This is a genomic window from Rhodanobacter sp. BL-MT-08 (assembly GCF_054161255.1).
The window spans coordinates 2,102,589-2,159,310 of sequence record NZ_CP167872.1; the positions used below are offsets into that span (position 1 = coordinate 2,102,589).

Here is a 56,722-nt window from a genome sequence, read left to right on the forward strand (position 1 = left end):
CGATGGTCGCGTCCATCGCGACCATCAGCAGGCTGAGGCAGCAGATGCCGAGAATGAGGTTGGGATGGCTTTTTGCGCGCCGTGCATCGCCAATAGTTGTATTCATACAACTATTGTTGATTGACAACCATTTCCTGTCAACGTCGACGCGCTACCAGTGGCCACGCACTCCTGTGCCGATGCGTTTCGTTGTCGGCCCGAGTTCGTGATGCAGAGTCGAGCCTTCTGAGGGTCGCCACGGCAGCGATAGACGGCACCGATGACAAACGGTCTGGCGGCGTCGCCGGGCGTGTCCCGCTGAATCCGCAGCTAGTACGTGATGTGGATGATGCGGGTGCCGGTCCGGGTGTCCACCGGGTCGAGGCTGACCGAGGGAGTCGGACAGATGGATCGATCGCAGAGCGTCGAGACCGTTCCTGTCGGCGTTTGGGCGAGTATGCGATGGACGACTGTGACACTCACACCGAAGCCCGCAACGCTGCCGGCCGCATGCGCGGCGCTGAACCAGACGGCGACCAGGAAGGCAGCAAGCACCCGTACGAACACACGCCAATGGTTGCCGATCTTGGCGCTTGAGACAGCGAAGCGTGGCGGGCTTGGATGCATGGCGGGCATCTCGCGATCAAAGGGCGTGATTGATCGTATCTATCGGATTTGCCTGGAAATCGAACTGCGTCACAGATTCGAAAACTGCTATGCCTAGCGGTCGCTTTTTTCGCCCGATCCGATACAGCGCGTACCGGACGGGACGATCCGGATCATCAGCAACTTTTGGTACGGCCGACGTCTTGCTGTGAGGGGCAAACTGCATTGACGCAGACACCGCGGTCGGGGTGAACCCGCGGCGTTCAGCGCGCGGCTTTGTGCTTGACCGTCGCCGGAGCGCTGTCCTGCGCCTGCGCGAGGATCGCCTTGAGCAAGCCGGGAAAGCGGGCATCGAGCTCGGCGGCCCGCAGCGTGTTTTGGTGGACGGTGCCGGTGGCCTGCGTGTGCACCAGGCCGGCATCGCGCAGGATGCGGAAGTGGTGCGACATGCTCGACTTGGGCCGGCCGCCGTCGAGTTCGCCGCAGGTGGCGGCTTTCACGCGCGCCAGATGCCGCACGATTTCCAGCCGCGCGGGATCACTGAGCGCGTGAAAAATCCGCTCCAGCGTGAGCTCATCGGCAGTGGGATGTTTGTACGGACGCATGCGGCGAATGGTACGTCTTTTGACGGTTGCTCGATAGTTCGACTATTATCGAACATTGGTATCTGAATCGGAAACGCCCATGCCCTCACTGTTCGAACCGTTCAAGCTCAAAGATGTGACCTTGCGCAACCGCATCGCCGTGCCGCCCATGTGCCAGTACTCGGCCGAGGACGGCTTGATCAACGACTGGCACCACGTGCACCTGGCCGGGCTGGCGCGCGGCGGCGCCGGCCTGCTGATCGTCGAGGCCACGGCGGTGTCGCCCGAGGGGCGCATCACCCCGGGATGCACCGGCATCTGGAACGACGCGCAGGCGCAGGCGTTCGTACCCGTCGTGCAGGCGATCAAGGCAGCCGGCGCGGTGCCCGGCATCCAGATTGCCCATGCCGGCCGCAAGGCCAGCGCCAACCGTCCGTGGGAAGGAGACGATCACATCGCCGCCGACGACGCGCGCGGCTGGGACACGATCGCCCCGTCGGCGATTGCCTTCGGCGCCAACCTGCCCAAGGTTCCCAGGGCGATGACGCTGGATGACATCGCGCGGGTGCGCGCCGATTTCGTGGCGGCGGCCAAGCGCGCCCGTGACGCCGGCTTCGAATGGCTGGAGCTGCATTTCGCCCACGGCTATCTGGGCCAGAGCTTCTTCTCGACGCACTCCAATCAGCGCGACGACAGCTACGGCGGCAGCCTGGAAAACCGCAGCCGCTTTCTGCTGGAAACCCTCGCTGCCGTGCGTGAAGTGTGGCCCGAGCATCTGCCGCTGACGGCGCGCTTCGGCGTGATCGAGTACGACGGTCGCGACGAGGAAACCCTTGCCGAGTCGATCGAGCTGACCAGGGGTCTGAAGCAGCGCGGGCTGGACATGCTCAGCGTCAGCATCGGCTTCTCCACGCCGTCGGCCAGGATTCCCTGGGCTCCGGCGCTGCTGGCGCCGATCGCCGAGCGCGTGCGTCGCGAAGCCGGCCTGCCGGTGTCCTCCGCGTGGGGCTTCGGCACGCCGGAGCTGGCGCAGGCGGCGGTGCAGAACAACCAGCTCGATCTGGTGATGATCGGCCGCGCGCATCTGGCCGATCCGCACTGGCCGTACAAGGCCGCGCTCGCGCTGGGCGTCGAGCGTCCGTCGTGGACGCTGCCGGCGCCGTACGCGCACTGGCTGGAGCGGTACTCGGCCTGAGCCTTCGATCCGCTGCGCGCTCGGCTACCGGTCGTCTCGACGGGTAGCCGGACGCGTTGAGCGTGCATGTCACAGCCGGTTCACGCGCTTGTCCTTTAACTCGTCGGACATCATGCGGAGATCGGCCATGGCGCGTCCCATCTGGACTGGAACCCTGTCGTTTGGACTATTGAACGTGCCGGTCTCGCTGATGACCGGCTCGCGCACCGTCGACCTGCATTTTCGAATGCTCGACAGCCGCAGCAAAACGCCGATTCGCTACGAGCGCGTCAACGCCGAAACCGGCGACGAAGTGCCGTGGAAGGACATCGTCAAAGCCTTCGAATACAAGAAGGGCAGCTATGTCGTGCTGGAAAAGGAGGATCTGAAATCTGCCGCATCCGAAGGGCGCGAAGCGGTGGAAGTGGAAGCCTTCGTGGATGCCGCGTCCATCGGCCCGGAGTACTACGAAAAGCCGTACATCCTTGTGCCGGGAAAGAAAGCCGAGAAGGGCTATGTGCTGCTGCGCGAGACGCTGAAGCACACCGGCAAGATCGGCATCGCGCGCGTGGTGATCCGCACGCGCGAGTACCTGTGCGCCGTGATGCCGAAAGACCACGCACTGTTGCTGATGATCCTGCGCTTTCCGCAGGAATTGGTCGACGTGTCGGAATACACCATTCCCGAAGGCAACGTATCGAAGTATCGAATCGCGCCGAAGGAACTCGACATGGCGGAAAAGCTGATCGAGTCGATGTCCGGCGAATGGAAGCCGGGTGATTTTCGCGACGAGTTCCGCGAGCGGCTGCAGAAGGTCATCGCCAAGCGGATGAAGTCCAAGGGCTTGGTCACGCCGGCTGTTGACGACGAAAGTGACGAAGCTTCCGAAGACATGTCGACCAACGTGGTGGATTTCATGGCGCTGCTGGAAAAAAGCCTCGCCTCCAACAAGCGCACGCCGGCCAAAAAACAGAGCGCCAGCGCGGCCAGACCGGCGGCAAAAAAGGCCGCAAAAAAAGCCTCGCATGCAAAGAAGGCCGCTAAAAAAATCACCAGGAAGGTCGTTCGCAAAGCCGGCTGACAGCGGGTTACTTTTTGCGCGAAGCTGCCCATTTTTTCAGCACTGCGGGAAGATCCTGCTTGATCGTCGTCTGCGATTCCCAGGGATCGCTGCGCAGTTTGGCTAGCCGTATCGGCACGGTTTTGATCGTAAACGCCGCGCCGCTCTTGATCTTGCCCAGCTCCTCCCAGCGCAGCGGCGTGGCCACCGGCGCACCGGGTCGTGCGCGCAGCGAGTAGGACGCCACGCTGGTGGCGCCGCGACCGTTGCGCAGATAGTCCACGTAGATTTTTCCACCGCGCTTGGCCTTGGTGGCGGTGGCGACGAACTCCAGCGGATGCGCGAGCGCCAGGCTGTTGGCGAACGCTTCGGCAAAGGCCCGCACCGTCACCCACGCGCAGCTCGGTTTCAGCGGTACCACCACGTGCAGCCCCTTGCCGCCCGTGGTGCGTACCAGAGATTCAAGCCCCATCTCGGCGAGCAGCTTTCGCACCAGGCGCGCGGCGGCTACCACGCGATCCCAGGCCACGTTCGGGCCCGGATCGAGATCGAACACGATGCGATCGGCCCGATCCGCATCGGCGACAGTGGTTCCCCACGGGTGAAATTCCAGCGCGCCGAACTGCACCAGTTCGATAACGGATGCGGCACTCTCGGGATAGATGTAAACCGCTTGTGCGCCGGACTCTTCCTTCAGCTTGGCCGTGCCCACGTGGTGCAGGCCCTGAATCAGGTGCTTCTGGAAAAAGCAGGCTTTGCCCGTGCCTTCGGGGCATCGGATGACCGAAGTTGGCCGGTTGAGTACGCCGGGAAGAAACCAGTCCATGACCCTGGCGTAGTAGTCGGCGACGTCCTGCTTGGTGATTGCTTCGTCGGCGTAAACGACGCGGTCGGGATGCGTGATGGTGATGGCGACGGTTGGATTCCTGACTGCCGTCTTTTTACTTTTTTTGCCTGCTGTCGATGTCGCCGTAGTTTCGCGATCGGAATCGCGCAGATCGGCCGGTGTTTTGTCCATGCGCAATGTCTTGAGGCTGGGCTGGCGCAGCAGATCGTGATTGCCGATGCCGCGATAGAACACTTCGGCCACGACGCGAGGTTTGATCCACAGCGCGCCCCGCAGCTGCGGATCTATGGCGATTAGCGGCACGGGCGGTTTTTTTGCGCCTCCGGTCGCCAGCGATTGCGTCAGGTCGACCAGCTGCGCGTCGCTAAAGCCCGTGCCGACCCGGCCCGCATAGATCCAGCCGCCTGTGGTTTCGCGGTCAGGCCTCGCCAAAAGTAGCGAGCCTAAGCCCGTGCGGCTGCCCTTCGGTGCGGTGTAGCCGACCACGGCGAACTCGTCGCTTTCCAACCGCTTGATTTTCAGCCATTCGTCACCGCGGCCGGAGCGATATTCGCCGTCCGCGCGCTTGGAGACGATGCCCTCAAGCTTTTGCTGATTGGCCATTTCCAGAGCCGCCTCGCCGTTGCCCATGCTGTGGCTGCTGAAGGCTAAGGGATGCGGCGCGTTGGCAATGACGCGTTTAAGCAGCGCCTTGCGATCGAGCAGCGCGACACCGGTCAGGTCTATCCCTTCGACGGAGGGAAGATCGAACAGCATGTACGCCAACGGCTTCTGTGCCTCTCCCGACAAGGTTTTCTGCAGCCCGTTGAAATCGCTGTGGCCCTTTTCATCCAGTGCGATCAGCTCGCCATCGAAGTGCGCGGAAGACAGCCCTAGCGCTTCGGTCGCCTGGACGATTTCCGGCAGCCGGTCATTCCACGGCAGGCCGTTGCGCGACCACAGGTGCACCTTGCCATCGGCGATGGTGGTGAGAATCCGGTAGCCGTCCCATTTGACCTCGTGAATCCAGTCGTCGCCCGCTGGCGGATGCTCGCGCAGCGTGGCCAGCTGCGGCTTGAAGAAGTCGCCGTTCGGGCGTGACTTGATGGCGCCAGGGAGTGCCGCAGCGAACTTGGCCAGCGTTGATCGTGCCGCGGCTTTCGGCTTGGGTGCGGCCTTTTTTCGCGCCACCGATTTTTTTGCAGCCGCTTTGGACGTCGTCGTTTTCGCCGCCTTCCGGGTGCTCGCCTTCATGGTCGCGTCGAGCAGATCGTCGGCGTCGATATCTGCGGCAAAGGCATCCTTGGCCTTGACGAGAAACCACGCCGGCTGGCGTTCCTTGCGGCCGCTGCGGATAAGGTGCCAGCGGCCCTTGAGGCGCTTGCCGAACAGCTCGAACTCAAGATGACCTTTCTGCAGCTGGGCTTCCGGATCGCCCTTCGTCGACCACACGCCCTTGTCGAATTGATCAACATGACCCTTGCCGTAGCCTTCGGCGATATCGCCCTGAAAATCGGCGTAGGCGACCGGATGATCCTCGACTTCGACAGCGAGCCGTTTGACCGCGGGATCGAAGCTCGGGCCCTTGGGCACCGCCCAGCTTTTCAGCGTGTCGCCCACCTGCAGACGGAAATCGAAGTGGCGGCTGCTGGCGTGATGCAGCTGCACGACAAAGGTCGCGCGACGCGCCTTGGTTTTTGCACTGTCGGCACGCGGCTCGGTTGTCTTGGTGAAGTCGCGTTTGCGCTGGTAGTCGCGAAGGCTCATGCATGCTCCGTCGAAGGCAAGACGTTTGATGATGGGTTCCGCATGGCTTCAGCGATTATCGGCAGTCACCGCAACGTGCACCTGCAGCCGTCAATCGTGAGTGAGTGAGCCTGTCGCATCGGCGCATGTTGCACGCTGCTGCTCTATAGCCCCTCAGCGCAGATGATCCAGCCGCAGACGCTGGCGATCATCTGTCAGTCGCCACGCGGCGGCGTAGGCTACCGCCACGGCGACCAGGCCGCTGGCGCCGGAGAGGAGAAACATCAGCAGGATCTGATACTTCACCGCTTCGATCGGATCGAGCCCCGCCAGAATCTGGCCGGTCATGATGCCAGGCAGGGTGATGATGCCGGCGGCCGACATCTGGTTGATGATCGGCAGCATGGCGCGGCGAATCGAGCCGCGGATCAGCGAAGCCATCGCCGCCCAGTACGAGTGGCCCAGCATCAGCCGCGCTTCGATGCCCGGCTGCGCGGCTTCCACGCCGCTGAGCACGCCGTCGAGCGCGATGCTTCCCGCGTTCAGCACGCTGCCCAGAATGATGCCGACGAGCGGGATGGCGTAATGTGGATCGAACCAGGGATCGGGGCGTATCGCGGTGATCAGCGCGAACACGCTGGCCAGCGTCGCGGCGCCGGCCACGCTGACCAGGCCGATCAGATAATTCTGTCCGTGGATCAACGACCGATCGGGCCGCGCGGCGACTTCCCGCGCGGCGACCAGCACCATCAGCGTCACGATGACGACGGTCGCCACCGGGCTGTTGAGCGCGAAAACGAATTTCAGCACGTAGCCGATCATCACCAGCTGCACGACCATGCGCGTGGCCGCGATGACGATCTGCCGATGCAGGCGCAGGCGCAGAGCGATCGACAGCGCGATGTCGACGATCACCAGCGACGCGGCGATGCTGAGATCGAGCGGTTGCAGCAGGATGGTTTTCATACGGCCACCGCCTTGCCGCCGACGATGTGCAGGGTCTGCTGACCCATGCGAGCGGCCTGCGCAGCATCGTGGGTTACCAGCACCAGGATCAGCCCGCGCGAAAGCTCTTCGGCGAGCAGCGACTCCACTGCGGCCACGCTGTGCTGATCCAGCGACGCGGTCGGCTCGTCCAGCAGCAGCGCTACCGGTTTTGTCACCAGCGCGCGGATCAGTGCGAGGCGCTGACGTTCGCCGGAAGAAAGGCGAATCACCTGACGCGCGAAAATATCGTCCGGCAGCTGCAGTCGGCTGGCGAGCTGTCGGGCGTTTCCTAGCGATGCTTCGGCAAAGTGCGGCTGCACCGTCGGCGCCCACCAGCCGGCCTGCGCCGGCACCAGCATCACGCGCTGTCGCCAGGTCGATGCCGACATCGCGCAGCGATCGATACCTGCCAATGAGAGCTCGCCTTCCGCCGGGTCCATGTCGGCGAGCATGCGCAGAAATACGCTTTTCCCCGAGCCGGACGCACCCGTAACGCAAAGGCACTGGGCAGCCTCGACCGACGCGTCGAATGGGCCGGCCCGGGCGTTGCGCAGCATGTGCATGCGTAGAGTCATGGTTCGATCGGCCTGTTCGGTGGGCATCGTGGATGTGCAGCAGCCAGTGTCGCTGGAACTTCGTGATGGATCTTCGCAGATCATGCGTACATGCCTCATGCGTACACGCCAAGGCTTACGAAAAGCTTCGCCGAACGGCGCGACTTTCCGGACGCCTCCCCGCGCGGACACGAGGCGCGCCGCCCCTCTGGATGATCGAGAACGACCGTGCGCGCGTTCTCGCTCTATATCTGGCGAATCAACGGGCTTTTGCTCGGCGCGCGATGGCATGCGAGAACCTAAATACAACCTGAAACGGGGGGCTTGAAAACAGGCCTGAGGGAAATTATTTTTCTGCGCGCCGGCCACTGAGGCGGCACTGCAACCTCATTGTGAGGACGCAGATTCCATATTGCTCCCAGGAGGATATGTCATGCGTACCAATCTCGATTTTGCCCCCCTGTACCGTTCCAGCGTGGGTTTCGACCGCGTGTTTGCCCTGCTTGAAAACGCCTCGCGCGCGCAGGTCGCCGACAACTGGCCGCCGTTCGACACGGTCAAGCTCAACGACGACGCGTATCAGATCACCATGGCCGTCGCCGGCTTTGCCGAAAACGAGCTCGACATCTCGATGCAGCCCAACCTGCTCATCGTCAGCGGCGAGCGCAAGGTCAACGACGAGAACGTCGAGTATCTGCATCGCGGTATTGCCAACCGTGCGTTCACCCGCCGTTTCGAGCTCGCCGATCACGTGCACGTGACACAGGCGCAGCTGATCAACGGCCTGCTCACGATTGACCTGAAGCGCGAAGTGCCCGAAGCGATGAAGCCCCGCAAGATCGCCATCGGCGCGACGCACGAGGTGAGCCAGCCCAAGCTGGTGGAAAACCGCGCCGCCTAAAATAGCGGCGAGTCAGGGTTCGTCGGGCTTCGGCCTGGCAGCAATCGTGACTGTGTAATCGGCGGCTCGCCTGGGCGCGAGCCGCCTTTTTTATGCGCCGACGCGCGCCTGAGTGAAGCGGAGATCTACGCATTGGCCGTCGTTGCGGTGGCGCAGCCATCGCCAATCTTTGCGCTCAGCGTTCGCCGCCGATCGCCTGCTTTACGGCCAGCGAGAGATCCACGCGATTGTATGGCTTGCGCAGTATCTGAAGTCCTTCATCCATATCGTCGGTCTGAAAGCGCTGGGCGGTGTAGCCGGACGTCAGCAGCACGGGGATGTGTTTGTAGTTGGTCTTGATCTCGCGCGCCAGCTCGATGCCGCCCACGTCGCCGGGCATGATGACATCGGTGAACACCAGATCGATCGGCGCGCCGGACTCGATCAGGGTCAGCGCCTTGTTGCCGCGGTCGGTCTCGAAAACGACGTAGCCCAGTTCGCGCAGCATGCTGCTGGCGATTTCGCGCACGTCGTCGTCGTCCTCGACCACAAGAATAGTGCCCTGACCTTTCACTTCGCGCGTCGGCGGACGTTGGTCGGCACTCGTATCGGGCGCTTCGGCGTGGGGCAGATGGATGGATACCGACGTGCCTTCGCCGACCACGCTTTCGATGGTGACGAAGCCGCCGGACTGCTTGGCGAATCCGTATACCTGACTGAGGCCAAGTCCCGTGCCCTTGCCGACTTCCTTGGTCGTGAAGAAGGGCTCAAAGACTTTCGACACCACCTCGGGACTCATGCCTGTCCCGGTATCGGCAACAGTGACGACTACGTAATCGCCGGCGACCGTGTTGTTTAGCGCGGCCGTTTTCGGTCGCACCGTGCGTACGCCGGTGGAGACGGTGAGCGCACCACCCTGGGGCATGGCGTCGCGCGCGTTGATCGCCAGATTCAGAATCGCGGTTTCCAGCTGGTGCGGATCGGTCCGCGCATGCAGTAGGGCAGGCGGATCCTTGATGGTCACCGCAATCGTTTCGCCGATGGCGCGATCAAGCAGGTTTTCGAACGAGCGCAGCAGGGTGCCGATATCGACCGACTCGGTGCGCAGATCCTGCCGGCGCGCGAACGCGAGCAGTTGCTGGTTGAGTTTGGCGCCGCGCTCCACGCCGTGCCGCGCGGTGCTGAGATAGCGGATGGTCTTGGCGTCACCATCCAGGCGGCTTTCGAGTAGGTCGAGGCTGCCGGCGATCACCATCAGCAGATTGTTGAAGTCGTGCGCCACGCCGCCGGTGAGCTGACCTATCGCCTCCATTTTCTGCGCCTGGCGCAATTGTTCGTCGATCAGGCGACGGTCGGTGACGTCCGATACGACCCCGGCGATGCGCACGGGTCGGCCTTCGTCATAAAACGTCAGGCCCTTGATCTGCACCCAGCGCAGCGACCCGTCGTTGCGTCGGCGAATACGCTTTTCCAGATCGATCACGCCGCTGACCATCGCGTTGGCGAAGGCGTCGGCCACGGCGCGGCGGTCTTCGTCGACAAACAGCTGCGCGGCTGCCTGCGGCGTCCAGTTGCCCAGGCCAACGTCGCCGATGATCTGGTCAAAGCGGGATGATCGCGTGGTTTTGCCGGTGAGCAGGTCCATGTCCCAGTTGCCCATGTCGGCAGCATCCAGCGCGAGCCGCAGCTTGTCCTCGGTGCGACGACGCTCGTCGATCTCGTTTGCCAGCTGCTGGTTGGCGGCAGCCAGTTCATCAGTGCGCTTGCGGCTGCGGGTGAGATCGGTGATGACGCCGCAGAGCAGGTCCGGCATGCCCGCTTCGATCGGCATATCGGCGACCGACATGTTGACGGGTACGTTGGTCTGCCAGTCAGTGGTGACCAGGCTGATCTCGGCCGAACGTCCCGCGACCGAGCCGCGTTTCAGCAGCTGGTCGAACACGGGACGGTCCGCCAGCGCGACGAAATCCTGCAGGTGACGCCCCACAAGCGTCTCGCGGCGCACGCCCGTCAGGGTGGAGAGGCGCTGATTGCAATAAAGAATGGTGCCGTCCAGGCCCAGCGTGAATGCGCACTCCTGCATCTGCTCGATCAGCAGGCGATAAGGGCGGTCGGCGTTTTCCAGCGTGTAGATCAGCTGGCCTTCGGGGCCACCGATGACTACCGCGTCCACCTCGCCGGTGCGGATCGCTTCGAGGGTTTCGTCGGCCTCGGTCAGCCGCGCTTCCAGGTCGGCGATGCGCAGCAGCGCTGCGACCAACTCGGCATTGCTCTGCGTGCCGCTCATTTCGATCGGTTATGCGCCGCGCCCACGGGCGCCAGATTGAGGCCGGCCAATACGCGCTCCTTGTCCGACAGATCGCCGATGATGCGTCGCAGCGGTTCGGGAAGGATTTTCACCAGCGTTGGCGTGGCGATGATCTGCAGATCGCGGGTAGCTTCCGGGTTTTCGTAGACGTCGATGATTTCCAGGTCGTAGCGGCCGTGTAGATTTTCATCGCAGATCTTCTGCATGTTCTCGATGGCGCGTGCCGACCGCGGTGTGGAGCCGGTAACGAACAGGCACAGCTTGTAGCGACCTGGGTCATGGATGGGCACGGCGGCGTCCGACGTCATGACGTGCTGGCCAGGCGTGGTCGGATGTCGAGCCCCACCAGCACCTTGTCCGTATTCGACAGATCGCCGATCACGCGTTTCAGCGGCGGCGGAAGCGTGCGCACGAGGGTGGGCAAAGCCACAATCTGATCGCCGGCGGCAAGTTGTGGCGTGACTGTCAAATCGATGACCTCGATGGAATAGCGGCCGGAAAGGTGGTCCTCGCAGATCGCTTTAAGGTTGGCGATCGCCGCCAGCGACTTTGGCGTCTGCCCGGCCACGTAAAGGCGCAGGTTGTAGGCGCCCGGTTCAGGGCTGCCGACTTCGACGGAGGGTTCGTGTGCGTCATTGGCCATGTTGCTGCCCTCGCGCTGTCGCCATGGTCGAGCGATCGGTGCCGAGCGTTGCCTCTCTGGCTTCTTCCTGCTCGATGATCGTCCGCACTTCGTCTTCTTCGCGTGCAAGATCGGCATGCAGCTGGGCAATGCGACGTTCTGCCGCCTCGCGCTTGCGCGTCAGCTCGCGATGCATTTTCTGAATGTTTTGCTGACGTGCCTTGCTGGCCTCGCGCTCGCGCGCCTCCTGCGCCAGACGCGCCGTGCCGGTGAGCACACCCTCCGGGCCGGCATAGACGTCGACGAAGTGGATGCCTCTGTCGGAAAGCTGGTACTCGCGCAGCTGCTTGGAGTGGCTCATGCCGCGGGATTTGAGGATATACAGCACGCGATTGCGCTCGCCGTTGGCCTCCATGTCGGTCAGCGAAATCCAGGTGTCCATCAGTGAAGACACGCTGCGCTCGCTCTCGTTCATCTGATCGCCGACGGTCGACAGGCTGGTGAATACGGCCGTGATGCCCCGCGATTTGCAGATATCCGCAATGCGCACCAGGGTGGCGTGGATTTCCATCGACGGGCCGCGGAAGGCGGATATCGGATCGACCACGATCGCCTGCGGATCGAAACGCTCGATGTCGCGATACATCCGCGCCAGATGCATCTCGAAACCGTAGATGCTCGGCCGCGCCGCCTCGAAGCGCAGCAGGCCGCTGTCTGCATGCCGTTGGAGGTCGAAGCCGACCGAGCGCATGTTGCGCGCGATCTGCTCGGGCGACTCTTCGAACGCAAAATACAGGCAGCGCGAGCCGCGCCGGCACGCCGCATCGACGAACGCCGCGCCGTAGGTCGACTTGCCGGTGCCGGCCAGGCCGGAAATCAGCACGCTGGAGCCGCGAAAATAACCGCCCGCGCCGAGCATCGCATCCAGGTCGTCGACGCCGGTCGAAACGGGCTCCAGCGAAATCTTGTGCTTCAGGCCGGCCGATGTGATCGGTAAAACGCTGATGCCCTCGTCGTCGATCAGGAACGGATACTCATTGGTACCGTGAGCGGAACCGCGGTACTTGACGACACGCAGGCGTCGCGTGGTGATCTGGTCCTCGACGCGGTTGTCCAGCAGGATCACGCAGTCCGAAACGTATTCCTCGATGCCGAACCGGGTCAGCTGACCCTCGCCGCGCTCGGCGGTGATGACGGCCGTGACGCCCTTGTCCTTCAGCCAGCCGAACAGCCGGCGCAGCTCGGCGCGCAGCAAGGCCGTGTCCGACAGACCCGAGAACAGTGCCTCGATGGTATCGAGCACCACGCGCTTGGCGCCGACGGAGTCGATCGCGTAGCCCAGCCGCACGAACAGTCCCTCCAGATCGTAGTCGCCGCTTTCCTCGATTTCGGAATGCTCGATGTGGATGTGGTCAACCACCAGCTTCTTGTCCGCCACCAGATCGGCCAGGCGGTAGCCCAGCGAGGCCACGTTCTCTTCCAGATCCCGCGCGCGCTCCTCGAAGCTCATGAATACGCCCGGCTCGTCGTAAACGGTCGCGCCGTTGACGAGAAAGGTCATCGAGAACAGGGTTTTTCCGCAGCCCGCTGCGCCGCACAGCAGCGTGGGACGGCCGCCGGGCAGGCCGCCCAGGGTGATGTCATCCAGGCCGCGGATACCGGTTGGCGACTTGGCCAGGCCGGGCGCAGCGGCTGAAGCGAGGTGATCTTGCTGATGCTGCACGTAACACTCCCTTGGAAGAGCGCACGCAGGCATTTGGCGGCGCCATGTGGCGGCAGGCAAAGGCCTGCCCTCGACTCACGCGCGGATTATCGCAGGTGCGCCCGTAGAAAAGCCCCGCCAGACTCGTGGAAGGCGGGTGAAACCGGCGTCGAGGGTCGCATCACGCCACATCGGGTTTGGCACTGCAGCCCGATCTCTGAAAAGACGTAAAGTCATGCGGTCAGACTTCCAGCCGATCGTCCTTGCGGGCTACCAGCGCGTACAGCGCCGGCATCAGAAAAATGCTGATCAGCAGTCGGGTGAACAGGCCGCTGACGATCACCAGGGCGAACGGCCGCTGTGTATCCGTGCCCACGCCGGTCGCCAGCGCGGCCGGCAGCAGGCCCAGCGCCGCCACCAGGGCGGTCATCATGATCGGGCGCAGGCGCAGTATGGCGCCCTGACGAATGGCCTCGGTCACGTCGATACCGCCGCGCCGCAGTTCGTTGACGTAGGAGATATAGACGACAGCCGTCTGCACTGACACGCCGAACAGCGCCAGGAAGCCGATGCCCGAGGACACCGAAAACGGCGTGCCGGTAAGCCACAGCGCCACGATGCCGCCGACCGGTGCCGACAGCAGCACGCCGGCCACCGTGATGAACGGAAATTTGAAATTGCTGTAGAGGGTGAACAACAGCAGGAAGATCAGCCCGAGGGTCAGCGGCAAGATCATGCCGAGCTGGGCGCGCGAGGCGGTGTATTCGGAATATTCGCCGCCCCAGTCAAGGCGGTACCCCTGCGGCAGGGTGATCTGCTTGTTGACCTGCGCGATGGCGTCGCCGACCGCACCCGCCAGGTCTCGACCTTCCACCGAGAACTGCACGCCGATATAGCGCGAGTTGTCCTGCCGATATATGAAGGAGGCGCCGTTGGTGACTCTGATGTCCGCGAATTCCTTCAGCGGAATCTGCTGGCCGCCGGGTGTGGCGACCAGAATGTTGCCGATCTCCTCGGGGTTGTCGCGATACTTCTGTTCCAGCCGCACGACGAGATCGAACTGTTTCTCCTGCTGCACCACCTGGGTGGCCACATCGCCGCCGATGGCGGTGGTGATCAGGCCGTTGATATCGGACACGTTCAAACCGTAGCGGGCGATCGCGGCGCGATTGATCTTGATGGCGAGGCTGGGCTGGCCCAGCTCCTGCACCAGGGTCACATTGGCAATGCCGCGCACCTTTTCCAGCACCTGCTTGATCGCCTTGCCTTTCTGCTGCAGCGTGTCGAGATCGGAGCCGAAGACTTTCACGGCGAGCGCGCTTTTCAACCCGGTCTCGGCTTCGTCCACCGCGTCCTCGGCCGGCTGGGTGAAGTTGAAGTTGATGCCGGGGAAGGCGGACAGCTTGCGGTTGATCGCGGCGATCAGTTCGGGCTTCGTGCGATAGCTGCCGCTCCACTGGGAATAGGGTTTCAGGCCGACATAGAACTCGACGTTGAAGAAGCCGGTCGAGTCGGTGCCATCATCGGGTCGGCCGAGCTCCGAGGCGACCGTGGTCACCTCGGGGAAGCTGCGCAGGATGTCGCGAATCTTCGGCGTGATTTTTGCCGACTCGTCGAACGAGATGGTGTACGGCATGGTGGCACGCACCCACAGTGCGCCTTCGTCAAGCTGGGGCATGAACTCCGCGCCGATGCGCGGGATAAGCAGCAGCGAGCCGAGCAGCACGACGGTCGCCGCGAGCGTGGTCACCCAGGGAAAGGCCAGGCACACGTCCAGTCCGCGGACATACACCGACTTGATTGCCTCGAACACCACGTTGCGCCGCTCGCGCACGCCGCGGCGCATGAACCACGCGCACAGCACGGGCAGCAGGGTCAGCGTGACGATCAGCGAGCCGACCAGGGCGAAGATCATCGTGTCGGCCATCGGCTTGAACAGCGTCCCCGACGGGCCGGACAGCACGTAGATCGGCAGGAAGCTGACCACGATTACCGCTACCGCGTAGAACAGCGGACGATCCACCTCGGCCGCCGCATCGCGGATGATCGCGCCGATGCTAAGCGGCGAACCCTCGGTCTTGCGTTCGGCAATCTGGCGGAAAATATTTTCCACCATCACCACCGCACCGTCGACCAGGATGCCGAAGTCGATGGCGCCGATCGAAAGCAGATTCGCCGACGCGCCCTGGACGTCCAGACAGATAAACGCAAACAGCAGGGCCAGCGGAATCGTGGTGGCGACGATCAGTCCGGCGCGAAAGTCGTACAGGAAGAAAATCAGCACCACGACCACGAGCAGCATGCCGCGCAGCAGGTTGTCTTCCACGATCTTCGTGGTCAGCGTGATCAGGTCGGTGCGGTCGTAGTAGGGCACGACTTTGACATCTTTGGGCAGCACGCCGTTGTTGAGCTCGTTCGTCTTGGCCTCGACGCGCTTGAGCACGTCCTGGGTTTTTTCGCCGGTGCGCAGAAGAATCACGCCCTCGACCGCGTCGTCCTGTTTCTCGTATCCGAATTCCCCTAGGCGCGGTGCGATGCCGATCACCACGCGGCCCACGTCCTTTAGCAGAATCGGGGTGCCGTCATGTACGGCCAGCACGACGTTGCTGATGTCTTCCAGCGTGTCCATGCGGCCGAGGCCGCGCACGTAATAGAACTGGCCGCCCTGCGAATAGAAACCGCCGCCGGCGTTGCCGTTGTTGGCCGCAAGCGCGGCTTCGATCTGCACGGCCGACAGGCCGACCGAGGCGATCTTGGCCTGATCCAGCAGCACCTGATACTGCATAGTGCCACCGCCGAAGCCGGAGTCGTCGGCCACGCCCGGTACGGACCGGTACTGTGGCTCCACGGTCCACGCTTCCAGCGTTTTCAACTCCATTGGCGAGCGGTCGGGGCTCTGCAACACGTAGCGATAGATCAGACCCGACGGCGCCGACAACGGCGAGACCGAGGGCGTGATGCCACTAGGCAGGCTGGCATCGCCCAGCCGGTTGAACACTTCCTGGCGGGCGAAATTATTGTCGGTGCCGTCGTTGAACGTGATGATGACGTCGGACAGGCCGTACAGCGAAATCGAACGCGCGTTGGCGACTTTCGGAATGCCGTTCATGGCCAGTTCGACCGGCACGGTGATCAGTCGCTCCACTTCCTCTGCGGCGTGACCGGGCCACTGCGTCACGATCTCGACGATCGGCGGCGAGAGGTCGGGATACGCATCCACCGGCAGGCGCTGCAGCGAGCGTGCGCCGGCGCCGGTCAGCAGCAGGGTCAACAGAATGATCAGCAGCGGCTGCGCCAGCGAGGAGCCGACCAGCCGGTTCATGATCGACGCCGTGCGCGAGGGCGTCTCGTCCTGGGGCAATGGCTCGCTCATTGGTTTTGCATGAACTGGACAAAGATGCCGCCATCGACCACCACCTGATCGCCCGCGCGCAGGCCCTGCGGGATATTGAACTGATCACCGGTTCGCTCACCCAGGGTGACGGAACGACGGGCGAAACTGCCGTCCGGCTGGGCAATGTAGACAAAGGGCAGGTTTTCGTCGTCACGCAGGATCGCGGACACCGGCACCAGCGTCCCGCGGCTTTCCTGCTTCGACTGGATCCGCACGCTGACGTACATCTGCTTTTTCAGGAAATCACCGGGGTTGTCGACAACCACGCGGGCGATTACCGAGCGCGTGTCGGGATTGACGATGGCGGAGAGGTTGTCGACGTGCCCGGCAAAATTTCTGTTGTCGATGCCGGTGATGACTTCTGCCGGGTCACCGACGCTGACTGAACCGAGATCGGCGCCCGCGACCTGCGCCATCACCCACACGCGCGAAAGGTCGGCGACGGTAAAACACGGTGTCGTGCCGGCCTGCAGCAGTTGACCGGGTGTAATCAATTTCTCCGTCACCGTGCCGGTAATCGGCGAACGGATCACGCCTTCGACATGCGACAGCGTGCGGCCTTGCTGAATGCTCTTGATGGCCTGCGGATCGATGTCGAGAGCGACCAGCGCCTGCAGCGCCGCGTCGCGATCCGCTTCGGCATTGACGGCGTCCGTCTGCGCCTGTTCGTTTTCGCGCCGCGCCACGCCCTCGTGCTGGTCCAGATCCTTGTCGGCATCGGCGAGGCGGCGGTCGGTCTTTGCCGTGGCAAGCGCCTTGCTGTACGCGCTGACGGCGGCGGCAAAGTCCGGCGAGTCGACCATTGCCAGCGGCTGGCCCTTTTTGACATGCTCGCCTAGCGATACCAGCAGTCGCGACACCGGGCCGGAAAACGGCGCCAGCACGCTGGTGGCCTGGTCGTTGTCGAAATCGACGGCACCGGTCGTTTCCAGCGCCTTGTGGAAGGTTGATTGCGTGACCGTATAGAGCTTGATGTGCTGGCGCTGGTCGGCAGTCATCGTGACGTCATGCGGTGCGGAAGACGCCGACGGCACATTGGCATCGTCATCGGTTTTGGACGAGCAGCCACAAAGCAGAATGACGGCGAGCGTCATGAGGGCGATCAGCGGGCTCGCGAACATCGGTGTGCGCCCGACCAACAAAAGCTCAGGCATCCCCTGCAACGAATTACTTTTCATTTTTTACCTGCGTGGAAGCTGCCCTGGCTGAACTCGCCGAACCTGCTTTGGTTTGACTGGCACCGGCACTGTTGACTGAGCCCTCGCTCAGGTTGGCACGATTCCACCAGCCGCCGCCCAGCGCCTGAAACAGTGCGGCGGTGTCGGCAAAGCGGTTGGCCTGCGCCTGCACCAGATTGATGCGCGCCTGCTGATAGCCCTGTTCCGCAGCGAGCAGCGAAAGGTAGTTGGCATAGCCGGCCTTCCACTGACGCTGCGACAGGTCGAGCGTGATCTTGGCGGCGTCGGCTGCGTGAGCTGACGCCTTCAACGCGGAGGCATCCTGCTCCAGCGCGGCAAGGGTATCGGCCACGTTCTGGAACGCGGTCAGCACGGCGCTGCGGTATTGTTCGGCGGCTTCGACATAGGCGGCCTTGGCAGCACGCTCCTGGTGCAGCAGCATGCCGCCCTGGAAAATCGGCGCGGTGATCGCCGAGCCGATATTCCAGAATCCGGTGCCCGACTTGAATACCTGGCTCATCGCCAGCCCCGTGCTGCCGGCATCTGCGGTCAGCGCGATATTCGGCAAACGGTTGGCGATCGCCACGCCGATCTGTGCACTGGCTGCGTGCATAGTGGCTTCGGCCTGCCGCACGTCGGGACGCTGCGCGACCAGGGTCGAAGGCAGGCTGACCGGCAGATCCTGCGGCAGCTGCAGGTTTGCCAGATCGACAGCGTCATTCGGCAACTGGTTGGGGAATTCGCCGACCAGCACAGCCAGCGCATCTTTCTGCTGAGCGAGTTGCTTGATCAGCGGGGGCAGTGTGGCAACGACCTGCGCCAGCTGCGACTCCTGCGCGGCGACGTCGAGTCGCCCGACATAACCCTTGCTCAACTGGTACTGCAGAATCTTCAGCATGTGCGTGTTGATGTCGACCAGCTGACGGGTCGCATCGACCTGTGCCTGCAGTGACGCTTCCTGCACGACGGCGGCCACCACGTTGGTGCTCAGCGTTACCTGCGTCGCAATGGTCTGGAAGCGTGCGGCCTGCTCCTGCGCCTTCAGCGACTCCAGCGTCCGGCGGTTCAAGCCGAAAATGTCCGGCGCATAGGAAATGCTCAGCTGAGGCGTGAACAGGTTGTATTGGTAGGCGTTGTTGCTCGGCACGGGGGCGAGCGAACCGGGAGGATCCTGCTCGCGCGACGCCGAAAAGCTGCCCGAAACGCTGGGATAGAACGCGCCACGGCCAGCCCTGGTCGTTTCATTGGCGACCAGCAGTGCCGCCTGCGCTGCCTTCAAATCGGCGTTGTGCTTCAGCGATTGCTCGATCAGCGCATTCAGCGATGCCGAATGAAACAGCGTCCACCAGTCACCGGGGATATCTGCGCCGCTGCCGAAATGCTGCGTCTCGCCACCGGTCACGTTCGCCGTGCTGGCCGTGGTCGTCAGGGGATGATCGGTGTACGCCGAAACAGCCGGCGCGGCAGGCGGCTTGTAGTCAGGGCCCACCGCGCAGCCCGCCACGAGCAGGCAGCAAAGTGCCGCGGCGCTGCGCGGCCTGATGCGGCCTGACCTTTGCATCTCCGATGTTTTCGAATTGCCCATAGAGCCCGCCGCCAAAGAGGTGCGCAGAGGCGGGCCATGACGACCCGCAGCAGCGTTGATTCGATACATTGTAACAATGGATGGTGAGCCGATGGGGATCGGCCGCCAACAGCCTTGGCAGATGCGCTCGGGGCGCTGCATCCAGGCGACTGCCTTCGGCTTCGGGCTTCTGCCGCCGCAATTACTTGCAGGAGATTCGTGCCTTCTGCGCTGACCCAGATCGCCACTTATGCCGGCCCGACAAGAAGGCGGCGTTTGTCTGGCATCCGCCGCCAACCGCAGCGCTCGCGAGTGCGTTTTGCCGTCACGATTTCTTGTCTTATCTCCTGACACATTCGCCGCGCAAACGAAAGCGACCGCAAGAGATCCCTTGATGAATACCACGACATTTGTAGTGTGCGGCTTCCACCAGGGCCGCAAGTTGAAGCCGCAGCATTTCAGCACCGAAGCGCAGGCGCGCGAGCATGCACTTGACATGGGCAAGACCATCGATTGCGTGGTGCTGACCACCAGCACGGAACGCTCGTCCACTCAACGCGATCATCGGCCGCGTTCGCTGACACGTGCAGCCTGGATGCCTGAGCTGGCTGAAGCCTGAGGTTTCCCGGTTGCCTCAACCTGGCTGACGGCTCCGACGCCAGAGCGGCCTCGCTGCCGGATTCATTGCGGGGATCCGATGTTGGGCTTCCAGCCGCGGTGTTTGGCCAGATCCGTCGACGCCGACGTGCGACATGCATACAGCGCCGACCACTCCGCCTGATCCTGCGCGTTGCCCGCGCGGCACGCGAGCAGCGTGTTGGCGCGCAACCGGTCGTTGTCGAAGTACTGCGCCGGGTCGTAATGCGCTGCACGCAGGGTCGCCGGATCGGGCGACTGCTGGCAGGCCATCACGGAAAGGATCATGGCGGTGAAAAGAATGATTTTTTCGACAACGGTCAAGACGGCAGCTTCCAGAGGCTTTGCAAACGCCATCATTGAGCCATTGACGCCGCCGGATGGCAATGGAAACCTGCGCCGTGCATACCGAGCGGCGGTTGCCGTCCAGGGCGATTCGTTTTCGCAACGTGAACCGCGCCACGCTATCGGGGGATGGTTCGGCTCCGGTGATGCCGAGTCGTCGATCTGCGTGGGGTACGCTATATCCGCACGGCCATCGACACCTGAGCGTGATTCGTGATGCAGAAAGCCCAGACCACCAGTGCGAAGCCGTTGGGGAACCCCGCTCTCGAGCAGTCCCGGATCGCACGCCTGCGGTCTCTGAATATTCTGGACACCCAGGCCGAGCCGCTTTTTGATGCGATTACCAAAGCCGCGGCGCTGGTGACCGGCATGCCGATCGCGCTGATCACCCTGGTCGATGAAAGTCGTCAGTGGTTCAAGTCCAACGTCGGGCTGGCCGGCACCCCGGAAACGCCGCGTGATATCTCGTTTTGTTCCCACACGATCCGCGGAACGGACGTGATGGAGATTCCCGACACGCTCGGGGATGCGCGCTTTGCGAACAACCCTCTGGTAACCGGCTCGCCTGAGGTGCGCTTCTATGCCGGCGCGCCGATTACGCTGCAGGACGGTCTACGCATGGGTGCACTTTGCGTCATTGATCGGCAGGCCAATGCGCTGACGGATAACCAGCGACAGGCCCTGCAGGAGCTGGCGAGAGCCGCCTCGGAAGCGCTCGACCAGCGCGCGGTGCTGCTGGAAAAAAATGCGGCGCTCGAGCACGAGGCGGACATCGCCGATCGGCTGGAAAAAAAGCTGCGCGCGAGCGAGGCTTTTCTCGACCGTACCGGCAGGGCGGCCGGGGTGGGCGGGTGGGAAGTCAATCTGTTGACCGACGAAATCATCTGGTCCGACGAAACCTGCCGCATCCACGACGTGCCACCTGGCTACAAGCCCACCCTGAAAGAGGCGGTGGATTTCTATGCGCCGCAGGCGCGCGAGGTGGTTCAAGCGGCGGTCCAGAAAGGACTGGAGGAAGGGCGCAGCTGGGATCTCGAACTGCCGTTCATTACCGCCAAGGGTCGCCACATCTGGGTCCGTGCCGTGGGCAATGTCGAAATCGAGAACGGTGTGCCGACCCGGCTGGTCGGCGCGTTTCAGGACGTCACGCTGCGCAAGCGTGCGGTAAAGGCGCTGGAGGACAGCGATCGGCGTTTCCGCAAGCTGTTCGAATACAGCCTGGGCCTGATCTGCACCCACGATGCCGACGGCATTCTGCTCTCGGTCAATCCGGCCGCAGCGCGTTCGCTGGATTACTCGATCGCCGACCTGCTGGGCCGCTCGCTGGCCGACATCATGCCGGCGGAGCGCCGGGCCGGGTTTCAGAGTTACCTCGACCGCATCTTCACCAGCGGCTCCGATTCCGGCGTGCTTGAGCTGATCAGCGCCGACGGCAGTCTGCGTATCTGGCAATACCACAACGTCCTCGATGAGGATGGCGATGAGCCCTACGTATTGGGCCACGCGCAAGACATCACCGAACGTCAGCAGCACCAGCGCAAGCTCGAGGAATGGTCGGTGCGCGACCCGCTCACCGGATGTTTCAACCGCCGTTTTGTCACCGAACTGGCCGCGTCGATGGGTGAGCGGGATTCATGGGGTTGCATCGCGTTCGATCTTGACCGATTCAAGCAGATCAACGATCAGTTCGGCCATCAGCGCGGCGACGAGGTGCTGGTAGGCATGGCGAAATTCCTGTCCAATCACGTGCGCCCCGAAGACTCGGTCGTGCGGCTGGGCGGCGACGAGTTCGTAGTGCTGCTGCGGCACGCCGACGAAGCGCTTACCCAGAGCGTTGCCCGACGGATTGACCAGGATCGGCAAACCGCGCCGATCGGTTTCACCATGGGCGCCGCCTGTCGACATCCGGGGGAGCCGCTGGAACACATGCTGGCCGAGGCCGACAAGCGTCTGTACGAAGTTCGTGCGGCGATGCGTTCGCCGACCAGCGCGGGGCGCGGATAGCTGCGCCGCCGATTCGCACGATTTCACGCCAAGGCTTGATCTGCGTTCAAGTCGTACGTACCTGCGGCGATCTCGCGAGCGTCCCGTGGTCGAGTAGAATCGTGGTCAGCCGTATAGTTACCTGTCCGCAGAACCCAGGGGAATCCCATCATGGACGCCGACAAGGTTGTCCTCATCGTCGACGATGATCACGCCGTACTCGAAACGATGCGCATCCTGCTGGAAGGCCGGGGCGGCTTTCGCGTCAAGTGCGTGGTGGGCTCCAGCGGCGCTTCCCATTTCCTGTCGACGCAGGAACGCGTCGATGTGCTTATCGCGGATGTGCTCCTGGCCGGCGAGATCAACGGCATCGACGTCTGCAACCTCGCCAGGCTTCAGCATCCTGCGGTCGGTCTGGTAGTGATATCGGCCGATCCGAATACGGACGAGCGTCAGTTGCCCGAGCCCAGCGTCTATCTGCGCAAGCCATTCGGAGGCAATGAGCTTGTCGATGCGATCGAGCGGGTTCAGGCCTTCGCCACCCTGGGTTTGGCCCAGGCAGCGCCCGGCGATGAAGGCGACTCGACGCTGGCGCCGGATCCAGCGGGGTCCCGCTAGCACGAAAAGACGCCGACATCGCGGCGTCTTTTCGTGCCCGGTTTCTCCGGTTTTCGAGTAGTGTCAATTGCCCTGCGGTGGCGGTGGGGGCGGCGGCATCATGCCACCGGGGCCGCGGCCCGGTCCGCGTCCTGGTCCGAACTGGCCGGGACCGCCGGGAGGCGGCGGCGGTGCTGCCGCAGCCCAGCGCGCCATGCCCTGATCGCCGAGAATGCCGCGCAGGTCCTTGCAGGTCTGCGCATCGAGATCGTGGTGCTGCTGCTCAAGTTGCCGGGCCTGCGCCAGCTGTCGTTCGAAAACCTTCTGAACTTTTGCTGCCTGTGCGCTGCTGATGCCAAGGCCTTTGCTCAGACCGTCGTCGTTGACCGAAGCCGGCGGGCGAGGCGGAGGCGGTGGCGTGGCGCCACGGCCGGCACAGCCTGGCGGCAGCGGTGGCAGTCCACCGGCAAGGCCCACCGGCGGCGTGCGTGTGCCGGGCGATGGTTGAACGGCCTGTGCCATCGCGGTGCCGGCCACCGTCATGGCGATCAGTGCGCAGAGAATGCGGGTTTGCATGGGAGTGCTCCTGTGAATGGCCGGCCAACCCGGCAGACGCCACGATGCAATCCCACTTCGCAGGAATTATGCAGGGATTGCGGACGCGCACTTTCGGACAGCGGGTTATCCTGCAACGTCAATGACAATATCGACCACCGCCTTGCCTTCTCGACCACCGCGCAGCCGCTGGCGTCTGCGCGTGGTGCACAAGCTGTTTCTGCTGCTGGCGCTGACGATTGTGCTGGCGCTCGGCACGCTGGGCAGTATCACCATCCTCAATCTCCGCAGCGGCTTTGTGGCCTACGTCAACACGCTGGACCTGGCACGCTTGGCGCCGCTGGCGCAGGAGCTGGATCAGCGTGCCGATGCGGCGCAGGGTTTCGACGGCTTGCGCGACCGTGCAAGCTGGGACGCGCTGCTGCATCGATTACTGGAACCCTGGCCGCCGCGCGGTCCGCGGGCGAATCGGGCGCCCCCTCCGCTCGCGCCGGAACCTCCGCATCGTGCGCCGGGTGGAGACGATGGCGCACCGCCTCCGCCGGCGCTGCCGCCGCGGGTCTCGCTACTCGACGCGCAGCATCGCTGGATCATCGGCGCGCCGCTGCGGGCCGACGCCCTGCAGCGACCGTTGCAGCAAAACGGGGTACTGGTCGGCTGGCTGGCGCTGCAGCCGCTTACGCATACGGTAGAAACCCGTGACACCGATTTTCTGTCGGCGCAGATTCGCGACATGGCACTGCTGGCTGGCATGCTGGTGCTGCTTGCGCTCGGCGTGGCCTGGATCTTCGCCCGCCATCTGCTGGCGCCGCTGCGCGACGTGGAGCAGTCGGCCGATCAGCTGGCCAGCGGCAGCTATGGCCAGCATCTGGAAACATCGCGGCGCGACGAGCTCGGCGATCTGGTCAGGCATATCAACCGATTGAGCAGCGCGCTGCAGGCGAACGAGAGCGTCCGTCGGCGCTGGATCGCGGACATCTCGCATGAGTTGCGCACGCCGCTGTCGATCGTGCGTGGCGAGATCGAGGCCATGCAGGACGGCGTGCGCGTCGCCGACGCGGGCGGCCTGCGATCGCTGCACGAAGAAGTGATGCGGCTTGATCGCCTGGTCGACGATCTGCACCAGCTGTCTATGGCCGACCTGGGCTCGCTCAGCCATCGGCCGCAGCTGCTCGATATCGCCGAGCTGATTGGCACGGCTTGCACGAGTCTTGAGCCGATCGCGCGCGAAGCGCAGCTGACGATCGAGCGTGATCTGTCTTCGGCACTGGTGCGGGTCGATCCCGACCGCGTGCGTCAGCTGATCGACAATGTGATCGGCAACAGCCTGCGCTACAGCGATCGCGGCGGACGAGTGCGCATCAGCACGGCAACCCACGCACACGCGGTCGAGATGATCGTCGACGACACGCCGCCTGGCGTGGATGCCGGTTCGCTTGAGCGCCTGTTCGAGCCGCTTTATCGCGGCGAAGCGTCACGCGATCGCAAACGCGGCGGCAGCGGTCTGGGTCTGGCGATTGCCCAGCGGATTGCAGCAGCGCACGACGGCACGCTGCGCGCGTTGCCGTCACCGCTTGGCGGCCTGCGCATCGTTTTGACTTTGCCCCTGGCACAACGTTGACATGGCGCACAACCAGCACGTCCTTATAGCTGAAGACGAGCCCAAGATCGCGGCCCTTCTCAGCGAGTATCTGCAGGGGGCCGGTTACCTCGCATCGATCGTCGAGGAGGGCAATCGTGTGCTGCCTGCGATCGAGCAAAGGCGTCCCGATCTGCTTTTGCTTGATGTCATGCTGCCCGGGATGGACGGCTTGCAGGTGCTGCGCGAGTTGCGCAAGAGCAGCCAGCTGCCGGTGATCATGCTGACCGCGCGGGTGGAGGAGATCGACCGCCTCCTGGGTCTGGAATTCGGCGCCGATGACTATGTCTGCAAGCCTTTCAGCCCGCGTGAGGTGGTGGCGCGCGTGCGTGCGCTGCTGCGGCGAAGCAGCGGCGTGGTGGCGACCAATCCTTTCGTGGTGGACGAGTCGACACAGCGCATTCTGGTAGGCGGCAGGGCGTTGCCTTTGACCACGACGGAGTACCGGCTCATGCAGACGCTGGTGGCTCATCCCGGCCGGGTATATTCCCGCGATCAGTTGCTGGATCTGATGCATGACGACCTGCGCGACGTCACCGACCGCGCGGTCGACAGCCACATTCGAAACCTGCGCCGAAAACTCGATGATCTCGTACCCGGCGGGCCTTTTGTCCATTCGGTCTACGGCGCCGGCTACCGTTTCGAGCTACCCGAATCCGCTGCCGGTTGACCGGTCGGCTGCCGGCACTGCACCAGCTCTAATCTAGTCACCCCATGTCACGAACATCACAATCGCTGCGGCTGCCATGGTTGCCGTGGCCAGCCAGCCGAAGAGTTTCAGCGGCAACGGCATGGTGAAATCACCCATGACCCTGGCCTGCGATCCCATCAGCATCATCACGATCATCAGCGGTACGGCGACCACCCCGTTGATCACGGCGCTCCAGTACAGCGCCTTGATCGGATCCAGCGGCGTCAGGTTAAGGGCGACGCCCGCGACACTGGCCACGACGAGCACGGCATAGAAGAATTTCGCCTCGCGCATTTTGTGTTGCAGGCCGCTTAGCTTGCCGAACGCACCGGCCGCGGCGTAGGCCGTGGCACCGGCAAGTATCGGAACAGCCAGCAGCCCGGTGCCGATGATGCCCGCAGCGAACAACGCGAATGCCAGATTGCCGGCGAGCGGGCGTAGCGCTTCGGCGGCTTGCGACGATGACTGGATGTCCAGCCTGCCGTGTGCATGCAGCACTACCGCCGCCGTGAGGATGATGAAGAACGCGATGACGTTGGAAAAAATCATGCCGACGGAGGTGTCGATACCCACGCGGCGCAAGGTGCTCGGCGCCTGCAGGGGTGCCAGCAGCAGCGGTCTGCGATCCGTACTTGCTTCAATCTCCTCCACCTCCTGCGCCGCCTGCCAGCAAAAGAGATACGGGCTGATCGTCGTGCCCAGCAGCGCGACAAGTCCCACTGCGTATCTGGCATTCCACGTCACCGGCGGAATGACGATGCTTTTCAGCACGGGCAGCCACGGCACGTGGATAACCATCACCGTGCCTACATAGGCGAACAGGCTGAGCGTGAGCAGTTTCAGAAAGGGCGAATAGCGCGCGAATGGAATGAATACCTGAAGCACCAGCGATAGCAGGGCAAACCCGCCCGCATAGATCAGTGCCGGCCCGCCAATCAGCAGTTTCAGTGCCGCGCCCATGGCGCCGATGTCGGCGGCAAGATTGATGACGTTGGCTGCGAAGATGGACACCACCAGTGCGTAGACCAGCTTGCGCGGATAGTAGGCGCGGATGCCGTCCATCAGGCCGTGACCGGTCACGCAACCGATGCCCGCACTGATCGCCTGAATGGCGATCATCAGCGGCATGGTGAACAAAATGCACCACAGCATGCCGTAGCCGAACGCGGCGCCGACCTGGGAGTACGTGGCGATGCCGCTGGGATCGTCGTCCGCGGCACCGGTAATCAGGCCGGCGCTCAAATTGCGCCACACCGGTACGCCCGGTTTGCCCTTTCTGCGTTCCGCGAGTGTGTCCATGGGGCGGGTTTCCTGCGCGACGGCACAACGTGCGCGATGCGGAGCATCGCATACCCGCACACCGGCTCGGAATTTATTTCATGCCATTCAGGCTCGACGCCTGATCGAAGCGGTTTGCCCGACGCTTAACGTATCGACCACGGGCATTTCATTTTCCGGCAGGCAAGGTGTTGAAGTATTTTCAAGCGGGTACAGCCGATGACAGAACACATCCAACTGCGTAATCGTCCAAGCCGCGCCTTATGGTGCCGGCGGTTCCGATGCACCGACAGCGAGCTGCTAGAGGCCGTGCGCGCCATCCATAGCACCGACTCGACCGACATCGGCATCTACCTTTTGACACGACGCGCACTGGAAGCGTTCAGGGTCCCCAAAGCAGCATGAAACACGCGGATTGTTGCGCAGAATGCGCAATCGATCGGCGCAAGAAATACGCCCCGGCTGGGGCGTTTTTTATGAGGCCATCCCAAAGAGACTTGCGGTCTTGCGGTACAGCCTGACTCAGCGGATGCGGGTGATGTTGCCATTCCGATCGAGCTGCACAATGTCGCCGGCGCGAATGCCGCTGGCATCCTTCACCTGCACATTGTTGTAGCCGCCGTCGCCCATGCGCATCCGCACCAGATAGCTCTCGCTGCTGCCGCCCTTGCCGATCTGGTTGCACAGCACACCGCCGGCGACCGCGCCGATGATGGCTCCGGCCACGCCGTAGTTGCTGCCCTGAGTGATATTGCGCTCCACGCTCCGCACCGTGCCGCACTGGTCGCAGCGCAGATGGATGCCGTCCTGTCGGACCATCACACCGCTGGCATCCGAGCTGGCGCTTGCTGCGCCGATGCCGCCGATGCCGCCGAGCCTCAAGGCTTCGGCGAGGGAAAAGGAAAACAGCAGTCTGATGTTCACGGCGAGTCCGGAATTGAAGATGACACGCTGCTGTGGCAGCGCTGTCAGTCCAGTCACTCCAGCGGAATCGCCCGCCAATCTGGCGCGGTCTTTTTCGGCCTCACGGCGCGTTACGTCATGAAGCGGCGTTGGCATCGCTGGGCGGTGAATTGCCGTTCAAATCGCCGTCACTGGCCGATCGCTTCAACAGCCACGCCAGCACCGGAGGCGTCACCATCGCGGTGAGCAGCGACATGGCCACGATGATGGCGTAGATGCGGTTGTTGAACACGCCAGCGGTCAGGCCGAGGCTGGCGATCACCACGCCGACTTCACCTCGCGGCACCATGCCAAAACCGACGATGGTGGCGCTGCGCCGGCCCAGCGACAGCGAGCCCAGCCAGCCGCCGATCAGCTTGGAGACTATGGCGATCAGGGTGATCACCGCCAGCATGATCAGCGCGTCCGCACTGGCCAGTTCGTGCAGATCGATCTTGCTGCCGGTTACCACGAAGAAAAACGGCGTCAGCAGCGCCAGCAACGGCATGGTCTGTTTTTCCAGCGTCTGCCGCTGCTGCGTTTCCGACGCGATCATGCCGGCCAGGAAGGCGCCGATGATCGCGGCCAGCCCGAACAGCGTGGAGAGATAGGCAAGCCCGAGGCACATCGCCAGCACGATCATCAGCGGCGAATGCGGATCGCGCGGCTTGTCCAGCCAGGTGGAATTCCAGCGCATCACGCGCGTGCCACCCCAGCCGATCACTGCGATAAACCCAACGGCGCCCACCAGCACTACCAGCAGATGTGTCGGGTCAAATCCGCCGCCGCCCTGCAGCGAGACAACCACGCCGAGCAGCAGCATCGCCAGGATGTCGTCGATCACGGCGGCGCCGAGAATCACCTTGCTCTCGATCCGCTGCAGCGCATGCAGCTCCTGCAGTACGCGGGCGGTGATGCCGGCCGAAGTCGCCACGAACGCCGCCGCTACGAACAGCGACTTGTCCCAGCTGAAGCCGCTACCGTGGGCCCACAGGCTGCCCATGACGAACGGCACGGCAACGCCCAGCACGCCGACCAGAAACGCCACCTTGCCGACCTTCTTCAAATCCTCCAGCCGCGTTTCCAGGCCAACGGAAAACAGCAGCAGCACCACGCCGATCTCGGCCAGCACGTCCAGCGGCGTGCCGATGGCGATCTGGTCCGGTGCGATAAGACCGAGCAGGGAAGGGCCGATCACGCAGCCGGCGGCGATCTCGCCGACCACGCCGGGCAGCTTCAGGCGCTGCGCGATTTCGCCGCCCAGCTGCGCGGCGATAAAAACGACGAAGAGGGTAAACAGGATGTCGCTGGCATGCTGCATGCGGTGCGCTCAGGCTGTCTTCGAAAGCACCATGCTACATCGACCGTCGCGCGACGTTGGCCACATTGTGCACCAATCGAACAATGCGCAGATCAGCGCACCGCGACCGAACCGCCGAGCGGCCTGTCCTTCGGCAGCCGGCTGAAGATGCGGCTGGCGATCGCGGTGATGCCGCCGAGCAAGACCACCGTCCAGCGGAAGGCGACGATGTACTGCTCGTGCGCATGGCCCTGCAGCAGCGCTTCCATCAACAGCGTGGCCAGCGCGATGCCGAAACTCATCGCCAGATACTGCGCGGTCGAGGCCATCGACGACGCCATCGAGGCATATTTGATATCGAGGTCGTTGTAGATCAGCGTGTTCATCGCCGTGTACTGCATGCCGGTGCAGGCGCCGTAGACGAAGACCAGCAGCGCGGTAGCCCACATCGGCGTGCTCGGCCCGAGCAGGGCGAACATCGCCATCAGCACCGAGGCGATCAGCGTGTTGCCAAACAGGAGGCGGCGATAGCCCAGATAGATCAGGGCGCGGTTGATCGCCCACTTCGCGCTGATCGACCCGAGCGCCTGCGGCACCATCATCAGGCCGGCCATCAGCGGCGACCAGCCGCAGCCAACCTGCAGAAACAGCACCAGCAGCAGAAACATGCCGGAGATGCCGAGCCGGGTGAACAGGCCGCCGGCCAGCGCCACCCATACGCTGCGCACGCGCAGCAGGGTGAGGTCGGCGACCGGAAATTCTGTGCGTTGGCTGTGCCACACGTAGACCGCACCCAGCAGCAGCGCCAGCAGCGTGCACAGGCCGATGTGGCCCCACGGCACCGGCGTGCTGCCGGCCAGTTCCGAGGCGGTAAGCAGCATGGCCGACGCGGCAGCAAACATCAGAAAGCCGGTGAGGTCGAAGCGATTGGCATGATCGAGCCGGTAGTCCGGCATGTTGCGCCGGTTCATCCACACCCCGGCCATCGCTACCGGCACGTTGATCAGAAAGATCAGCCGCCACGAGGTGAACTCGACCAGCGCGCCGCCGAGCAGCGGACCGAGCACCGAGCCGAGCAGTCCGAAAGTCGCCACCGTGCTCATGGCGCGAACGAATTCACGCTTCTCGATGCTGCGCACCAGCACATAGCGGCCCACCGGCATCAGCGACGCGCCGCCCACACCTTGCAACACGCGCGCCGCGACCAGCTCGGGCAGCGTCTGTGCCAGGCCGCACAGCAACGAACCGGTGCCGAACACGATGATGGCGAGACCGAACACACGCCGCGTTCCCAGGCGGTCGCACAGCCAGGGGCTGGCCGGAATCAGGATCGCCAGCGTCAGCACGTAGCTGGTGAGCGCCGTGCGCATGCCCAGCGGCGTGACGCTCAGCGCGTTCGCCATCGCCGGCACCGCGGTGTTGACCACGGTGGAATCCAGCGATTGCATGAAAAACGCGGCTGCCACCAGCCACAGCAGGCCGCGATAGCGCTCGCGGGTGGATATCTCCTGCACCACCTCCGACACCGAGGCAGGCTCGGCGACTGTGGCGACGGCAGCGCGCGTCTCTGCAGTGGCGGCATCGGGTGACATGACCTTGCAATGGTAGCTGCTGTGACAGTTTGATCCTCGTGAAACATCGTTCAGACGTGAGGCCAGTGGCAGCTGCGCCGAGGTGCCGCGCGGCTCCGAATACCTGCCGGTCATCCGAAAGGCGCCGGTATCGTTAAACTTGGAGGCCCCAGGAGATTTGCATGACCGAACGCCCAGCCTTTGCCGATTCCGCTGCGCGCGCCGCTGCGCTGCGGGAGCTGATCGAGCAGGCCAACCATCGCTATCACGTGCTCGACGACCCGCAGATGCCGGACGCCGAATACGACCGGCTGATGCGCGAACTCGAAGCGCTGGAAGCCGATCATCCCGACCTGGCCACGCCCGATTCCCCGACCCGCCGCGTCGGTGCCCGCGCGAAAGGTGGCTTTGCCGAGGTGCGTCATGCGCTGCCAATGCTGTCGCTGGGCAACGCGTTCGAACAGGACGGCGAGAGCGAGCGTGAGCGTTTCCACGAAGTCGCCGAATTCGAGCGCCGCATCGAGCAGACCCTGGATCGGCGCGAGCCGGTATTTTCGGTCGAGCCCAAGCTCGACGGTCTGGCGATCAGCCTGCGCTACGAGCACGGTGTTTTCGTGCAGGGCGCCACGCGCGGCGACGGCGAAACCGGTGAGGATGTCACCGCCAATCTGCGCACGGTGCGCGCCATTCCGTTGAAGCTTCGCGGCCAAGGCTGGCCGACGGTGCTGGAAGTGCGCGGCGAAGTGATCATGCTGCGCAAGGATTTCGAGAGCTTCAACGAACGCGCCCGCGCCAACGATGAAAAGCCGCTGGCCAATCCGCGCAACGGCGCGGCCGGCTCCCTGCGCCAGCTCGACCCGGCCATTACGGCGAAGCGGCGGCTGAGCTTTTTTGCGTATGCCATCGGCGTGGTCGAAGGCGGTGAGCTGCCGCCGACGCACTCGCAGACGCTGCAGCAGCTGCGCGACTGGGGCTTTCCGGTATCGCCCGAGGTTGGCACAGCCAAAGGCTTCGATGGGCTCGTTGCCTACTTCCATCGTATAGGCGCCAAGCGCGATGCACTGCCGTACGACATCGACGGCGTGGTCTACAAGCTCGACGACTACGCCGGCCAGCGCGAGATGGGCTTCGTCTCGCGCGCGCCGCGCTGGGCGATCGCGCACAAGTTCCCCGCGCAGGAACAGCTGACGACGGTCGAAGCCATCGAAATCCAGATCGGCCGCACCGGCGCGGCGACGCCGGTCGCGCGTCTGGCGCCGGTGCAGGTGGCCGGCGTCATCGTCACCAACGCCACGCTGCACAACGCCGACCAGATCGCGCGGCTCGACGTGCGCGTGGGCGATACGGTGATCGTGCGCCGTGCGGGCGACGTCATTCCCGAAGTCGTACGCGTGATGGACGAGCTGCGGCCGGCGCACACGGTGCCGTGGGCGATGCCGACGCATTGTCCGGTCTGCGGCTCGCAGCTGCTGCGCGAGGAGGGCGCCGCCGCATTTCGCTGCTCCGGTGGCTTGATCTGCGCCGCGCAGCGCAAAGAGGCGTTGATTCATTTTGCCTCGCGCCGTGCAATGGATATCGAAGGTCTGGGCGAACGCTTCGTCGATGCGCTGGTGGAGCTCGACATCGTCAGGACGCCGGCCGACCTTTACGGACTTACCGTCGAACGCTTTATTGCCATGAAGCAGGCTATCGACGAACGCGATGGTACGACGCCGGAAACTGTCAAAGCGGGAAAGGTCGCGACCAAGTGGGCGGAGAATCTCGTCGAAGCGATTGAAGCGAGCAAGCAGTCGACGCTGCCGCGCTTTCTGTTTGCGCTGGGCATCATGCATATTGGCAAGAGCACGGCTAAGACGCTGGCCGCCTGGTTTGGCCGTCTGGATCTCGTGCGCGCGATGCCGGCGCCGATACTGCGCGTGCTGCCGGATATCGGCGACGAAGTGGCCAGCTCGATTGCCGGCTTTTTCGCGCAGCCGGGCAATGAAGCCGTCGTCGACGCGCTGCTGGCGGCGGGTATTACCTTCAGCGACGAAGCGTCGCCTTCGCCAAGGCTGCGCGAGCGGTTGGGCCTCGGCGTGTTGCTTGACGTCGCCGCTATCCCCAAGCTTGGCAGCAAGACCAAGAGTGGTGAACTGCTCGGCAAGCACTACGCGACGCTGGGTGACTTGAAGAAAGCGGGCTCGGTGCATTGGGTTGTCGCAGGCCTGCCATCGGCGGTAGCAACCAGCTTGCAGACGTTTCTTGACGATGACGACAACCTAGCCCGGCTCCGCGAGGTCGACGTGGCGATGCAGTCGCTCCTCGATGCCATTCCCCGAAGCGCCAACGTGCAAAAAGCGCCGCTTGAAGGGCAAACCGCGGTGCTGACCGGCACGCTGCCGACGCTGAGCCGCGAGGAGGCCAAAGAGCGGCTGGAGGCGCTCGGAGCGAAGGTGTCCGGATCGGTTTCGAAGAAGACGGATTTCGTTGTGGCCGGCGAAGCGGCCGGCTCCAAACTCGACAAGGCGCAGGAGCTTGGCGTGGCCGTGTGGGATGAAGCGCAGCTGCTGGCGCTGCTGGCCAAGCACGAGGCTACCGCGTGAAGTCCCGCAAGCTGACGCTGGCCGGGGCGCTGCAGCTGCGTGCGAGCATCTATGCGCTGATCCGCAGCTTTTTCGCCACGCGCAACGTGCTCGAAGTGGAAACGCCGATTCTCTCGGCGGCCGGCAACAGCGAGCCGAATATCCAGAGTTTCACCACGCGCTTCAGCGGACACGTCGACGCGGGCGAGGCGCAGCGCTGGCTGCGCACCTCGCCGGAATATCCGCTCAAGCGACTGCTCGCGGCAGGCATCGGCGACTGCTACGAGCTGGGCCGGGTCTTTCGCAACGGCGAGGCCGGCGGGCGGCATAATCCCGAGTTCACCATGCTGGAGTGGTACCGGGTTGGCTGGGATCATCGCCGCCTGATGGAAGAAACCATCACCCTGGTCGAGGCGGCGCTGGCCATGGTCGGGCGGCGCGCCGAGGTGCATATCGTCAGCTATCGCCAGCTGTTTCTCGACGAGCTCGGTATCGATCCCCTGCACGCACCGATCGACGAGCTGCGCGCGCCGCTGGCCGAATACTCGATCGATCCGGCCGGCCTCACGCGCGACGACTGGCTTGATCTGCTGATCACCCATCGGCTGCAGCCCGCGTTTTCGCGCGACCGCATTACGGTGATCCACGACTATCCCGCCACACAGTGCGCGCTGGCAAAAATCCGCGCCGGCGATCCGCCGCTGGCCGAGCGATTCGAGCTGTATCTGGGCCAGCACGAGGTGGCCAACGGCTATCACGAGCTCAACGACGCCGACGAGCAGCGCATGCGTTTCGAGCGCGACCAGGCGATACGCCGTGAGCGCGGTTTGCCCGAGTCACCGCTCGATCATCGGCTGCTGGCCACGCTGGATGAAATGCCCGACGCAGCCGGCGTTGCCATGGGCATCGAACGCCTGTTGATGTGTCTGGCCGACACCGATGCCATTGCCGACGTGCTGGCGATTCCGTTTCACGACGCGTAAGCGACGATGACGTCCACGCTCCAAGCCGCTTCGCTGCTGAAATCGATTCACCACGTCGCCATTATCTCTTCGCACTACCCGCGATCGCGCGCGTTCTACAGCGAAACGCTAGGTCTGCCGATCGTGCGCGAGGTGTATCGCGAGGCACGGCAGTCGTGGAAGTGCGATCTTGCGGTAGGCGACGGCGTACAGATCGAGCGGTTTTCTTTCCCCGATCCGCCGCCACGGCCGTCGCGCCCGGAGGCGCAAGGCCTGCGGCATCTGGCCTTCGTCGTCGACGATATCGAGGCGTCCATCGCCACGCTGTTGCAGCGTGGCGTGACCTGCGAGCCGGTTCGCGTCGATGAGTACACGGGCCGGCGATTTACCTTTTTTGCCGACCCGGACGATTTGCCGATCGAACTCTACGAAGCGGGCTGAATCGCCGGGCTAGAAATTCGCGCCGACGGCGAAGCTGAGAAAATCGTGATCCTTCAGCAGATCGTAGGGCGCATTGTCAACCCAGTTGGTATAGCTCAGCGTGGCAAAGTAGCGTTTGGCGTACTGCGCGGCGATGCTGATGGTGTACGGCTTGCGTCCCTGCACCAGCTGGTTGTCGACCGAGAAACCGTGCACGTCCTGGCCCCATGACAGCGAGGGCGACAGCGTCCAGCTGCCGGGTAATGAGTAGTTTAGTTGCCCCTTCAGGCGATAGCCCCAGGCCTGGCGGGTGTAATAACCCTGGCTTACGCAACCCTGCGGGTTTTGCACTGGCGAGCAGCTGCCGTCGCTGTACTGCGGCGAGAAGCCCCAGGCGAAGCCGCGGCCGTAACGCGCCTGCGACAGCGGCGGCAGGTTCACGTGACTCCAGACCGCTTCGCCACCGATCGTGGCAGTGTCGGCGCCCCACACGTCTTTGAATAGCCGCGTCGCGTTGATCTGCGCCTGCGTCTTGTCGAAGCGGTCATAGCCCTGCAAGGTGTCGCCGGGCAGCAGCACGGCCATGCGGCTGCCGATCGGGCCACCGTTGCGGGTGAGCGCGGCGAACATGTCGGCGGTATTGATCTGCACCGGTTGATCGGAGGTGTAGGAGACTTCCGCGGCGACTTTCCAGCCACCGAGATGCGTCGATGCCGAAAGGCCGGCAATATGGATGCCGTTCGGAAAGGCCCAGTAATCGGTGATGCCGGACAGGCGCTGCGACAGCGCGGCGTCCGCCGCCGGCACGCCTGCTGCCGTCAGCGTTGGAATCAGGCTGGTATTTTCGATCGCTGGATTGATCGTGGTGGCATCGAGATACGGCGCACGCGAATTGAGTCGCATGTAGTAAAGGCCAAAATCCGTACCGATGCTTTCGGCCTTGTAATGCAGCGACAGGCCGAACTGCCCGCTATTGCTGCCATGCAGATCGTTGCCGCGCGGAAGAATGCTGCCTACCGAATTCTGGTAACCGTCGCTCAGCCACTGGCCGGCACCTTTCGAATAGGCATTGAGCGGGTAATAGGCGTTGCTTTCGATGCCGGCACAGCCGCGGTCAATGCCAAGATCGCTGCCGGAAAAGAACGTGCCGCAGGGGTCGTATTCGTTCGGCCGCCACTTCCACTGGTAAAACCCTTCCACACTCAGCGGGCCATCGAACGTCAGCTTGCCCCACAGCATTTCTACCGGCAGCTGCGCCTCGGTGGACGGATCGGTGCCGGGGCGGTGCAGGGTGGTGTAGTCGGTGGGATTGACCTGGTTGATGTTCTGGACGAACAGATCCTCGCCCCACTTGATGCTCTGCTTGCCCACGCGCACGTCGAGGCCGGTGTTGTCGCCCATGTCGAAGTGATCGTAGACATAGGCGTTGAGAAACATGAAGCCGGAAAATTCGTTGCTGTGATCAAAGCCGCGATCGCTCAGCGGGCGGTTCGGCGTGAACCCGTTCGGCGTATTGCCCTGCGGCACGTCGCGGTTTTCCAGTGCGGCGTCGTACCAGGCGCGTGCGCTCACGTCGACGCCGAGATTGCCGTATTTCAGATCGACGCCGGTGACGATCTTGTAGAGGTTCGAGTAAACGTCGCCCTTGCCGTAATTGAGGTTGCCGTCGTCGGCAGTGTCCGCGCCGTCGCCGCCCTTGGGCCTGCCGTTGGACTCGAAGCCCTTGCCGACCAGATGCCTGGACGGATTACTGGTACGCATCGCTGCGCCAGCCACCAGGCGGGTATTCCATTCGCCAATAATGTCGCCGTTGGCGAGGGTAAAATTCTCTGCGTGCAGAGGCAGCGCGAAAGCCAGCAGCAAGCCGGCAGACAGGGTCGTGCGGCGAACGAGATTCTTCCGTGTGTGGTGCATGGCAGCAAAAACCGGTTGGCAGTCCAGACGGCTTTATAGCATCTCACTGTCACGACAGCTATCTCAGTTTTGGGCCGGCAAAACCCTCCGCACGAGTCTGCATGAGGCGGCTTTCTTGGGGCACGGATTGGTGTATGGTCGCCAGCGCCATCATTTCAAAAATCCGACGAGTCCTCGATGCCATTCGACACCCAAACCTCGCCATCACAGGTCGCCCGCCCACTGAACCGCAACGATGCGCGAACGCTGACGCTCTCGGCGCTGGGCGGGGCGCTCGAGTTCTACGACTTCGTGGTGTTCGTGTTTTTTGCAAAAGTGCTGGGCCAGCTTTTTTTCCCGGCCAGCGTCGAGCCCTGGCTGGCCCAGCTGCAGGTCTACGGCATCTTTGCCGCCGGTTATCTCGCGCGGCCGCTGGGCGGCATCGTGATGGCGCACTTCGGTGACAAGGCCGGGCGCAAAAAGATGTTTACCCTCAGCGTGTTTCTGATGGCGGTGCCGACGCTGGCGATCGGCCTGCTGCCGACCTACGCGCAGTTCGGTCTGCTGGCGCCGCTGCTCTTGCTGCTGCTGCGCATCGTGCAGGGCATCGCCATTGGTGGCGAGATTCCCGGCGCATGGGTGTTTGTCGCCGAGCATGCGCCGGTGGGGCGCGTTGGTTTTGCGTGCGCGGCGCTGACCTGCGGGCTGACTGCGGGCATCCTGATCGGCTCGCTGCTGGCCGCAGCGATAAGCAGGCACTACACGCCGGATCAGGTGCTGGCCTTTGCGTGGCGCATTCCGTTCGTGCTGGGCGGCGTGTTTGGTTTCATCGCGGTGTGGTTGCGCCGCTGGCTCAGTGAAACCCCGGTGTTTGCGTCCCTGCGCGAGCGCAAGCAGCTGGCGCAGGAGCTGCCGCTGAAAACGGTGGTGCGCAGCCATCTGGCCGGCGTGTGGCTGTCGGTGCTGGTGACCTGGATGCTGACCGCCGGCATCGTGGTGGTGATTCTGATGACGCCGACGCTGGTGCAGGTGAAATTTCATCTGGCGCCGGCGCTGGCCTTTGAAGGCAGCAGCATTGCCGCGCTGTGCCTGTGCTTCGGCTGTCTTGGCGGTGGCCTGCTGGTAGACCGCATCGGCCGCGGCTGGGCGCTGCTGCTGGGGTCACTGGCGCTGCTGGTGACCACGTATGCGCTGTATCTGGATCTGGCGGCGGGCGGCACGCATTTTCTGTTGCTGTACGCGATCGCCGGCCTCAGCGTGGGCGTGGTCGGCGTGGTGCCATCGGTGATGGTGGCTGCGTTTCCGCCGGCGATCCGCTTCACCGGCATTTCGTTTTCCTACAACATCGCGTACGCGATTTTCGGTGCGATCACGCCGCCGCTGATCGGCGTGCTGGCCGAGAAGCTCGGCCAGCTGGCGCCTGCGCATTATGTGGCCATCACCGCCGTGGTAGGCATGGGCGTGGCGATCTATCTGTTGAGCACTCGGCGCGAGTTCTACGAGCGCTAAACCTCAGAACTCAAGCTCCTGCGCGGCGCAGAGATAGTCGACCAGCGGCGAGACTTTTTTGTACGTCAATACGAGCCACGGCAGCAGCTCGTCGGAACAGGCGAGCGCCTCGTCGAAGTGTGCCGAGGCGACGAAATCCTTGCGCTTGAGGTCGTCGATCAGTTCGTGTGTGGGGTCGTATCCGCGCGGCGGGCGGCTCAGTGATTCGCCGCCCAGCGTCAGATGTTCGCGAAAGGCCTTGCTCTGCGTGGCGCGCTTCCATGTCGCCGGATTGTCCGCGATGAATTCGCGGATGTGTTTCAGCGCATCCGACTCCGGATGCCACATGCCGCCGCCGGCAAAGCAGTCGCCGGGCTGGATATGCATGTAAAACGAGGGCGCCGGAATCTCGTGACGGCGCTCGTGGAAAAACCGGGCGCCCTGCCACGATTTGTACGGCAGCTTGTTGTTGGAGAAACGCGTGTCGCGAAAGATGCGAAACAGCGAGCCGCCGTTCTTGCGCGGGTCGGCACGGTAGTGCGTGCTGATCTTCGCCAGCGGCGCCTGCAGGTCGGTAATGAGCTGCAGGAACGGCTCGCGCACATGGCGCTCGTAGTCGTCCTTGTGCGCATGAAACCACTCGCGGCTGTTGTGGTGATCCAGCGCGGCGAGAAAGCGAAAGGTGGCGGGCGTGAAGTAGGCTCTGGGCATGCGCGATCGTCGGACCGTAGTGAAGTAGTGAGATGGAGGGAATACTAAAGTTTGTCGTATGCGTCCTGCTTATGGCGCGAGCGGCGCCTTAGAGGCTTGCAGCAAGTTCTTCGCCCCAGGCCTGCAGCTGATCGAGCAGGCTGAGTTTGCCGTGCGCCTGAGGATCGATGCGCAGCTCGGCAATGCGGGCAAAGTATTCGTCCAGCGTCAGGCCGGTCAGCGAGGTATGCCGTGTCAGACGCGATGTGCGGAAAGCGTCCCAGCGCTCTCGCTCTTCGTCGTTGAGCGTCTGCGGCCAGTTCCGCGCGCGATAGCGAAAAAGCAGTTGGGCATAGCGCGCGTCGCGAAAGGGAAAGTGGCGTTCGCCCAATTGTTCGGGCGGCGTCGCTCGCACCTGGGCCAGCAGCTTCTTGTCGGCGTCGGGGAGAAAGCCGCCGCCGTAAAGCGCCAGCTCGGGATCATCCGGCGGCGGCAGCTCGGCCGCGCGCTGAAACACGCGGCGCAGTTTTTCGGTCAGCCCTTCGGCGGCGTGCAGCACGTCGCGGTGGGCGAGGCAGGCTTCCATATTCAGCTGCAGGCGATCGGTATCGATGCCCTGCAGTACCGACAGCGGCGCCAGCGCCGGTGCGTGATTGGCGCGCACGGTGCGCAGCGGAATGCGTTCGATGCCTTCCGGCAAGTCGGCGCGTGCGGTAAAAATGCGATCGGCGATCTCTTCTTCATCCAGCGCCAGCCAGGTCGCCGGGTCGGCGGCCAGGTCGTAGACAATCACCTCGCCCGCGCGGCTGGGATGCGGCGCCAGCGGCGCGATCACGGTGAGACAGTGCCGGCTGGCCGGATAGCGTGACGACACGTGAACCACCGGCGTCATGCCGATCACGTCGAGCATTTCGAATACTTTCTGTTTGCGCCGCAGGCCGTAGTACCAGTCCCACAGCCGCGGCTGGCGCACGCGGACCAGCCGGGCCAGGTCGATCAGCGCGTAGACGTCGGACAGCGCGTCGTGCGCGCGCTCCTGCGTCAGCTGGTTGGCGGTAGCCAGGTGCTCCAGCTTAAAACTGGGCGAGCCGTCGTCCCGCGTGGGCCAGACGATGCCTTCCGGTCGCAGCGCCTGGCACATGCGCACCAGATCGATGAGATCCCAGCGCGAATTGCCGTTTTCCCACTCGCGCCCGTAAGGCTCGTAGAAATTGCGGTACAGCATTTGCCGGGTGAACTCGTCATCGAAGCGCAGCGAGTTGTAGCCCACGCCGCAGGTGCCCGGGGCCGACAGCTGTTCGTGCACGCGGGCGGCGAACTCGCTCTCCAGCAGGCCTTCACGTTCGGCCAGCTGCGGCGTGATGCCGGTAATCATGCAGGCATCCGGATGCGGCGGCATTTCGCGCGAGGGCTTTCCGTAAAACATCACGGGCTCGCCGATAATCTCCAGTTCGAGCGTGGTGCGGATGCCGGCAAACTGCAGCGGGCGGTCGCGCCGCGCGTCGGCGCCGGAGGTTTCGTAGTCGTGCCAGAAGAAAGTCTGCATGACGTGAATCATCGCACGCGCCAAGGCGGTCGAAGCTCAACGGCACGTTTGTACGTATGTGGTTAAACGGGTCGGCACACGCATTTGCTGGGCAGATCGAGCAAGACTGATAAACTGGCTTTCCCAAGGAGCATGCATGAGCGTCGTGAACGAAGAAAACCTGATCTGGATCGATCTGGAAATGACCGGACTCGACACCGATAACGACTCGATTCTCGAGATTGCCACGGTGGTGACGGACAAGGATCTCAACGTGCTGGCCGAAGGCCCGGTGTTTGCCATTCGCCACGAGATCGACCGACTGGAGTCGATGGACAACTGGAATAGCAACCAGCATCACAAGTCCGGCCTGTGGCGGCAGGTGCTGAACTCCGAAACCGATCACGCAATGGCCGAGCAGGCGACGGTGGAGTTTTTGCGTGCGTGGGTGCCGCCGGGCAAGTCGCCGATGTGCGGCAACTCGATCTGCCAGGATCGCCGCTTCATGCACCGGCAGATGCCGCGGCTGGAGCGCTATTTCCATTACCGCAACCTCGACGTGTCCACGCTGAAGGAACTGGCTCGTCGCTGGGCGCCGAATGTGGCCAAGAGCTTCGGCAAGGAATCGGCGCACACCGCGCTGTCGGATATCCGCGATTCGATCGACGAGCTGCGCCACTATCGCCAGTTCATGGGCGAGCTTGGCGGTTTGTCCGCCGCGTGATCCACGCCAGCGCGTTGGCATCCATCGAAGGGCGAGGTAACGAACATGTCGGCTAATGCATTTTCTGCTGATCCATTCTCTTTGGACGCTTTCGCCACCGTGCTCGATTGCGCCGGTCGCCCGCTGCGGCTGGACCGTCCACGCGTGGTAGGCATCATCAACGTGACGCCGGATTCGTTTTCCGCCGACGGTCTGCACGGTCAGATCGAAGCGGCCGTAGCGCAGGGCCTGCGCATGGCGGACGAAGGTGCCGACATGCTCGATGTCGGCGGTGAATCCACCCGGCCTGGCGCCACCGAGGTATCCGTCGAGGAAGAGCTGCGTCGTGTGCTGCCGGTGATCGAACAGCTGATCGCACGCATCGCGTTGCCGATTGCCATCGACACCTCCAAGCCCGAGGTGATGCGCGCCGCCGTGGCCGCAGGCGCGGGGATGATCAACGACGTTTACGCGCTGCGCCGCGACGGTGCGCGCCGCGCCGCGGCCGACTTGGGCGTGCCGGTGTGCCTGATGCATATGCAGGGCGAGCCGGGCAGCATGCAGGCCGATCCACAGTACGATGACGTCGTCGCCGAGGTGCATCGCTTCCTCACCGATCAGCTGTTTTCCTGCGAGCTGGCGGGTATCGACAAGAAAAAGATCCTGGTCGACCCGGGTTTCGGCTTCGGCAAGACGCTGGAACATAACTTGGCCCTGCTCAGCGCGCTCGAACGTTTCAGTAATCTGGGCAGCGGCGTGTATGTCGGCCTGTCGCGCAAGGGCATGATCGGCACGCTTACTGGCAAGACCGTGCCAGCCGAGCGCGCGGCGGGATCAGCGGCAGCGGCGTTGATCGCCGCCCAGCGCGGCGCGCGCCTGGTGCGCGTGCACGACGTGGCGGCGACCGTCGACGCGCTTGCGGTGTGGCGTGGCGTGCATGCGATCGATGCCGTGCCCAAGCGCAGTGAAAAGACCGCCACGCCACGCTGGCCGGACGACGACTGAGCGGCGAGACCGGCGCGGCGCTATGCTGCCGGGTCTTTGAATGCCGTTGAACAGGGCGACACGATGAATCAGCGCAAGTATTTCGGCACGGACGGTATCCGCGGCCCGGTCGGTCACTGGCCGATCAGCGCGGACTTCATGCTGCGGCTGGGGCGCGCGATGGGCGCGGTTTTGGTGCGCGAGGGCAGGGATCGGCCCAGGGTGCTGATCGGCAAGGACACGCGTGTCTCCGGCTACATGTTCGAATCCGCGCTGGAGGCCGGCCTGGTCGCAGCCGGCGCCGACGTGGGCCTGCTTGGCCCGATGCCCACGCCGGCCGTCGCGTTCCTCACCCGCTCGCTGCGCGCCAGCGCCGGCATCGTGATCAGCGCCTCGCACAACGCGCATCACGATAACGGCATCAAATTTTTCTCGGCCCACGGCGAGAAGCTTTCCGATGCCGTGGAGCTGGCGATCGAGCAGGAGGTCGATGCGGACTTTGTCACCGTCGATTCCGAGCGCCTGGGCAAGGCCCGGCGCATCGACGACGCGGTGGCGCGCTACGCCGAGTTCTGCAAGGCCACGGTGCCGGAGGACTTCAGCCTGCGAGGCGTCAAGCTGGTCCTCGATTGTGCGCACGGCGCGACCTACCAGGTGGCGCCTAAGGTGTTCAGCGAAATGGGTGCCGAGGTCATTGTCATCGGTGACAAGCCGGATGGTTTCAATATCAACAGGCAGTTCGGCTCCACGCATCCGCAGGCGGTGCAGCAGGCCGTGCTCGCGCATGCGGCGGACATGGGCATGGCCTTCGACGGCGATGGTGACCGGCTGGTGCTGGTCGATCGCCAAGGCGCTCTGGCCGATGGCGACGACATTCTCTATGTGCTTGCGAACAGCCTGCACGCGCGCGGTTTGTTGAAAGGTCCGGTGGTCGGCACTTTGATGAGCAATTTCGGTCTGGAGCAGGCGTTGGCCCGGATCGACGTGCCGCTGGTCCGCGCCAACGTGGGCGATCGTTACGTGATGCAGCTGCTGCGCGAACGCGGTGGCCTGCTTGGTGGCGAAACATCGGGCCATATTCTTTGCCTCGATCGCGCCACCACGGGTGACGGCATCGTGGCGGCACTGGCCGTACTCGAGGCGCTTGCGCTGTCGGGCGAGGATCTGGCATCCGCGCGGAAGGGCCTGCACAAAATGCCGCAAATCATGCTCAACGTTCGCACCCAAGGCGCACGCGAAGCGATGGCGGGAACAGCGGTGCAGCAGGCGCTGGCGCAAGTGGAAGAAGCGCTGAGAGGCCGCGGTCGCGTGGTGCTGCGCGCTTCCGGCACCGAACCCCTGGTGCGTGTGACCGTGGAAGCGGAGGACGCCATCGAAGTGCGTGCGTTGGCCGAGCAGCTGGCCGACGTCGTAAAATCGGCGGCCCAAACCTATCTCGCAAACGTCTCATGAAGCAGGTTCCCACGCTCGACATTCGCCGCTACGACACCGACCGCGATGCCTTCGTGGCCGAACTGGGTGCGGCCTATCGCGAGTTCGGCTTTTGCTGCATCAGCGGTCACGGCATCGAGCGCGAGCTGATCGACAACGCGTACGAGGCCTTCAAGCGATTCTTTGCGTTGCCGGCCGATACCAAGATGAAGTATCACGTGCCCGGCAGCGGCGGTGCGCGAGGCTATACGCCATACAAGATCGAAACCGCAAAGGACAGCAAACACGCCGACCTGAAAGAGTTCTGGCATATCGGCCGCGAGATCGCGCGGGATTCGACCTTTGCCGACGTCATGCCGCCCAACCTATGGCCGGCCGAAGTGCCGGATTTCAAGCCACACGGCTACGCGCTCTATCAGGCGCTGGATCAGCTGGGTGCGCGCGTGCTTCACGCGCTGGCGCTGCATATCGGCCTGCCGGAACACTATTTCGACGACAAAATCGACCAGGGCAATTCGATTCTTCGGCCCATCCACTATCCGCCGATTACCCAGGACAACATCCCGAACGAGCGCGCCGGCGCGCACGAGGACATCAACTTCATCACTCTGCTCGTTGGCGCCAGCGCCGAAGGGCTCGAAGTTCTGAGCGAAGGCAAATGGCTGCCCGTCACCACCGAAGGCGACGCGATCGTGGTGAATATCGGCGACATGCTGCAGCGGCTGACCAACCACGTGTATCCGTCGACCTCGCATCGCGTGGTCAACCCACCGAACGCGAATGCGCGCAAGCCTCGTTACTCGGTGCCTTTTTTCCTGCATCCGAATCCGGACGTTGTGCTCGATCCGGTGCCCGAATGCATTACGCCGGACAACCCGAGCCGCTACGCCGAATCGATTACGTCGCACGAGTATCTGATGCAGCGACTGCGCGAGATCAAGCTGATCTAGGACAATCCGTTTGCGGCGCGCGTCGGCGAGTTGAGTTCAGTCGTGCCCGTTGCGATAGCGCTTGGACTGTTTGGCCGATAGCGCCAGTGCGAGCCGATCCGGCACCAGTTCGAACACGGCCTTGATAAAGCGATTGAGTTTGCCGGTGACGTGCACGGCGTCGCCGCGCTCCACCGCATCGATGCCTTGCCGCACCACTTCTTCCGCGCTCAGCCACATGAAACCGGGCAGTTTATTCATCTTCTCGCGCGTGCCGGTGACATCGTGGAATTCCGAAAGGGTAAAACCCGGACACAGCGCGCAGACGTTGACCCCGGCGGATTTGTTCTCCAACGCCAGGGATTGCGAAAACTTGGTCAGATAGGACTTCGTCGCGGCATACAGCGTGTGGCCGGAGGTGCCTGGCAGAAAGCCGGCCAGCGACGCCACGTTGATGATGCGGCCGTAACCGCGCTCGCGCATGCCAGGCAGCAGGCGGCGGGATAGTTCGGTCGGCGCTGTCAGCAGCACCTGCAGCGAATCGGCGTGCGTTTCCCACGGGCTGTCCACCAGCGCGCCGGGCACGCCGTAGCCGGCGTTGTTGATCAGCCAGTCCACCTTGATGCCACGCTCGTCCAGCGCAGCCAGCAGTTTTTGCGGCGTCGCCGGATCGGCAAGATCGCACGGCAGCACGGTGACAGCGCAGCGATACTTGTCTCGAAGTTCAGTCGCCAGCGCTTCGAGACGATCAGCGCGGCGGGCGGTGAGTACCAGATCGTGCCCACGCAAGGCGAGCTCGCGGGCAAAGGCTGCGCCAATGCCGGCCGAGGCGCCGGTGATCAGACTGACGGGGCGAGACGGTTTCATCGGTTGTTCCTGTGGAAATTGCTCATTTTTGTATGTATCTCTCGCAGGGTGCCATCGACGAGCGCGTTTGCCGATGATTCCTCCCGTGGGTAAGCTTGCGGTTTGACCGAAGCGGAAGCAAACCATGCGCACGAAACTCGTCGCCGGCAACTGGAAAATGCACGGCAGCCATTCGATGGCTGCTGCTTTAGTTGGCGAGATCGTCGCGGCGAAACCGGTGTCGATCGACGTGGCTGTTTTTCCGCCTTTCCCGTACATTGCCGCGCTGGCCGAGCAGCAGGGTGACGCCGGGCTGGCCCTGGGTGCGCAGGATCTCAGCGAGCACGAAGGGCAGGGCGCATATACGGGCGAGGTTTCGGCGGCCATGCTGCGCGACGTCGGCGCACAGTGGGTGCTGGTCGGTCATTCCGAGCGTCGTCATTACCACGGCGAAAGCGACGAGCTAGTCGCGCGCAAGTTCGCCGCCGCCCGCGCCGGCGGGCTGACGCCGATTCTCTGCGTCGGCGAAACCCTAGAACAGCACGAGGCGGGACAGGCGCAGGCCGTGATCGGCCGCCAGCTGCAGGCCGTGCTCAAGCTCAACGGCATCGCCAGCTTCGATACCGCAGTGATCGCCTACGAGCCGGTCTGGGCCATAGGAACGGGCCGCACCGCCTCACCGGAGCTGGCCCAGCAGGTGCATGCCTTCATTCGTAGCCAATTGGAAAAAGAAGATGTTATAATTTCGCGGCTAACAAGACTGCTTTACGGCGGTAGCGTCAAGGCGGCCAATGCCGCTGAACTATTCGCGCAAGCGGACGTGGATGGCGGGTTGATCGGGGGCGCCTCACTGGCTGCAGCTGATTTCCTCGGTATCTGCCACGCGGCGTATCAAGCGCAACAGGCCTAAAAGAAACCATGTTCGTTATTTTCAGCGTGTTCTACATCCTGATCGCGGCTGCCATGATCGTTCTGATCCTGTTGCAGAACGGCGCAGGTGCCGATGCCGGGTCCGGTTTCGGCAGCGGCGCGTCGGCGACGGTGTTCGGCGCACGCGGCTCGGCAACGTTCTTGACCCGGGCCACGGGCGTTCTGGCAACCCTGTTCTTTCTGCTGAGCCTCGGCATGGGCATTTACCTGCACGCCAACGGCCAGTCGCACGCCGCAGCTGCCGACCTGGGCGTGATGTCGGGGGTATCGGGAGCAGGCAAGGCCTCGTCGGCTGCGGCCACGCCAGCGGCGCCCGTCAACTCCGAGGTTCCCTCGGCTGCTCCGGCGACCCAGCCAGCGGCTCCGGTGAAGGCAGACAGTCAGGGTGAAGTACCGACGGCAAAAGATCCAGCCAAGGACGCGACGAAAAAGCACTAGGCAACAAAACTTAAGCAACAAAGCTGAGTAACACACCTGCCCAGGTGGCGGAACTGGTAGACGCACTACCTTGAGGTGGTAGCGACGCAAGTCGTAGGGGTTCGAGTCCCCTCTTGGGCACCAATGATTGATCCTGAACTGTTTGTGATGGATCAGAATTACAGATAACCCCGCGATTTGCGGGGTTTTTTGTGCCATGACCTTCCGAGGTCGTCCGATCCTGTCCGAGGTTGTCCGAGATTTTTGGGTATATAGTTGGGTACAAATCGTACTGTTTGTACCCAAGTAGGTCCCAAGCCATGCCTCGCCTTGCCGTCTCACTGACAGAGCTCCAGGTTCGTCGGGCCAAACCGGGCGACACTCCTTACTCCATGTCCGATGGCAACGGGCTGGTGCTTTGGGTGAGGCCAGGTGGCCTGAAGTCTTGGCGCGTGCGCTACCGCCTCCCGGATGGCTCCAGGGCCGCCCCTGCGACGATTGGGCACTACCCCGAGATGTCTTTGAGCCAGGCCCGCATCACGGCGATCGAGATACAGCGCGCAGCCAAGCAGGGAAAGATCACAGCGGGTATCCGGAAAGCTCACCAGGAGGCGAGGGCAGCCGCCGGAGCCGAGCAGGAGGCTGTAGCGCAACAGCGATCTGTCTTGGAGCACGCTACATTGTGTGCTGTGTCGGGGCGATGGATGGCGGAAAAACGTGCCACTTGGGCGTTGGAGACTTACCGCAAAGCCCGTTTGGTAGTGGAGTCCTATCTCGTTCCCAAGATCGGCGACCTGGACGTTCGCACAATGGAGACAAAGGATGTCCGCCCTCTGCTGGTCGAGATGGCCAGGGAAACGCCTCAGCTTGCCCGGAAGGCACGGCAGTACATGGCCAGCATCGTAGAGCATGCCATCAACGAAGGCCTACGCCCCGACGACAGCCGGCTGCGATTGGATCGCATTCTGCCGACCCATCGCAGCGGCCATATACCGGCGGTCACTGACGACGCCAGCAAGCTGGGTGATGTCATGCGGGCAATCGACTCCCATGAAAACCGTGTTGTGCGCGCCGCGCTGGTCTTGGCATCCCTAACCGCGATGCGCTCGGGCGTCGTGGCCAGCGCTCGATGGGATGAGATGGACTTGGACACTGCCGAATGGCGCGTTCCGGGAAAGAATCCCGACGGAACAAATCGCATGAAGACGGGGCAGGACTACAGCACATCGCTGCCTCGTCAGGCACTTGCCGTTTTGGGTGAGATGCGCGAGCGGAACATAGGCAGTGAATACGTCTTTCCTCCTCAATCCCGCCAAAAATCGGCACACCTCAGTCGAGATGCCTTGAGCAAGGCCTTGCGCGAGATGGGCTTTCAGGGCGAGCACACCACCCATGGCTTCCGGGCATCACTGCGGACACTTGGCCGCGAGCGTCTCGGCATTGATGTGGATGTGCTTGAGGCCCAGCTGGCACATGCCCCAAAGGACGAGATCGAAGCTGCCTATGCGCGCGTCAAGTTCCGTGAAAAGCGCCGAGATGTCATGCAGGGCTGGGCTGACTACTTGGATCAGCTCAAGGTCGGCCGCAATGAGCTCGCATCAAAGGGCATAAAGGAACGGAAGTTGATTGCTGCGTCGGCGGATGCTCAATCCTTCGCAGTGCAGCCAACAGCTGATGGCGTTGGCGAACGAACGAGCTTTCTAGGCGGGGGGAAATTGTCTCAGCGCCATAAGCCATGGCTGATTAGCAAAGAGGTCCAAAAAGCGTCTGTCGTCCCGGCGAAAGCTCGGCCAGTAAAAACCACGGCACCAGTTGATGACATCGAAATGCGAGTAGTGAGTCTTCCGCAAGGAGAGAGTCTTTCGAAACGCGATAAGCCATGGCTGCGGAAAAAGTGATGATTTTTGATGCGTCGCCAGCCGCTCACATCTCTGGCACCCAGCGGGTACGACCACACTGGTCGCCAGGACTAGGATCCGCGAATACTTAGTTGACTGGAGGCGAAGGTGAAGCCGGCAGCAGCAAACTAGGGACTGGGGCGCGTCAGATGACGTCGAAATGGCTTTGCGGTCCTGTCAAATCATTGCGGCACACACGAGGAGGTTCGCCAGGGGGGGGCTGATACATCCCCTCGCGGAGAGGCTTACAGGGAAGACGTCTCGCATGTGACGGACTTGAGATACCCCATTTCAGCAAAGAAGGGAGACAAAAAGCGGATGACGGGGTCTTTACCGTCGAGCAGCTCGACCTGTTTTCCGCTTTTCATATGCGCGACGACCGTCTTAAACTTGTGCGCGCTCAACCAGGAAAGCTCTTGGGCGAGACTCCACGGCATGGTGTCGCTGCTACTACGGCACAAATGGCTGTGCAGATGGCTCTTGGCGATACGCGTCTCTTCAAGCTGGCGCTCTTTGACCCGCGAAGGCTTGGGTGGTTTGAACGTTGGCGGCGGGAAAACCTTGTAGAACTGAGTCATTGACCAGTCCACGATACTCCAGGCGGCACCGATAGCTTCAGCCGTGATCGGGGATATTGGTGGGAGTGCTTCAGTGGGCGAGGCAGGGATAGGCACGGAGTGGAAGCAGTGCAAGATGGCCGCGATCCGCCACGTCTTCTCCGTTGCACGGCCGGCCGAGTCTTGGACATAGTGGAAATCACCCGTCATGCGCAGGTCGATGCTCTGCTTGATCTGCGCCCAACGAGACTGGGCTTCGGGTGACAGGCACAACTCCATACGGTCGTTGTTTCCAGCGAGCAGGCGCTGAAGCCGCTGCTCCAGAAACCAGGTGGCCAGCGTGTGGATCTCGTTGAGACTCGGCGTCGGCAGGTTCGGTAGCTCCGGCGATCGACCTTCCAGGGTATGGGCGTAAAGAAATCTGGAAGCCAGGCCAGACTTCCGGTCGGTGAAACGAGTGTCGATCAGGTGATCGACGTAGATTTCCGGTTGCGTCAAGCAGCAAATTCCGACTGAGGGGTAATAGGCCACGAGCGGTTCGTGGTCCCTCCGGATCAGCGACTCCTTCACCGATCCATCATAAACGCGGTTGAGTTTGCCGCGCCTCTTCATGACATCGCTTTTCAACAGGTCAAAACAGTCGTCGTCCGCGATCGTCAGACCGTTGGCCCTGCCATCCAGTGCTTCGAGCAGCGAAGCCCAAGTGGCATCTACCTGCAAAACGTCACGAAAGGCGGGGTGATCCCGCCACTCGTCGTTGGATACGCGCCGCCCGGCGAGATTGGAATCGAAATTTCGAATCGCTCTGTAGAACTCTGACATCGCCGCGGACTTTGCACAGACGGGTGGACCGATCCCAATGCAATACAGCGAAGCTGGCATCCAGCGGCTGTCGGGCGTACGGATGGCCATGCCGTGGATGGCAGTAGACATTGCGGATAACGCAACAAGAATGACTATCTCGATCGGCGCGCCGGTTTTGTGATGAACTTCCAGGATGGCTGACGCGATTCTGGGCGGCAAGCACCGAAGCAGGTTGTTCCACGGGCTGAATGTATTCACGACCACTTGTGTTCTCCCGGAAGAGGAATGTCACCAAGCGCAACGCCGTACGCGTCTCGCTATGCGATTGGAGAAATGCGTGGCGCGCAGGACCATCAGGCGCCTCTAATGCGTTACCAATGGTTTGGTTCCTGCATGCTGGAGAGCTTGCCATGGCGGGTTCATTTTCTGCTGACCAAAAATCGTCAGTTTGGCTTCGACGTGACGGCGTTTATGCCAAAAATGTTTACACACTAAATAGTTGCGTGAGGTCGAAGTCAGGTTGAAAGGACAGGGGCAGCGCGGCGTGACGCAGCCAATCATGGGTATTTTTGTATTTTTTTTGGTGATCTGTTGCCGCAAACGTTTGATGTACTCTGGTTTTTTCAGATTACAAAAGAAAAATATTTCTTCTTCACGTAGTGGGCAGTGGCGTCTCGCCTGGCCAAGGCGCCACACGGCAGAGTTCCGATGGATGCTGACTTTGAGTACGGCTCAAAGTCACCGGAAGTCGTTGACGTATATGGATGTGCCCTCACGACGCATCATCGGCTGCTAACCAAAGTCAAGATAACAATCGGAACTCTGGTTGGAGTTGCGTGGTATTTATTTGCCTCGTCGTAAATGCCAGTTCATGGCGATTGATGGTCATTCGGCATATCTGCGAAGTCTGGGTTCGTGGAGGGTAGATCTATCTTATTTAGTGAAGTCTCTCGCGTTATCTCAACATGGATCCGAGATGTGAGACGGCCTTGAGCGCCCGCATGGCTGTAAGTGTGCGAGTGGAAATTTGCATAAATTTGAATGGATTTAATTCCGGATCGAAGTCTATATCTATATTCAAGATGTACTAGATATTCCTTCGTGATAATTATGTGACATCTGATAGTAGTAGTTCGATCAAAAAGTAATAAATGAAATAATGGTTAAAGACATTATTTAGTCACGAGATTAATTCAATGAAGTTCTATATGTCGGATGAAAAAATGGTATCGAGTAGGACTAGTAACGATCTCATCGTTGGCGAGCGCTTCCACAACTTAGTTTCATCCGGTATCTTGATCCCGCACGAATGGTACGACGATCGAGGCGATCAGAAATACGGTTACGAAGTGGGAGAAAATAAGCGGGCAACGGATTATATGCGTAACTTGAGGTCGGCGATTAAAGGAGTTGCCCAGAGCAAGACTCCACCGTGTAAGCAGTGGAATAACGCCAACGCGGTGCGGTACACGATGGCTCAGGAATCGCGGCTGCTGTGGCACGCTATCCGCGGTATCGGTTATGCGCCGAAGGCTTGGGGCCGGGAAAAAGAGATGCATCCCTACCTCAGGCTCGGAGTGCACCTGGCACGGAAATGGGAACCTAGGTTGCGGTTTTTCACGAACACGAGCTCTGAGTTGCTCGTGGGTGAAGAGTACCCTCGACGTGCGCTGACGCACGTGGTGAAAGTCATCAGGCGCGTGTGTCGTTCAAAAAAGTTTAAACAACGTATCGCGCAACTGGAGCGCCGGGAGAGCGAAAACTTCGCGAGCTGCTGTAACTACTTCATGTCCATCCTTCGGACACATGCGCGTCCGTTGGTGCTACGAGCGGACCTCTACGTCGAGGCCGAGGCGAAGAAGGCAGCAGAGGAGGGCAAGATCGAGCAGGCGGTAGAGAAGTTCATCCGAAATCTTCGAGAAGACCGCATTGTCTCCGACGTTCTCGGTTACATCATCAAACGCGAGCACGGGTACGACCGAGGTATCCATCTGCACCTGATGGTGATTCTCGATGGTGACAAGCATTTTCAATCGTATAAGCTTACCGAGACAATCAAGATGTACTGGGTCCATGAGTGTGTCGGGTCACCGCAGTTCGCCTCGGGTTTCAATTGCTATCTTCGTAAGGATGAATATCTCTACAACGCGATTGGCCTTGTTCATTACGCGGATGAGTCGATGCTGCGGGGAGTCCTTGAAGCGATCAAATACCTCACCAAAACCGATGGGGACTTTCTTCTTCCCGAAGCATTCGGCAAGAACATGCGCAAAGGCCAGCCGCCAAAGCGGCCACAGGGTGAGGTCCAGCGTGGGGCACCTCGAAAGTTCGGGAACGACACCTTGCTTGCCGAAAGCATCTTGCTCGGACGGAAGGCTGCAGACCGTTTGACAGTGAAGCGCTCGAGGAGAGCGTGACTAGAGCAAAAAAAAGCCGCTCGCGTGAGCGAGCGGCTTTCCTTGAGTGCGGTTGTTGTCGTTTTGAGGCCTACCTCCGCGGCGGATAAGGTCGGAGCAGCCGGCAGATGGCTTGCCGCTCCCCGGACATGAACCCGAACGACCTCAGTTTCATATCCAAGTCCGAAGTGGTCAACGGATTCAAGCGAGGTTGGATTGAGCGGTGCCCCTGTTCGGAGGTCCACCATTTCGCTGCGCAGAGGAGCAAGCTCATGCCAGCGGTCAAATGGGCGTCTTCGGGATACGTCTGCCGAAACCAGCCCAACGTCTCATGGCTGAAGCGTGCCCTGTTGGCACCATGGCCGCGTGGGTTGATGAGCTTAAATACTTGGCGGGCGACGTAGTCGATCTCAAAAGCCGACCGGGGCGCCAGCTTCCGTAGGCGCTGGAGCACTGCCGCCTCGTCCAGTGTGCGGTTCAGAAGCCTCGGGTAGCACTCGATAGCTACCCTGTACGATGCGAAAGCCAGGGGGGCGCCATCACGGATGCCGTGAGGGTCACGGGTATGCCGCTCGATTGTCGGTGGCTCGCCTGCTGCGGTTGGAACGCTTTGCCGAATGCAGGGGGTTGGTATCTCGGATCGCGATTCCGGGACAGCGGAGCGCTCTGCACCGTGCGAGGGGATCCCGGGGCACTGGGAGGAAGTATTCACTGTAGCTGCTCCCCCTTATTCGCCCGGCTTGCACGGCGAACCATCCAACGCAGGATTTCTACCGTCCAATAGCGTCTTGGCGCTCTCTGCGAGCGCCGGCCACCAATCTCCTTGGGATAGGATGGGTCGAAAGCAGCGTTGCTCTCGTCCTGCCATGCGTAGAAGTCGTGCTTGGTGTCACGGGTCACCCAGAGTACTTCGGACTTGTCCAGCACGGGGGGGAGGTTGAAGAGCTTGATGAGCTGAGCGATCTGCTCCTCTTCCGAAAGCATTCCGAACGGCACGAACGATGACGATGCCCCTGCGCAGGGGGCATTCTTCTGCGAAGCATCCATGATTTAGTCCTCCGTCAACAGACGGCGGAGGACGGTCTGCCCGCTCCTGGAGGGCGTGACCAGACCATCATGAATCATCGGTGGCGGTACAAGCCTGATCGAGTTGCCGGGAAAGTGCCGATTTGCCAGCTCCTCGACCGCCATGCTCACTTCGTCGGGAACTTCGATGCAGTCAGTAGGGAAGCCCTTTTCCTTTCGGTACAACATCTCGTCGCCGAACGGATTGTCAAACATGTCGCCGTGGCGGAGGGCGACCGGATGGATCGCATGTCCGGCGACAACACCATCCTCCAGGTGGACGAACAGGACCCAGCCATCGAAGGTGCCGAAGTGCATGCCGGCGAGCTGGTGCTCATTCACGGCTTTGGCGAAATCCCAGACATAGAGAGGCCCTTCGGCGAAGGTTTCGCGGTCTGGTGGTGCGAAGCGGCTCGGATCCTTGAGAATCAGGTCCTTACAGCCGAAGGTCTTTTCGTAATTCGCGATGCCGATGAAGTGCTCGGCTAGCTCGTCGACGCGCACGAGCAGACGTTTCAGCTCATTGCGGCTAAATCCCAACTCGCCGGCCGCACTGTTTTCGCGAGCAACAGCGTTTTTCCGAAATGCCGCGGATTGCGCATGCGGTTCCAGCTTGTTGGTGCGATTTGCATGGCTTATGAAACGGCCGTAACTGGTTGGCAGCGGCGCGAAGCCGATGTAAGCGGCGCTCAGTAAGCCATATGCTGAGATTTCTCCAGACCGAACAGAGTAGTGCAAGCGTTCAAACTGGAGTCGCGTGTGCTTGCGCAACGCGGAGGGGAAAGCCTCATACCAGGCGAGGACGACGGATAAAAAAAACGAAGCTTCTTCGTCGAGACGCAGGGAGGCAGGAACATTGGTCTTCGTGTCCATAGCGATGAATACCTATAACAAAAGGCCGAACAGGGGTCGGCATTACGCAATCGGGGGACTGCGGCGCTTTTGCATAAGTAGGCTTCCCGCCTCTCGAGACCTTAGCTGGCCTGCCAGCGGAACTGGCGACATCAGGCTACGCGTAGCAGGCTGTTTGCGTCAATACTTCATAGTTCTGAGCTGTCCGACATACGCCTTTAACCGGGAATTCTTGGGGTGCGCTCTCCATCAGGAAGGGCTTTGGGCAACACGAAGCGTTGACGAAATCGCCTCTTCGGTCTTCGACGCTGCTTTTGACCCAGAGCGAACACGCCCGAGATGCCAAGGAAAAGATTGAATCTTGGAGGGCTGACTATAATGATTTTCACCCGCACTCGTTTCTAGCAGATATCCCGCCAGCGCAGTTCGCGAAGACCTTTTGCAATACTCACCAACCGCCGATATCTCTACTTTAATGTGCTGCGAATTTGGGGATGGGGTCACCGCCGCAGCAACATTCCCAGCGTTTAGCGACCTTACTTTTCGGCACGTTGCCTCCAAGCCCAACCGGCCATCTCCTCTCGCTTGCGAAATGATGCCCAGTTTGGCGACTCAAAGCATATAAAGTCAGGCGGCTTTGCTTTCGTAGGAACGCACGGCAGCTTTTATAAGTTGGATAGTGGACATTCCAGACACTTCCGCAGGCGATGCTGTTCGAGTCGCTCGGTCTGCTATGTACTTCATGTTTAATTACTGCGACATCGTTCTGATTTTCGCCTGACCCAAATGATGTTCGGGTTTCCAATGAATACCCTGTTGCTTTTTTAGTCAGATGTGTATGCACAGAAGCTGACAGGGCGCCATGTCAACCCAATTGATCAAATCGACGGCTGCGTATCCGGATTGAATAGACGTCCATCTCGATTATTTGTTAAACGAGAGTGTTGTTAAACGTCTTCCACTCGATCCCAATTTTCTTCAGACCTATATAACTTTTGATGAGTGCCATACCAGATGGCTCTTACTAGGTGCTGACGTCAGTGTCTTTAATCATTGTTTGTGAGGTCTTAATCATGATGAAAATATCTATCGCGGAAGAATTTGAGTCACGTTCGCCGGTCCTGCTTACAGCGTGTAAAAAAATAGCCGTCTATTTGAGTGGTCTGCTGCATCCTTTGCAGGGTTCGGTGTCTGTATGACATTCTCGTGCCCTCAGTGCGGCGGGCCGGGCTTGACTGCTACACGTCATGGTCAACAGGCTGCCACCGCCTTAGGCGGCATTGCAGGCGCCGTACAGGGTGTTTCAACCGCACTGGACAGTGGAGACTTTGCTGAGTCGACTCATCTGTTGGGCATTCCCGTAGCCCTCATTGCCGGCGTGGTGGTTGGCGGATTGCTTGGAGGCGCAGCCGGTTGTGCTGCCGGGTCGGCGGTCGGCGCGGCCATCGACCATTCATTGCCTAACAATCTGGTGTGTCAGTCCTGCGGCCATGTCTTCAGTGCAGGACAGGGCAGGTTGCCGTCCGTATAGCCTTGCTGGTTTCGTCGGAGGTAACTGCGTCTAGTAACGCAGCTTCAGTTTCCTCTTCTTCGTTTTATCTACAGGAGCCTGGCCGAAAGCCGGGCTCTTTTTTATGCCTTTACTAGGAGTTTCCTATGCATCTCGTCGAAACGATGGCGTACGTGAACAAAGTGCCTTGGCACGGATTAGGTCAGCGGTTAGGGACACAGCAGCCCATCGAGGTTTGGGCGGAGCACGCTGGAATGAACTGGCGTATTGAGGCATCCGATGTGCAATTCGATACGGGATCGGGTTCAGTGCAGCGCCAAGTATTTTCGGGACAGAAAGTGCTTTATCGCTCTGACACGAGGGCGCCACTGGCGATCGTCTCGGACCGTTATCAGGTCGTCCAGCCATCGGAGATTCTCGAGTTCTACCGGGACCTGATCGAGATTGGCGGATTCGAGTTAGAGACGGCCGGTGTTTTGAAGGAGGGCAGGAAGTTCTGGGCACTAGCGCGAACAGGCCAGAGCGTTGTCCTCAAAGGGCAGGACCAAGTCGATGGATATCTCCTTCTCGCCACCGCATGTGACGGTACCTTGGCGACGACGGCTCAGTTCACATCGGTAAGGGTTGTCTGCCAGAACACGCTGGCGGTGGCACTAAGCAAGAATGCCGGAGCTATTAAGGTGCCTCATAGAAGCCAGTTCGATGCTCAAGCAGTAAAGCGGCAACTTGGTGTGGCGGTGGCATCGTGGGATGAATTCATGATGCAGATGAAGGCCATGTCGGAGCGCCGAGTTAATGCCAAGACCACCGAGGTGTTCTTACAGCGGGTACTGACGTATCCCGCGGCACCAGCGGCAGATCGTGGAAATGCCGTCATCAACGACAGGGCCATGAAAGTGGTACACGAGCTCTTCGCCGGTCGTGGCATGGGCTCCAGCTTCAGTTCGTCGGCGAACACCGCGTGGGGGCTTGTGAACAGCGTGACGGAGTTCGTGGATCACCATCGCCGTGCGAGGAGTGATGATCACAGACTTGACGCTGCCTGGTTCGGGCAGGGCGCGGATCTCAAAAGGAAAGCATGGGAAGCGGCAATGTCACTAGTGCAGTAAGTAGCCTCTCCTAGTAAGTCTGAGCTTCAAAGCCTGTTCTCTCGGGTCGAA

The 56,722-nt window shown here is 62.2% G+C and carries 50 protein-coding genes and 1 tRNA gene (1 of these 51 running past the window's edge); 24 read left to right on the forward strand and 27 right to left on the reverse strand.

The features are described 5' to 3' along the window. From ACDK93_RS09290 to ACDK93_RS09300, 3 genes are all read right to left on the reverse strand, one after another. Positions 1-106, reverse strand: the 5' portion of a protein-coding gene (locus ACDK93_RS09290; RefSeq protein WP_458072288.1) for an MFS transporter. Its footprint begins 1,337 nt before the window's first position; the window shows 106 of its 1,443 coding nt (coding positions 1-106); it begins with the start codon at positions 104-106; its stop codon lies beyond the left edge, outside the window. 203 nt (positions 107-309) lie between these two features. After that, positions 310-615 carry a hypothetical protein gene (locus tag ACDK93_RS09295; protein WP_458072289.1) on the reverse strand — a complete coding sequence of 102 codons (306 nt, stop codon included), beginning with the start codon at positions 613-615 and terminating at the stop codon, positions 310-312. A gap of 233 nt (positions 616-848) precedes the next feature. Next, on the reverse strand, positions 849-1,190 hold the full coding sequence (locus tag ACDK93_RS09300) for an ArsR/SmtB family transcription factor (protein WP_458072290.1): 342 nt from the start codon (positions 1,188-1,190) through the stop codon (positions 849-851). A gap of 79 nt (positions 1,191-1,269) precedes the next feature. On the opposite strand from ACDK93_RS09300, the gene ACDK93_RS09305 reads away from it, so the two are divergent. Both ACDK93_RS09305 and ku read left to right on the forward strand, forming a co-directional pair. Beyond that, entirely contained in the window at positions 1,270-2,364 is a 1,095-nt protein-coding gene (locus tag ACDK93_RS09305) for an NADH:flavin oxidoreductase/NADH oxidase (RefSeq protein ID WP_458072291.1), read from the forward strand. Between the two features lie 127 nt (positions 2,365-2,491). Next, complete coding sequence (ku, locus tag ACDK93_RS09310) at positions 2,492-3,424, forward strand: non-homologous end joining protein Ku (RefSeq protein ID WP_458072292.1); 933 nt, start codon at positions 2,492-2,494, stop codon at positions 3,422-3,424. Positions 3,425-3,431: 7 nt separating this feature from the next. Here ku and ligD read toward each other — a convergent pair whose 3' ends face one another. The 3 genes from ligD to ACDK93_RS09325 all read right to left on the reverse strand — a co-directional run bounded on the left by ligD (position 3,432) and on the right by ACDK93_RS09325 (position 7,537). Continuing rightward, positions 3,432-5,996 (reverse strand): DNA ligase D, encoded by a 2,565-nt coding sequence (gene ligD / locus ACDK93_RS09315; RefSeq protein ID WP_458072293.1) that lies wholly within the window; start codon positions 5,994-5,996, stop codon positions 3,432-3,434. 153 nt (positions 5,997-6,149) lie between these two features. Next, positions 6,150-6,941 (reverse strand): ABC transporter permease, encoded by a 792-nt coding sequence (locus ACDK93_RS09320; RefSeq protein WP_458072294.1) that lies wholly within the window; start codon positions 6,939-6,941, stop codon positions 6,150-6,152. Next, entirely contained in the window at positions 6,938-7,537 is a 600-nt protein-coding gene (locus ACDK93_RS09325) for an ABC transporter ATP-binding protein (protein ID WP_458072295.1), read from the reverse strand. The genes ACDK93_RS09320 and ACDK93_RS09325 overlap by 4 nt, the downstream gene beginning before the upstream one ends. 412 nt (positions 7,538-7,949) lie before the next feature. Here ACDK93_RS09325 and ACDK93_RS09330 point away from each other — a divergent pair, with 412 nt between their 5' ends. Continuing rightward, complete coding sequence (locus ACDK93_RS09330; protein WP_458072296.1) at positions 7,950-8,417, forward strand: Hsp20 family protein; 468 nt, start codon at positions 7,950-7,952, stop codon at positions 8,415-8,417. A gap of 175 nt (positions 8,418-8,592) precedes the next feature. Here ACDK93_RS09330 and ACDK93_RS09335 read toward each other — a convergent pair whose 3' ends face one another. The 7 genes from ACDK93_RS09335 to ACDK93_RS09365 form a co-directional block, all read right to left on the reverse strand. Further along, the gene (locus ACDK93_RS09335) at positions 8,593-10,683 is read right to left on the reverse strand and encodes an ATP-binding protein (RefSeq protein ID WP_458072297.1); all 2,091 of its coding nucleotides are present in this window, start codon (positions 10,681-10,683) and stop codon (positions 8,593-8,595) included. Further along, positions 10,680-11,012, reverse strand: coding sequence for a circadian clock KaiB family protein (locus ACDK93_RS09340; RefSeq protein ID WP_458072298.1), 333 nt, complete (start codon positions 11,010-11,012; stop codon positions 10,680-10,682). Before ACDK93_RS09340 ends, ACDK93_RS09335 begins: the two co-directional genes overlap by 4 nt. After that, positions 11,009-11,347 (reverse strand): circadian clock KaiB family protein, encoded by a 339-nt coding sequence (locus tag ACDK93_RS09345; protein WP_458072299.1) that lies wholly within the window; start codon positions 11,345-11,347, stop codon positions 11,009-11,011. The genes ACDK93_RS09340 and ACDK93_RS09345 overlap by 4 nt, the downstream gene beginning before the upstream one ends. Next, positions 11,337-13,049: a circadian clock protein KaiC gene (gene kaiC, locus ACDK93_RS09350; protein WP_458072300.1), complete on the reverse strand. Its 1,713-nt coding sequence runs from the start codon at positions 13,047-13,049 to the stop codon at positions 11,337-11,339. The genes ACDK93_RS09345 and kaiC overlap by 11 nt, the downstream gene beginning before the upstream one ends. 220 nt (positions 13,050-13,269) lie before the next feature. Next, on the reverse strand, positions 13,270-16,401 hold the full coding sequence (locus ACDK93_RS09355) for an efflux RND transporter permease subunit (protein ID WP_458072301.1): 3,132 nt from the start codon (positions 16,399-16,401) through the stop codon (positions 13,270-13,272). Next, positions 16,398-17,516, reverse strand: a complete 1,119-nt coding sequence (locus ACDK93_RS09360) for an efflux RND transporter periplasmic adaptor subunit (protein ID WP_458068216.1) — start codon at positions 17,514-17,516, stop codon at positions 16,398-16,400. Before ACDK93_RS09360 ends, ACDK93_RS09355 begins: the two co-directional genes overlap by 4 nt. A 73-nt stretch (positions 17,517-17,589) precedes the next feature. Then, the gene (locus ACDK93_RS09365; RefSeq protein ID WP_458068217.1) at positions 17,590-19,185 is read right to left on the reverse strand and encodes an efflux transporter outer membrane subunit; all 1,596 of its coding nucleotides are present in this window, start codon (positions 19,183-19,185) and stop codon (positions 17,590-17,592) included. A 373-nt stretch (positions 19,186-19,558) separates the two neighbouring features. On the opposite strand from ACDK93_RS09365, the gene ACDK93_RS09370 reads away from it, so the two are divergent. Beyond that, positions 19,559-19,783 carry a hypothetical protein gene (locus ACDK93_RS09370; RefSeq protein WP_458068218.1) on the forward strand — a complete coding sequence of 75 codons (225 nt, stop codon included), beginning with the start codon at positions 19,559-19,561 and terminating at the stop codon, positions 19,781-19,783. A gap of 62 nt (positions 19,784-19,845) precedes the next feature. On the opposite strand, the gene ACDK93_RS09375 is transcribed toward ACDK93_RS09370, so the two are convergent. Then, a complete protein-coding gene (locus ACDK93_RS09375) occupies positions 19,846-20,124 on the reverse strand; it encodes a hypothetical protein (RefSeq protein ID WP_458068219.1) in 279 nt (92 codons plus the stop codon). Positions 20,125-20,361: 237 nt separating this feature from the next. On the opposite strand from ACDK93_RS09375, the gene ACDK93_RS09380 reads away from it, so the two are divergent. Both ACDK93_RS09380 and ACDK93_RS09385 read left to right on the forward strand, forming a co-directional pair. After that, on the forward strand, positions 20,362-22,149 hold the full coding sequence (locus ACDK93_RS09380; protein ID WP_458068220.1) for a sensor domain-containing diguanylate cyclase: 1,788 nt from the start codon (positions 20,362-20,364) through the stop codon (positions 22,147-22,149). 150 nt (positions 22,150-22,299) lie between these two features. After that, positions 22,300-22,746, forward strand: coding sequence for a response regulator (locus ACDK93_RS09385; RefSeq protein ID WP_458068221.1), 447 nt, complete (start codon positions 22,300-22,302; stop codon positions 22,744-22,746). Positions 22,747-22,809: 63 nt separating this feature from the next. Here the strand turns inward: ACDK93_RS09385 and ACDK93_RS09390 are convergent, their stop codons facing one another. Beyond that, positions 22,810-23,301 (reverse strand): hypothetical protein, encoded by a 492-nt coding sequence (locus ACDK93_RS09390; protein ID WP_458068222.1) that lies wholly within the window; start codon positions 23,299-23,301, stop codon positions 22,810-22,812. 121 nt (positions 23,302-23,422) lie between these two features. Here ACDK93_RS09390 and ACDK93_RS09395 point away from each other — a divergent pair, with 121 nt between their 5' ends. Both ACDK93_RS09395 and ACDK93_RS09400 read left to right on the forward strand, forming a co-directional pair. Next, a complete protein-coding gene (locus tag ACDK93_RS09395; protein WP_458068223.1) occupies positions 23,423-24,901 on the forward strand; it encodes an ATP-binding protein in 1,479 nt (492 codons plus the stop codon). Position 24,902: 1 nt separating this feature from the next. Next, positions 24,903-25,589, forward strand: coding sequence for a response regulator (locus ACDK93_RS09400; protein ID WP_458068224.1), 687 nt, complete (start codon positions 24,903-24,905; stop codon positions 25,587-25,589). A gap of 33 nt (positions 25,590-25,622) precedes the next feature. Here ACDK93_RS09400 and ACDK93_RS09405 read toward each other — a convergent pair whose 3' ends face one another. Further along, positions 25,623-26,909 (reverse strand): NRAMP family divalent metal transporter, encoded by a 1,287-nt coding sequence (locus tag ACDK93_RS09405; RefSeq protein ID WP_458068225.1) that lies wholly within the window; start codon positions 26,907-26,909, stop codon positions 25,623-25,625. A gap of 198 nt (positions 26,910-27,107) precedes the next feature. Here ACDK93_RS09405 and ACDK93_RS09410 point away from each other — a divergent pair, with 198 nt between their 5' ends. Then, positions 27,108-27,293 (forward strand): DUF3606 domain-containing protein, encoded by a 186-nt coding sequence (locus ACDK93_RS09410; protein WP_458068226.1) that lies wholly within the window; start codon positions 27,108-27,110, stop codon positions 27,291-27,293. Between the two features lie 117 nt (positions 27,294-27,410). Here the strand turns inward: ACDK93_RS09410 and ACDK93_RS09415 are convergent, their stop codons facing one another. The 3 genes from ACDK93_RS09415 to ACDK93_RS09425 form a co-directional block, all read right to left on the reverse strand. Further along, positions 27,411-27,812, reverse strand: coding sequence for a hypothetical protein (locus tag ACDK93_RS09415; RefSeq protein ID WP_458068227.1), 402 nt, complete (start codon positions 27,810-27,812; stop codon positions 27,411-27,413). Between the two features lie 115 nt (positions 27,813-27,927). Next, entirely contained in the window at positions 27,928-29,151 is a 1,224-nt protein-coding gene (locus tag ACDK93_RS09420) for a cation:proton antiporter (RefSeq protein WP_458068228.1), read from the reverse strand. A gap of 92 nt (positions 29,152-29,243) precedes the next feature. Next, the gene (locus ACDK93_RS09425; RefSeq protein ID WP_458068229.1) at positions 29,244-30,722 is read right to left on the reverse strand and encodes an MFS transporter; all 1,479 of its coding nucleotides are present in this window, start codon (positions 30,720-30,722) and stop codon (positions 29,244-29,246) included. Positions 30,723-30,883: 161 nt separating this feature from the next. On the opposite strand from ACDK93_RS09425, the gene ligA reads away from it, so the two are divergent. Genes ligA through gloA2 form a run of 3 tightly spaced genes read left to right on the forward strand, consistent with a single transcriptional unit; the run spans position 30,884 to position 34,665 of the window. After that, positions 30,884-33,283, forward strand: coding sequence for an NAD-dependent DNA ligase LigA (ligA, locus tag ACDK93_RS09430; protein WP_458068230.1), 2,400 nt, complete (start codon positions 30,884-30,886; stop codon positions 33,281-33,283). Continuing rightward, positions 33,280-34,245, forward strand: coding sequence for an EF-P lysine aminoacylase EpmA (gene epmA, locus ACDK93_RS09435; RefSeq protein WP_458068231.1), 966 nt, complete (start codon positions 33,280-33,282; stop codon positions 34,243-34,245). The genes ligA and epmA overlap by 4 nt, the downstream gene beginning before the upstream one ends. Before the next feature lie 6 nt (positions 34,246-34,251). Further along, positions 34,252-34,665, forward strand: a complete 414-nt coding sequence (gene gloA2 / locus ACDK93_RS09440; protein WP_458068232.1) for an SMU1112c/YaeR family gloxylase I-like metalloprotein — start codon at positions 34,252-34,254, stop codon at positions 34,663-34,665. Positions 34,666-34,674: 9 nt separating this feature from the next. On the opposite strand, the gene ACDK93_RS09445 is transcribed toward gloA2, so the two are convergent. After that, positions 34,675-36,558, reverse strand: a complete 1,884-nt coding sequence (locus tag ACDK93_RS09445; RefSeq protein ID WP_458068233.1) for a DUF1302 domain-containing protein — start codon at positions 36,556-36,558, stop codon at positions 34,675-34,677. A 177-nt stretch (positions 36,559-36,735) separates the two neighbouring features. Between ACDK93_RS09445 and ACDK93_RS09450 the strand changes: the two genes are divergently transcribed. Further along, complete coding sequence (locus tag ACDK93_RS09450; protein ID WP_458068234.1) at positions 36,736-38,046, forward strand: MFS transporter; 1,311 nt, start codon at positions 36,736-36,738, stop codon at positions 38,044-38,046. 3 nt (positions 38,047-38,049) lie between these two features. Here ACDK93_RS09450 and ACDK93_RS09455 read toward each other — a convergent pair whose 3' ends face one another. Beyond that, a complete protein-coding gene (locus ACDK93_RS09455) occupies positions 38,050-38,736 on the reverse strand; it encodes a DUF2461 domain-containing protein (RefSeq protein ID WP_458068235.1) in 687 nt (228 codons plus the stop codon). An 88-nt stretch (positions 38,737-38,824) separates the two neighbouring features. Continuing rightward, positions 38,825-40,261, reverse strand: a complete 1,437-nt coding sequence (gene sbcB / locus ACDK93_RS09460; RefSeq protein ID WP_458068236.1) for an exodeoxyribonuclease I — start codon at positions 40,259-40,261, stop codon at positions 38,825-38,827. A 136-nt stretch (positions 40,262-40,397) separates the two neighbouring features. Here sbcB and orn point away from each other — a divergent pair, with 136 nt between their 5' ends. The 4 genes from orn (at position 40,398) to ACDK93_RS09480 (ending at position 44,308) form a co-directional block, all read left to right on the forward strand. Next, positions 40,398-40,964, forward strand: a complete 567-nt coding sequence (orn, locus tag ACDK93_RS09465) for an oligoribonuclease (RefSeq protein WP_458068237.1) — start codon at positions 40,398-40,400, stop codon at positions 40,962-40,964. A 45-nt stretch (positions 40,965-41,009) separates the two neighbouring features. After that, the gene (gene folP, locus ACDK93_RS09470; RefSeq protein ID WP_458068238.1) at positions 41,010-41,948 is read left to right on the forward strand and encodes a dihydropteroate synthase; all 939 of its coding nucleotides are present in this window, start codon (positions 41,010-41,012) and stop codon (positions 41,946-41,948) included. 63 nt (positions 41,949-42,011) lie between these two features. Beyond that, complete coding sequence (glmM, locus tag ACDK93_RS09475; protein ID WP_458068239.1) at positions 42,012-43,379, forward strand: phosphoglucosamine mutase; 1,368 nt, start codon at positions 42,012-42,014, stop codon at positions 43,377-43,379. Continuing rightward, positions 43,376-44,308 carry an isopenicillin N synthase family dioxygenase gene (locus ACDK93_RS09480; RefSeq protein ID WP_458068240.1) on the forward strand — a complete coding sequence of 311 codons (933 nt, stop codon included), beginning with the start codon at positions 43,376-43,378 and terminating at the stop codon, positions 44,306-44,308. Before glmM ends, ACDK93_RS09480 begins: the two co-directional genes overlap by 4 nt. Before the next feature lie 36 nt (positions 44,309-44,344). Here the strand turns inward: ACDK93_RS09480 and ACDK93_RS09485 are convergent, their stop codons facing one another. Further along, the gene (locus ACDK93_RS09485) at positions 44,345-45,154 is read right to left on the reverse strand and encodes an SDR family NAD(P)-dependent oxidoreductase (RefSeq protein ID WP_458068241.1); all 810 of its coding nucleotides are present in this window, start codon (positions 45,152-45,154) and stop codon (positions 44,345-44,347) included. A 124-nt stretch (positions 45,155-45,278) separates the two neighbouring features. On the opposite strand from ACDK93_RS09485, the gene tpiA reads away from it, so the two are divergent. The 4 genes from tpiA to ACDK93_RS09505 all read left to right on the forward strand — a co-directional run bounded on the left by tpiA (position 45,279) and on the right by ACDK93_RS09505 (position 48,378). Further along, the gene (gene tpiA, locus ACDK93_RS09490) at positions 45,279-46,043 is read left to right on the forward strand and encodes a triose-phosphate isomerase (RefSeq protein ID WP_458068242.1); all 765 of its coding nucleotides are present in this window, start codon (positions 45,279-45,281) and stop codon (positions 46,041-46,043) included. Positions 46,044-46,051: 8 nt separating this feature from the next. Next, a complete protein-coding gene (gene secG / locus ACDK93_RS09495; RefSeq protein WP_458068243.1) occupies positions 46,052-46,501 on the forward strand; it encodes a preprotein translocase subunit SecG in 450 nt (149 codons plus the stop codon). A gap of 38 nt (positions 46,502-46,539) precedes the next feature. Further along, a tRNA-Leu gene (locus ACDK93_RS09500) sits at positions 46,540-46,624 on the forward strand. Positions 46,625-46,800: 176 nt separating this feature from the next. Continuing rightward, a complete protein-coding gene (locus tag ACDK93_RS09505) occupies positions 46,801-48,378 on the forward strand; it encodes a tyrosine-type recombinase/integrase (protein WP_458068244.1) in 1,578 nt (525 codons plus the stop codon). Positions 48,379-48,623: 245 nt separating this feature from the next. Here the strand turns inward: ACDK93_RS09505 and ACDK93_RS09510 are convergent, their stop codons facing one another. Both ACDK93_RS09510 and ACDK93_RS09515 read right to left on the reverse strand, forming a co-directional pair. After that, on the reverse strand, positions 48,624-49,997 hold the full coding sequence (locus ACDK93_RS09510) for a DUF3987 domain-containing protein (protein ID WP_458068245.1): 1,374 nt from the start codon (positions 49,995-49,997) through the stop codon (positions 48,624-48,626). 105 nt (positions 49,998-50,102) lie between these two features. After that, entirely contained in the window at positions 50,103-50,435 is a 333-nt protein-coding gene (locus ACDK93_RS09515; protein ID WP_458068246.1) for a hypothetical protein, read from the reverse strand. A 500-nt stretch (positions 50,436-50,935) separates the two neighbouring features. Here ACDK93_RS09515 and ACDK93_RS09520 point away from each other — a divergent pair, with 500 nt between their 5' ends. Continuing rightward, complete coding sequence (locus tag ACDK93_RS09520) at positions 50,936-52,156, forward strand: hypothetical protein (protein ID WP_458068247.1); 1,221 nt, start codon at positions 50,936-50,938, stop codon at positions 52,154-52,156. 687 nt (positions 52,157-52,843) lie between these two features. Here ACDK93_RS09520 and ACDK93_RS09525 read toward each other — a convergent pair. Continuing rightward, positions 52,844-53,182, reverse strand: coding sequence for a hypothetical protein (locus ACDK93_RS09525; protein ID WP_458068248.1), 339 nt, complete (start codon positions 53,180-53,182; stop codon positions 52,844-52,846). 3 nt (positions 53,183-53,185) lie between these two features. Then, entirely contained in the window at positions 53,186-54,073 is an 888-nt protein-coding gene (locus ACDK93_RS09530) for a hypothetical protein (protein WP_458068249.1), read from the reverse strand. A gap of 257 nt (positions 54,074-54,330) precedes the next feature. On the opposite strand from ACDK93_RS09530, the gene ACDK93_RS09535 reads away from it, so the two are divergent. Then, positions 54,331-54,528, forward strand: a complete 198-nt coding sequence (locus ACDK93_RS09535) for an integrase core domain-containing protein (protein WP_458068250.1) — start codon at positions 54,331-54,333, stop codon at positions 54,526-54,528. Positions 54,529-55,708: 1,180 nt separating this feature from the next. Further along, positions 55,709-56,671: a DUF932 domain-containing protein gene (locus ACDK93_RS09540; protein ID WP_458068251.1), complete on the forward strand. Its 963-nt coding sequence runs from the start codon at positions 55,709-55,711 to the stop codon at positions 56,669-56,671. Positions 56,672-56,722 lie beyond the last annotated feature (51 nt).

What these genes read in the sequence shown, in the direction of transcription:
- ACDK93_RS09295 (WP_458072289.1), bottom strand. Translation starts at nt 615, where the DNA reads ATGCCCGCCATGCATCCAAGCCCGCCACGCTTCGCTGTCTCAAGCGCC.
- ACDK93_RS09300 (WP_458072290.1), bottom strand. Translation starts at nt 1,190, where the DNA reads ATGCGTCCGTACAAACATCCCACTGCCGATGAGCTCACGCTGGAGCGG.
- ACDK93_RS09305 (WP_458072291.1), top strand. Translation starts at nt 1,270, where the DNA reads ATGCCCTCACTGTTCGAACCGTTCAAGCTCAAAGATGTGACCTTGCGC.
- ku (WP_458072292.1), top strand. Translation starts at nt 2,492, where the DNA reads ATGGCGCGTCCCATCTGGACTGGAACCCTGTCGTTTGGACTATTGAAC.
- ligD (WP_458072293.1), bottom strand. Translation starts at nt 5,996, where the DNA reads ATGAGCCTTCGCGACTACCAGCGCAAACGCGACTTCACCAAGACAACC.
- ACDK93_RS09320 (WP_458072294.1), bottom strand. Translation starts at nt 6,941, where the DNA reads ATGAAAACCATCCTGCTGCAACCGCTCGATCTCAGCATCGCCGCGTCG.
- ACDK93_RS09325 (WP_458072295.1), bottom strand. Translation starts at nt 7,537, where the DNA reads ATGACTCTACGCATGCACATGCTGCGCAACGCCCGGGCCGGCCCATTC.
- ACDK93_RS09330 (WP_458072296.1), top strand. Translation starts at nt 7,950, where the DNA reads ATGCGTACCAATCTCGATTTTGCCCCCCTGTACCGTTCCAGCGTGGGT.
- ACDK93_RS09335 (WP_458072297.1), bottom strand. Translation starts at nt 10,683, where the DNA reads ATGAGCGGCACGCAGAGCAATGCCGAGTTGGTCGCAGCGCTGCTGCGC.
- ACDK93_RS09340 (WP_458072298.1), bottom strand. Translation starts at nt 11,012, where the DNA reads ATGACGTCGGACGCCGCCGTGCCCATCCATGACCCAGGTCGCTACAAG.
- ACDK93_RS09345 (WP_458072299.1), bottom strand. Translation starts at nt 11,347, where the DNA reads ATGGCCAATGACGCACACGAACCCTCCGTCGAAGTCGGCAGCCCTGAA.
- ACDK93_RS09355 (WP_458072301.1), bottom strand. Translation starts at nt 16,401, where the DNA reads ATGAGCGAGCCATTGCCCCAGGACGAGACGCCCTCGCGCACGGCGTCG.
- ACDK93_RS09360 (WP_458068216.1), bottom strand. Translation starts at nt 17,516, where the DNA reads ATGACGCTCGCCGTCATTCTGCTTTGTGGCTGCTCGTCCAAAACCGAT.
- ACDK93_RS09365 (WP_458068217.1), bottom strand. Translation starts at nt 19,185, where the DNA reads ATGGGCAATTCGAAAACATCGGAGATGCAAAGGTCAGGCCGCATCAGG.
- ACDK93_RS09370 (WP_458068218.1), top strand. Translation starts at nt 19,559, where the DNA reads ATGAATACCACGACATTTGTAGTGTGCGGCTTCCACCAGGGCCGCAAG.
- ACDK93_RS09380 (WP_458068220.1), top strand. Translation starts at nt 20,362, where the DNA reads ATGCAGAAAGCCCAGACCACCAGTGCGAAGCCGTTGGGGAACCCCGCT.
- ACDK93_RS09385 (WP_458068221.1), top strand. Translation starts at nt 22,300, where the DNA reads ATGGACGCCGACAAGGTTGTCCTCATCGTCGACGATGATCACGCCGTA.
- ACDK93_RS09390 (WP_458068222.1), bottom strand. Translation starts at nt 23,301, where the DNA reads ATGCAAACCCGCATTCTCTGCGCACTGATCGCCATGACGGTGGCCGGC.
- ACDK93_RS09395 (WP_458068223.1), top strand. Translation starts at nt 23,423, where the DNA reads ATGACAATATCGACCACCGCCTTGCCTTCTCGACCACCGCGCAGCCGC.
- ACDK93_RS09400 (WP_458068224.1), top strand. Translation starts at nt 24,903, where the DNA reads ATGGCGCACAACCAGCACGTCCTTATAGCTGAAGACGAGCCCAAGATC.
- ACDK93_RS09405 (WP_458068225.1), bottom strand. Translation starts at nt 26,909, where the DNA reads ATGGACACACTCGCGGAACGCAGAAAGGGCAAACCGGGCGTACCGGTG.
- ACDK93_RS09410 (WP_458068226.1), top strand. Translation starts at nt 27,108, where the DNA reads ATGACAGAACACATCCAACTGCGTAATCGTCCAAGCCGCGCCTTATGG.
- ACDK93_RS09420 (WP_458068228.1), bottom strand. Translation starts at nt 29,151, where the DNA reads ATGCAGCATGCCAGCGACATCCTGTTTACCCTCTTCGTCGTTTTTATC.
- ACDK93_RS09425 (WP_458068229.1), bottom strand. Translation starts at nt 30,722, where the DNA reads ATGTCACCCGATGCCGCCACTGCAGAGACGCGCGCTGCCGTCGCCACA.
- ligA (WP_458068230.1), top strand. Translation starts at nt 30,884, where the DNA reads ATGACCGAACGCCCAGCCTTTGCCGATTCCGCTGCGCGCGCCGCTGCG.
- gloA2 (WP_458068232.1), top strand. Translation starts at nt 34,252, where the DNA reads ATGACGTCCACGCTCCAAGCCGCTTCGCTGCTGAAATCGATTCACCAC.
- ACDK93_RS09445 (WP_458068233.1), bottom strand. Translation starts at nt 36,558, where the DNA reads ATGCACCACACACGGAAGAATCTCGTTCGCCGCACGACCCTGTCTGCC.
- ACDK93_RS09450 (WP_458068234.1), top strand. Translation starts at nt 36,736, where the DNA reads ATGCCATTCGACACCCAAACCTCGCCATCACAGGTCGCCCGCCCACTG.
- ACDK93_RS09455 (WP_458068235.1), bottom strand. Translation starts at nt 38,736, where the DNA reads ATGCCCAGAGCCTACTTCACGCCCGCCACCTTTCGCTTTCTCGCCGCG.
- sbcB (WP_458068236.1), bottom strand. Translation starts at nt 40,261, where the DNA reads ATGCAGACTTTCTTCTGGCACGACTACGAAACCTCCGGCGCCGACGCG.
- orn (WP_458068237.1), top strand. Translation starts at nt 40,398, where the DNA reads ATGAGCGTCGTGAACGAAGAAAACCTGATCTGGATCGATCTGGAAATG.
- folP (WP_458068238.1), top strand. Translation starts at nt 41,010, where the DNA reads ATGTCGGCTAATGCATTTTCTGCTGATCCATTCTCTTTGGACGCTTTC.
- glmM (WP_458068239.1), top strand. Translation starts at nt 42,012, where the DNA reads ATGAATCAGCGCAAGTATTTCGGCACGGACGGTATCCGCGGCCCGGTC.
- ACDK93_RS09480 (WP_458068240.1), top strand. Translation starts at nt 43,376, where the DNA reads ATGAAGCAGGTTCCCACGCTCGACATTCGCCGCTACGACACCGACCGC.
- ACDK93_RS09485 (WP_458068241.1), bottom strand. Translation starts at nt 45,154, where the DNA reads ATGAAACCGTCTCGCCCCGTCAGTCTGATCACCGGCGCCTCGGCCGGC.
- tpiA (WP_458068242.1), top strand. Translation starts at nt 45,279, where the DNA reads ATGCGCACGAAACTCGTCGCCGGCAACTGGAAAATGCACGGCAGCCAT.
- secG (WP_458068243.1), top strand. Translation starts at nt 46,052, where the DNA reads ATGTTCGTTATTTTCAGCGTGTTCTACATCCTGATCGCGGCTGCCATG.
- ACDK93_RS09505 (WP_458068244.1), top strand. Translation starts at nt 46,801, where the DNA reads ATGCCTCGCCTTGCCGTCTCACTGACAGAGCTCCAGGTTCGTCGGGCC.
- ACDK93_RS09520 (WP_458068247.1), top strand. Translation starts at nt 50,936, where the DNA reads ATGAAGTTCTATATGTCGGATGAAAAAATGGTATCGAGTAGGACTAGT.
- ACDK93_RS09525 (WP_458068248.1), bottom strand. Translation starts at nt 53,182, where the DNA reads ATGGATGCTTCGCAGAAGAATGCCCCCTGCGCAGGGGCATCGTCATCG.
- ACDK93_RS09530 (WP_458068249.1), bottom strand. Translation starts at nt 54,073, where the DNA reads ATGGACACGAAGACCAATGTTCCTGCCTCCCTGCGTCTCGACGAAGAA.
- ACDK93_RS09540 (WP_458068251.1), top strand. Translation starts at nt 55,709, where the DNA reads ATGCATCTCGTCGAAACGATGGCGTACGTGAACAAAGTGCCTTGGCAC.